The sequence below is a fragment of the uncultured Psychromonas sp. genome (genome assembly GCF_947489755.1).
Lineage (GTDB): Bacteria > Pseudomonadota > Gammaproteobacteria > Enterobacterales > Psychromonadaceae > Psychromonas.
Genome location: NZ_CANLFB010000033.1, coordinates 1 through 42,544, shown reverse-complemented (window position 1 = coordinate 42,544; position 42,544 = coordinate 1). Strand labels below are relative to the sequence as shown.

At 35.1% G+C, this 42,544-nt stretch carries 41 protein-coding genes and 1 other annotated feature; of the genes, 27 read left to right on the top strand and 14 right to left on the bottom strand.

Annotated elements, in window-relative coordinates; all coding sequences use genetic code 11:
- Window positions 1–570 precede the first annotated feature (570 nt).
- Together hisIE and hisF are read right to left on the bottom strand one after the other, a co-directional pair.
- Entirely contained in the window at window positions 571–1,209 is a 639-nt protein-coding gene (hisIE, locus tag Q0794_RS15400) for a bifunctional phosphoribosyl-AMP cyclohydrolase/phosphoribosyl-ATP diphosphatase HisIE (protein WP_298943374.1), read from the bottom strand.
- Window positions 1,206–1,979, bottom strand: coding sequence for an imidazole glycerol phosphate synthase subunit HisF (hisF, locus tag Q0794_RS15395; protein ID WP_298943372.1), 774 nt, complete (start codon window positions 1,977–1,979; stop codon window positions 1,206–1,208). The genes hisIE and hisF overlap by 4 nt, the downstream gene beginning before the upstream one ends.
- Window positions 1,980–2,377: 398 nt before the next feature.
- Here hisF and Q0794_RS15390 point away from each other — a divergent pair, with 398 nt between their 5' ends.
- The 14 genes from Q0794_RS15390 to msrA all read left to right on the top strand — a co-directional run bounded on the left by Q0794_RS15390 (window position 2,378) and on the right by msrA (window position 13,853).
- Entirely contained in the window at window positions 2,378–2,872 is a 495-nt protein-coding gene (locus Q0794_RS15390) for a DUF2878 domain-containing protein (protein ID WP_298943371.1), read from the top strand.
- Complete coding sequence (locus Q0794_RS15385; RefSeq protein WP_298943369.1) at window positions 2,865–3,482, top strand: chalcone isomerase family protein; 618 nt, start codon at window positions 2,865–2,867, stop codon at window positions 3,480–3,482. The genes Q0794_RS15390 and Q0794_RS15385 overlap by 8 nt, the downstream gene beginning before the upstream one ends.
- Window positions 3,483–3,522: 40 nt before the next feature.
- Window positions 3,523–4,074 (top strand): DUF3833 domain-containing protein, encoded by a 552-nt coding sequence (locus tag Q0794_RS15380; protein ID WP_298943367.1) that lies wholly within the window; start codon window positions 3,523–3,525, stop codon window positions 4,072–4,074.
- A 72-nt stretch (window positions 4,075–4,146) separates the two neighbouring features.
- Window positions 4,147–4,719 (top strand): LON peptidase substrate-binding domain-containing protein, encoded by a 573-nt coding sequence (locus Q0794_RS15375; RefSeq protein WP_298943365.1) that lies wholly within the window; start codon window positions 4,147–4,149, stop codon window positions 4,717–4,719.
- 93 nt (window positions 4,720–4,812) lie between these two features.
- A complete protein-coding gene (locus Q0794_RS15370) occupies window positions 4,813–5,442 on the top strand; it encodes a sigma-70 family RNA polymerase sigma factor (protein ID WP_298943363.1) in 630 nt (209 codons plus the stop codon).
- Window positions 5,435–6,148, top strand: a complete 714-nt coding sequence (locus tag Q0794_RS15365; RefSeq protein ID WP_298943361.1) for a ChrR family anti-sigma-E factor — start codon at window positions 5,435–5,437, stop codon at window positions 6,146–6,148. Before Q0794_RS15370 ends, Q0794_RS15365 begins: the two co-directional genes overlap by 8 nt.
- A gap of 57 nt (window positions 6,149–6,205) precedes the next feature.
- Window positions 6,206–7,165 (top strand): DUF523 and DUF1722 domain-containing protein, encoded by a 960-nt coding sequence (locus Q0794_RS15360; protein WP_298943360.1) that lies wholly within the window; start codon window positions 6,206–6,208, stop codon window positions 7,163–7,165.
- A gap of 109 nt (window positions 7,166–7,274) precedes the next feature.
- Complete coding sequence (gene phrB, locus Q0794_RS15355; protein ID WP_298943358.1) at window positions 7,275–8,663, top strand: deoxyribodipyrimidine photo-lyase; 1,389 nt, start codon at window positions 7,275–7,277, stop codon at window positions 8,661–8,663.
- 83 nt (window positions 8,664–8,746) lie between these two features.
- Entirely contained in the window at window positions 8,747–9,181 is a 435-nt protein-coding gene (locus Q0794_RS15350) for a nuclear transport factor 2 family protein (RefSeq protein WP_298943356.1), read from the top strand.
- Complete coding sequence (locus Q0794_RS15345; RefSeq protein ID WP_298943354.1) at window positions 9,181–9,897, top strand: SDR family NAD(P)-dependent oxidoreductase; 717 nt, start codon at window positions 9,181–9,183, stop codon at window positions 9,895–9,897. Before Q0794_RS15350 ends, Q0794_RS15345 begins: the two co-directional genes overlap by 1 nt.
- A 5-nt stretch (window positions 9,898–9,902) precedes the next feature.
- Window positions 9,903–11,177 carry an FAD-dependent oxidoreductase gene (locus Q0794_RS15340; protein WP_298943352.1) on the top strand — a complete coding sequence of 425 codons (1,275 nt, stop codon included), beginning with the start codon at window positions 9,903–9,905 and terminating at the stop codon, window positions 11,175–11,177.
- 5 nt (window positions 11,178–11,182) lie between these two features.
- Window positions 11,183–11,971, top strand: a complete 789-nt coding sequence (locus tag Q0794_RS15335; RefSeq protein ID WP_298943350.1) for a DUF1365 domain-containing protein — start codon at window positions 11,183–11,185, stop codon at window positions 11,969–11,971.
- Between the two features lie 33 nt (window positions 11,972–12,004).
- Window positions 12,005–13,243, top strand: coding sequence for a class I SAM-dependent methyltransferase (locus Q0794_RS15330; protein ID WP_298943348.1), 1,239 nt, complete (start codon window positions 12,005–12,007; stop codon window positions 13,241–13,243).
- 109 nt (window positions 13,244–13,352) lie between these two features.
- Window positions 13,353–13,853, top strand: coding sequence for a peptide-methionine (S)-S-oxide reductase MsrA (msrA, locus tag Q0794_RS15325; RefSeq protein ID WP_298943347.1), 501 nt, complete (start codon window positions 13,353–13,355; stop codon window positions 13,851–13,853).
- A gap of 163 nt (window positions 13,854–14,016) precedes the next feature.
- Here the strand turns inward: msrA and hisA are convergent, their stop codons facing one another.
- The 10 genes from hisA to Q0794_RS15275 all read right to left on the bottom strand — a co-directional run bounded on the left by hisA (window position 14,017) and on the right by Q0794_RS15275 (window position 23,177).
- The gene (gene hisA, locus Q0794_RS15320) at window positions 14,017–14,754 is read right to left on the bottom strand and encodes a 1-(5-phosphoribosyl)-5-[(5-phosphoribosylamino)methylideneamino]imidazole-4-carboxamide isomerase (RefSeq protein ID WP_298943345.1); all 738 of its coding nucleotides are present in this window, start codon (window positions 14,752–14,754) and stop codon (window positions 14,017–14,019) included.
- 4 nt (window positions 14,755–14,758) lie between these two features.
- A complete protein-coding gene (gene hisH / locus Q0794_RS15315; protein WP_298943343.1) occupies window positions 14,759–15,382 on the bottom strand; it encodes an imidazole glycerol phosphate synthase subunit HisH in 624 nt (207 codons plus the stop codon).
- Complete coding sequence (hisB, locus tag Q0794_RS15310; RefSeq protein ID WP_298943342.1) at window positions 15,379–16,449, bottom strand: bifunctional histidinol-phosphatase/imidazoleglycerol-phosphate dehydratase HisB; 1,071 nt, start codon at window positions 16,447–16,449, stop codon at window positions 15,379–15,381. Before hisB ends, hisH begins: the two co-directional genes overlap by 4 nt.
- A gap of 10 nt (window positions 16,450–16,459) precedes the next feature.
- The gene (hisC, locus tag Q0794_RS15305) at window positions 16,460–17,530 is read right to left on the bottom strand and encodes a histidinol-phosphate transaminase (protein WP_298943340.1); all 1,071 of its coding nucleotides are present in this window, start codon (window positions 17,528–17,530) and stop codon (window positions 16,460–16,462) included.
- A gap of 90 nt (window positions 17,531–17,620) precedes the next feature.
- The gene (gene hisD, locus Q0794_RS15300; RefSeq protein ID WP_298943376.1) at window positions 17,621–18,922 is read right to left on the bottom strand and encodes a histidinol dehydrogenase; all 1,302 of its coding nucleotides are present in this window, start codon (window positions 18,920–18,922) and stop codon (window positions 17,621–17,623) included.
- 14 nt (window positions 18,923–18,936) lie between these two features.
- The gene (gene hisG, locus Q0794_RS15295) at window positions 18,937–19,833 is read right to left on the bottom strand and encodes an ATP phosphoribosyltransferase (RefSeq protein ID WP_298943338.1); all 897 of its coding nucleotides are present in this window, start codon (window positions 19,831–19,833) and stop codon (window positions 18,937–18,939) included.
- A gap of 22 nt (window positions 19,834–19,855) precedes the next feature.
- Window positions 19,856–19,974: a sequence feature (His leader region), on the bottom strand.
- Window positions 19,975–20,134: 160 nt separating this feature from the next.
- On the bottom strand, window positions 20,135–20,704 hold the full coding sequence (locus Q0794_RS15290) for a hypothetical protein (RefSeq protein ID WP_298943337.1): 570 nt from the start codon (window positions 20,702–20,704) through the stop codon (window positions 20,135–20,137).
- 36 nt (window positions 20,705–20,740) lie between these two features.
- Complete coding sequence (locus Q0794_RS15285; protein ID WP_298943335.1) at window positions 20,741–21,955, bottom strand: flagellar assembly protein T N-terminal domain-containing protein; 1,215 nt, start codon at window positions 21,953–21,955, stop codon at window positions 20,741–20,743.
- 18 nt (window positions 21,956–21,973) lie between these two features.
- Window positions 21,974–22,735, bottom strand: coding sequence for a flagellar basal body L-ring protein FlgH (locus tag Q0794_RS15280; RefSeq protein WP_298943333.1), 762 nt, complete (start codon window positions 22,733–22,735; stop codon window positions 21,974–21,976).
- 274 nt (window positions 22,736–23,009) lie between these two features.
- Window positions 23,010–23,177, bottom strand: a complete 168-nt coding sequence (locus tag Q0794_RS15275) for a DUF2986 domain-containing protein (RefSeq protein WP_298943331.1) — start codon at window positions 23,175–23,177, stop codon at window positions 23,010–23,012.
- Window positions 23,178–23,389: 212 nt separating this feature from the next.
- Here Q0794_RS15275 and Q0794_RS15270 point away from each other — a divergent pair, with 212 nt between their 5' ends.
- Entirely contained in the window at window positions 23,390–23,650 is a 261-nt protein-coding gene (locus Q0794_RS15270; RefSeq protein WP_298943329.1) for a hypothetical protein, read from the top strand.
- Here the strand turns inward: Q0794_RS15270 and Q0794_RS15265 are convergent.
- The gene (locus tag Q0794_RS15265; RefSeq protein ID WP_298943328.1) at window positions 23,640–24,044 is read right to left on the bottom strand and encodes a nitrous oxide-stimulated promoter family protein; all 405 of its coding nucleotides are present in this window, start codon (window positions 24,042–24,044) and stop codon (window positions 23,640–23,642) included. The genes Q0794_RS15270 and Q0794_RS15265 overlap by 11 nt on opposite strands.
- A gap of 215 nt (window positions 24,045–24,259) precedes the next feature.
- Here Q0794_RS15265 and Q0794_RS15260 point away from each other — a divergent pair, with 215 nt between their 5' ends.
- From Q0794_RS15260 to Q0794_RS15235, 6 genes are all read left to right on the top strand, one after another.
- The gene (locus Q0794_RS15260) at window positions 24,260–26,182 is read left to right on the top strand and encodes an ATP-dependent DNA helicase (protein ID WP_298943326.1); all 1,923 of its coding nucleotides are present in this window, start codon (window positions 24,260–24,262) and stop codon (window positions 26,180–26,182) included.
- A gap of 97 nt (window positions 26,183–26,279) precedes the next feature.
- Entirely contained in the window at window positions 26,280–26,999 is a 720-nt protein-coding gene (gene tsaB / locus Q0794_RS15255) for a tRNA (adenosine(37)-N6)-threonylcarbamoyltransferase complex dimerization subunit type 1 TsaB (protein ID WP_298943324.1), read from the top strand.
- Between the two features lie 53 nt (window positions 27,000–27,052).
- A complete protein-coding gene (locus tag Q0794_RS15250; protein WP_298943322.1) occupies window positions 27,053–27,355 on the top strand; it encodes a hypothetical protein in 303 nt (100 codons plus the stop codon).
- Between the two features lie 60 nt (window positions 27,356–27,415).
- Window positions 27,416–28,222 (top strand): hypothetical protein, encoded by an 807-nt coding sequence (locus Q0794_RS15245; protein WP_298943321.1) that lies wholly within the window; start codon window positions 27,416–27,418, stop codon window positions 28,220–28,222.
- 522 nt (window positions 28,223–28,744) lie between these two features.
- Window positions 28,745–29,755: a quinone-dependent dihydroorotate dehydrogenase gene (pyrD, locus tag Q0794_RS15240; RefSeq protein ID WP_298943319.1), complete on the top strand. Its 1,011-nt coding sequence runs from the start codon at window positions 28,745–28,747 to the stop codon at window positions 29,753–29,755.
- Between the two features lie 130 nt (window positions 29,756–29,885).
- A complete protein-coding gene (locus Q0794_RS15235) occupies window positions 29,886–30,440 on the top strand; it encodes a cell division protein ZapC domain-containing protein (RefSeq protein ID WP_298943317.1) in 555 nt (184 codons plus the stop codon).
- 117 nt (window positions 30,441–30,557) lie between these two features.
- Here the strand turns inward: Q0794_RS15235 and Q0794_RS15230 are convergent, their stop codons facing one another.
- Window positions 30,558–30,839, bottom strand: coding sequence for a peptidylprolyl isomerase (locus Q0794_RS15230; protein WP_025564595.1), 282 nt, complete (start codon window positions 30,837–30,839; stop codon window positions 30,558–30,560).
- 164 nt (window positions 30,840–31,003) lie between these two features.
- On the opposite strand from Q0794_RS15230, the gene htpX reads away from it, so the two are divergent.
- From htpX to Q0794_RS15200, 6 genes are all read left to right on the top strand, one after another.
- The gene (gene htpX / locus Q0794_RS15225; protein ID WP_298943312.1) at window positions 31,004–31,879 is read left to right on the top strand and encodes a protease HtpX; all 876 of its coding nucleotides are present in this window, start codon (window positions 31,004–31,006) and stop codon (window positions 31,877–31,879) included.
- Between the two features lie 188 nt (window positions 31,880–32,067).
- On the top strand, window positions 32,068–32,982 hold the full coding sequence (locus Q0794_RS15220) for an ABC transporter substrate-binding protein (protein WP_298943310.1): 915 nt from the start codon (window positions 32,068–32,070) through the stop codon (window positions 32,980–32,982).
- Window positions 32,975–35,452, top strand: a complete 2,478-nt coding sequence (locus Q0794_RS15215; protein WP_298943309.1) for an EAL domain-containing protein — start codon at window positions 32,975–32,977, stop codon at window positions 35,450–35,452. The genes Q0794_RS15220 and Q0794_RS15215 overlap by 8 nt, the downstream gene beginning before the upstream one ends.
- A 21-nt stretch (window positions 35,453–35,473) precedes the next feature.
- Entirely contained in the window at window positions 35,474–37,192 is a 1,719-nt protein-coding gene (locus Q0794_RS15210) for an autotransporter assembly complex family protein (RefSeq protein ID WP_298943306.1), read from the top strand.
- A complete protein-coding gene (locus tag Q0794_RS15205; protein ID WP_298943304.1) occupies window positions 37,189–41,118 on the top strand; it encodes a translocation/assembly module TamB domain-containing protein in 3,930 nt (1,309 codons plus the stop codon). Before Q0794_RS15210 ends, Q0794_RS15205 begins: the two co-directional genes overlap by 4 nt.
- A 186-nt stretch (window positions 41,119–41,304) precedes the next feature.
- Entirely contained in the window at window positions 41,305–41,658 is a 354-nt protein-coding gene (locus Q0794_RS15200) for an ATP-binding cassette domain-containing protein (RefSeq protein WP_298943302.1), read from the top strand.
- Window positions 41,659–42,544 lie beyond the last annotated feature (886 nt).

Here is a 42,544-nt window from a genome sequence, read left to right as displayed (position 1 = left end):
CCATGACCTTTTGAGTCATAGGATTTTGATCTTCTTCAGCTAAAAATCAACTAATTTTCTTAACTGATCGGCATTAACCTATCGGTAACCTTTTTTCTATCTACGTTTTATTACTCTTTATCTAGTTAACCTCAATTCTGGTTAGTCAAATCGGAATTAGATTTAAAATTATAAAACTATATATTTTGGTTATACAGTGCCGTTAGTTCTGCTTAGCTCGAGGCGAATTTTTTTAATATAATTTAATGCAGTCATCCGCGAAAGTAGCGGCGTTGTATCGCTTTGCTTATCCACAATTAAGATTACATACATTAAGATTACTTACATTAAGGTTGCTTACTTTCATTGCTTTGAAATAGTTGTTTTGTGTTTTTTAAAAAATGATGAGAAAGAGGAGATTATTCGCTATGCACTTCAAAGCTTTTATTCAGTCTCAAGTTGAATACTGTCACAGTATATAAGGGAGAATCTTAATTAAAAAAAAGCCGCTAAGTAAAATATTACTAGCGGCTTTTTAATGATTATTAATTGTTATCAAACAGTTAGATTAACTGCTTTGAAGTATTATCTTTATTTACTATGACGTTCTTTTAATTTCGTTGCAATATCTGCAAGCTCAAGACCTTCATTCTGTAATAAAACAGTTAAGTGATAAATTAAATCAGCACCTTCATTGGTTAACTCATCCATATCTTTTGCCATCGCTGCTAAAGCAACTTCAACACCTTCTTCACCCACTTTTTGTGCAATACGTTTAGTACCACGATCATATAAGCTAGCAGTGTAGCTACTCTTAGGATCTGCACCTTTACGGCTCTTGATGACTTGTTCTAAATCAGAAAGAAAACTTAATGATGGCTCTTGTTCATTTTTAAAACAAGTTTCATTTCCTAAATGACAAGTTGGACCAATTGGATCAACAATCGCAAGTAATGTGTCATTGTCACAATCAGAGCTAATCTCAATAACGTTTAAAAAATTACCTGATTGCTCGCCTTTGCACCATAAACGTTGCTTTGTACGACTGAAAAAAGTCATCTTGCCTGACTCAAGTGTTGCAGCTAAAGACTCTTGGTTTACGTAACCTAACATAAGTACTTTACCAGACGTTCTGTTTTGTACGACGACAGGCATTAGATTATCTACTTTTGCCCAATCTAACGATGCTATTTGCTCTTGTTTCATTAAACTCGTAGTTACTACATTCATAGTCGGATCTCTACCTTTTCTGATTTAAGGTAAGATTTTAACTCACCAATATTAATTATTTGTTTGTGGAAGACACTTGCTGCTAATGCACCATCAACGTCAGCTTGGTTAAAAACATCTGCAAAATGGCTCATCTCACCAGCACCGCCTGAAGCGATTAATGGGATATTACATATAGCACGTGCTTGGCTGAGTTGTTGGATATCATACCCGCAACGGACGCCATCTTGATTCATTACATTTAATACAACTTCACCGGCACCGCGAGATTGAACTTCTTTTATCCAATCAAAGGTATTCCATTTAGTGGTTACCGTTGCTTTTTCATTACCGGTGAATTGTTTTACTTGGTGCTGACCAGTCGCTTCGTCGAAGTATGAATCAATACCAATAACGATACATTGTGTGCCAAATTTTTCAGCTAATCGATTAATTAAGCTTGGGTCAGCAAGCGCAGGGCTGTTGATTGACACTTTATCGGCACCAAATTCAAGAATGCGTCTTGCATCTTCTTCGGTTTTTATACCACCCGCGACACAGAATGGAATATCAATGACTTCTGCTACGCGACTTACCCAGCTTTTATCGACAACACGATCGTCTGAACTAGCGGTGATGTCATAAAACACTAATTCGTCTGCACCTTCTTCTGCATAACGTTTAGCAAGTGGCACAATATCGCCTACGATTTCATGGTTACGAAATTGTACGCCTTTTACAACTTGGCCATCTTTAACATCTAAACAAGGAATAATACGTTTTGCTAACATAAAGCCTCGCTATCTTGTGAACTTGTATTTTTAAGCATTTCGTAGGCCTTAAAGTTATTGACTGATGCTTTTATAAAAATAAGCATAAGTGACTGTAAAGATTATTAATTAATTATAAGCACATTATATATTTAATACGGGCCGGTTTGTAGGCTTTAATCTTATAAAAAATAACTTTTTAATCAGTCTATATGAATATTTTAACTCATTATAAATCAACTTAGATAAAGTTTGATTCTACTTAGTAACTTGTTTTTAATATTTTAACCTAGCTATGGTGCCTGTATCTAATCTTTAACAATACCAATATTTATTGATATCTATTTCTATTCACAGATCTAAAAGTGATTTAAGAGCGTATTTATACCTGTACCAATAATGGTCATGGAGAGATAAAAATGTTAATGAATATGTTGGGGTTCAATATAGCGTGGTTTGGGCTCATTTATTGGGGTAATGCTTTTATCCCTGTTGCACTTTCAATGATCGCTTTTCATCTGATTAAATTATCTCATATAAAAAATGAAGCTCGGTTGGTTTTATTGATAGCCGTCATCGGCAGTTCAGTTGATTCGTTATTACATTTCTTTATGTTTTTTATATTCCCAGATTCTACCTTTATGCCTTTTTGGTTAGTTATTTTATGGGCTTGTTTTGCTTGTACTGTTTGCCACAGTTTAACATTTTTAAGTTCTTCCAAGGTGTTACAAATAACAGTGGGGGCGATATTCGCTCCTTTAAGTTATATCGCAGCACAAAGGTTGGAGGCCGTTAGTTTCGGTTATCCATTACTCGCTACTTACTTGGTCCTTGCTGCTATTTGGGCTGGGTTGTTCATTTTATTTTTCTTTTTAAAGTCAGTTATGACGAATACAAGGTTAGCGCATGTATAAGTTTATTAAACTCTCAGGATATTGGGATAGATCTGCATTAAAAGATTCACTGTTATTGATGTCAAAAGTCACTGTGCTTGTCCTGCTTTTTACGGTGTTTCTTAAAAACAGTGCATCGGCAGATGAAAGGGTTGAATTGGGTCAATGGAAAAATACATTAGATGAAGTCGAGAAAGAACAACCTGTAAAAAAAATAGGTAAGGCGGTCTTTTCGGTTTTGATTTGGGATGTCTATGAAAGTGAGTTATCAACGTCTTCTGGGCAGTACCCTGAAATATCCAAGAATGGCACATTAATTTATAAAATTAACTATTTAAGGAGTATTACGTCGAAGGAATTAATACAACGGACGATAGAACAATGGCAACACTTAGGTATTAAAGAAGATGTTTATAATATTTTCATTCCCCAACTTAAGGAAATTTGGCCAAATGTAACATCAGGCGATAGCTTAGCGTTTGTTATCGAACAAAATAGAAGTGCATTTTATTTTAATAATCAATTTGCGGGCAGTATAGAAGACGCTGATTTTGCACCATTATTTTTAGATATTTGGTTATCAAAAAACACCAGCGAACCTAAATTAAGAACAGCATTATTAGGCAATTAGTAACACGCATATAAACTATGGTACATAGTAGGGGATCATAATGATTAAATATAAACACACATTTTTAACAGTCGCGACATGTTTATTGATATCTAGTTGTTCAGCAAACTTAACTGATTATCAACCACAGACTAATAATTTCGATATTAAAGAATATTTTAATGGGCCTGTGACGGCTTGGGGATCGATTCAAGACAGTAGTGACAAAGTAACAAGACGTTTTTGTGTTGAGCTTGTTGGGACATGGAATGATAACAAAGGGGTGTTAACTGAAAAATTCTATTTTAATGATGGAGAAATCAGTTACCGAGATTGGCACCTAGTGAAACAAAGTGATGGAAGTTATAGAGGCACTGCGGAAGACGTTATTGGTACTGCCATAGGGAAGCATCAAGGTTTTGCATTTCAATTTAAATATACATTAAAACTGCCTGTTGATGGCACCACTTATGAAGTCAGTATGGATGATTGGATGTATCAGATTGATGAATATCGAGTAATGAATAAAACCGCAATCTCTAAATTCGGATTTAATGTGGCCAATGTGACTTTGTTTTTTGATAAAGAAGCGCCTGTAAAGTCATGCCAGTGAACTATTTAGATGGAAGATACGTACATAACATTAAGATCATTAATCTAAGTAACAAATATAAGAGGGGCTATAATGACCAACAAAACGACTAATCTTCCCATATTTCCACTAGATGTTTTTTTACTACCGGGTGGCATTACACGTTTAAGAATTTTTGAAGCTAAGTATTTAAAAATGGTCGGGCTATCTTCAACGTTAGGCGGGTTTATTATCTCTTCAAATAAACAACAACATGAACCTTCATCGCGTTGGGGGAGTTGGGTTGAAATCATTAATTTTGATAACGGTGATGATGGCGTGTTAGAAATCGATGTTAAGTGTAAATCTTTAGTTGAGTTAACTATGGTTGAATCTGAAATTGATAACTTACAATTTGCCAGTATTAGTGAAATAAATCATTGGTCCGAAAAACAGTCAAGCACTCATCTTATTTTGTTATCTGAATCATTGTTATCAGTATTTGAAAACAATGATTTATTAAATGATTTGTACTCAAGTAAACTAATAAACAATCCCTATTGGGTTGTTTCAAGATGGTTAGAGCTGCTACCCATTCCTCATGATGTTAAACATAATTTTGTATTTAACTCTTCGTATGTTGAAGCTAAAAAACTTGTTAATTCAATTATATCTAAAGAAATCTAGGTTTATTCAATTAATTTAAACTTTTTATATCCATCAGTGATCTTATTATTATTTTTACGCGTATTAGTAACCAGAGTCCAAATTTGGGAATAAATGATGGTAGCTATACAAACTAATTTGCCAACACATGTTAGTCATGCTAAATCTAGCAGCATGACAGATAAAATAGACCACACTCAACTTAGTGCATGGCTTAAAGAAGTCGCTGATGCAAGATGTAAAATAGCATTCACTCACTTATTTAAGTTTTTTGCTCCAAAAATACAACGTATTGCACGTAGTAAATTCCCTAATGAAGCGCAATCTCATGAGGTCGTTCAAGACACCATGAGTAACGTATGGCGTAAAGCACATTTGTTTGATTCAGACAAAGGTGCCGCGACAACCTGGGTTTATACAATAATGCGTAACGTTACCTTTGACATATTACGTAAAATTAAGAGTAACAGAGAAGATAATTTGAGTGATGATATTTGGCCGATCGCAGAAAGTGCGGCTGCTGAAGAACAACCTTATGAAGATCATCTTGAAAACAAACAGTTATTACGTGTTATTGAAGCGCTGCCAGAAACGCAACAAGAAGTTGTTAAAGGCTTCTATCTGATGGAAATGTCACAAGAACAATTGGCAAACCATCTTAATTTACCATTAGGCACGATCAAATCTAGATTACGTTTAGCGTTAGCTAAATTAAAAGTGCACTTAGGAGAAGATAATGATTAAACATCATCCTAAATTTGAATTATTAGAAGCATTTGTCAATGGTGACTTACCCGCTTCATTATCTATTGCAATAACCATTCATGCTGATATGTGTCCACTTTGCCAACAAAAAATTTTACAGCTTACAGAACAAGTTGCAGAACAAAGTTTCGAAGAAGATGTGATTAGCTTAGATAATTTAGATAATTTAGATAGTTCAAGCCATTTTGATATTTCAATTGATGATGATTTAGAATCTGATGCTCTTTTTGATTCAATGATCAGTAATATTACGTTTTCAGAAGACGTCGCTGAGGTTGTAAAACCAACAGATAAAAGTGTCACATTTAAAGATAAAACATACGTATTACCAACGGTACTAAGTAATATTGGCTTCGGAAAAACGGCTAATGTAGGCAAGTTATCTCGTTCTCGTTTACAGCTAAATGAAGATGAAATCCATACAAACTTGCTTCATATCAATGCTGGAGGTGGCGTGCCAGCGCATACTCACAAAGGCTTTGAATTAACGGTGTTATTGGATGGCTCATTTACTGATCATGAAGGTGAATATAATAAAGGCGACTTTATTATGCTGGATGGCACATTTACACATACACCTGTTTCGGAAAATGGTTGTCTTTGTTACACAGTTGCAAATGATGCACTACACTTTACTCAAGGTATTAATAAATTATTGAATCCTATTGGTAGTTTTATCTATTAATCGGTTCAATGTTTATATATTGATTAGCAGCGGTTTATTTATTCAAGGGAGCGAATAATGATTTATTCGGTAACAAAAGAAGATATTAAGATTGGTATTAGTGCTTGTTTAATTGGACAAAAAGTAAGGTTCGATTCAAGTAATAAACCTTCTCGATTCTGTATTGATGAGTTGGGTGAGCATGTTGAATATGAATCTTTTTGCCCTGAAGTCGCGATTGGCTTACCAATACCGCGTCCTACCATCCGTTTAATAAAAAAAGACGACTTAATTACTGTCGCAAGGCCTGATGGTAGTGGCGATGTGACAGAAGCGTTACATGCTTATGGTAAAAAAGTCGCTGAAATGACCAAACACTTAAGCGGTTATGTTTTCTGTGCTAAGAGCCCAAGCTGTGGAATGGAGCGTGTTAAAGTTTACTCTCCTGAAGGTAATTCTTTAACGTCAGAAGGAATTGGTGCTTTTGCTAAAGAAATAATGGAAGCGAATCCTTTATTGCCTTGTGAAGAAAATGGTCGCTTAAATGATATGCATATTCGTGAAAATTTTGTAGCGCGTATTTATGCTTATAAACATTGGCAAAATATTAGTGCAACGGGTCTAACAAAACATAAACTGACCACTTTCCATAGCCATTACAAATATACAGTAATGAGTCACAACTTAGTGGCTTATAAAAAATTAGGTCAGTTATTGGCTGATGTTGATTTGCCATTAGCTGAAAAAGCATCTCAATATATTTCAGGTTTGATGGAAGCACTTAAAATACCAGCAACCCGTAAAAACCATGTGAATACGCTAACCCATATTCAAGGTTATTTTTCTAAGCATTTAGTCGCAGCTCAGCGTAAAGAGTTGTGTGAGCAGATTGATGGTTATCGTTTAGGGTTATTACCTTTGATTGCACCATTAACTTTGATAAATCATTATTTAATGCAATATCCAAAAGATTATTTAAAAGGTCAATCTTATTTATCGCCTTATCCAGATGAGTTAAGACTAAGATACGCTTATTAATACTGATAATTAATAAATAAATTAAAACGTGACTTATCTATTAACAGAACGCTAGTTAATAGTAAGTTGTGTTCTTTTAATAGAAAATTAAAGGAAATATTTAACCTCTATGACACAATTACTATGGTTTCGTAATGACTTAAGAACAAACGACAATCCTGCCTTACATTTTTTTATCAATCAACCTTCTCCAGAAACACCCTCTAAAGCCATTTACTTTATATCTGAACCTCAATGGCTAGCTCATGATTGGTCTTTGATTAAAATAGATTTTGTTAAGCGCCATGCTCAAGCATTGGTAGAGCAATTAGCATTATTAAACATTGAGCTATCTATTGTCGAAGTTGATGATTTTACCGCGCAAATTGATTATCTAAAATCATATTGCCAACAACATGATGTCAGTAGCGTAATAGCAAATAGTGAACTTGAATATAACGAAGTAAAGCGTGATCGTACCTGTCTAGAACAGGGGATCCCTTTAACATTGTTTGAAGCTGACGTGATTGTACCGAAAGGTAAAATAGTTAATCAATCAGGTAAAATGTATAAAGTTTTTACCCCTTTTAAAAAAGCTTGGTTAACTTATGTTCGCGAATTTGGTTTTAACTATCTTGGTAATGTAGAGCCAATCAATAATCGCGTTATAAAAAATAAAAAAGGAACAATAGAGACAGACTCTATTTCTAGTAAATGGCCTTTAGTTAATGTCGTGATGGACAAGGCAATACCACAATTCTATCGCGATAAAGTGACTGATTATAAAAGTGTTCGTGATATTCCTTCGATCAAAGGCACCAGTGGCTTTTCTCCTTATTTAGCCGCGGGTGTATTGAGCCCAGGTCACGTTTTTAATACGTTACTTAATCAATTCCCAGATATTATGATTTCAAGCGATAGTGAGGAATTTTGTTGGTTAAATGAAATTATATGGCGTGAGTTTTACCGCCATTTAATGTTCGATCAGCCTCGATTATGCAAACATCAATGTTTTAACGAAAAATACCATCAAGCAATGTGGCCTTATGATGAAAAGCTTTTCACTGCATGGTGTGAGGGAAAAACAGGGTATCCATTAGTCGATGCCGCAATGAGGCAACTCAATCAAACAGGGTGGATGCATAATCGATTACGCATGGTCGTCGCTAGCTTTTTAACAAAGCATCTTTTAATCGATTGGCGCTTAGGTGAAAAGTATTTTATGCAGCATTTGATAGACGGCGACTTAGCTTCTAATAATGGCGGTTGGCAGTGGGCTTCGAGTACTGGGTGTGATGCTCAACCTTACTTCAGAATTTTTAACCCTATTACACAGAGCGAAAGATTTGATCCTAAAGGAACGTTTATTCGTAAGTACTTACCAGAGCTAAGTAAAATACCTGACAAACAGATTCACTTTCCACATAAACATATTAAGCTTCAGAACTTATCAATTTATTGGCCTGCGATTGTTGATCATAAAGAAGCCAGATTAAATGCCTTAGCCTTTTACAAATAAGCGTATATCGCTTTAGTGTAAAGATAAACTGTCTTTACTTTAAAGCGTCAATTTTAGCATTAATTTTTAATAGGATAGGCAATATGAATAATGAACCTGACTGGTTAAATGAGTTTACCTCGGTTTACCAAAAGCTGAATACTGATAATTTAGCATTACTGAACTCAATTTATCACCAAGAAATCACATTTATTGATCCCATCCATGAAATTAAAGGGCTTGATGAGCTACAGCAGTACTTTCAAGGTTTATATCAAAACCTTGAAAGCTGTCAGTTTATTATTAGTGAGGTTATTTCCCAGCCAAATCAAGCCGCTATTTATTGGAAAATGACTTATCAACATCCTAAACTCAATAAGGGAAATGAAGTTTCCGTATTTGGTAGTTCTCATCTCAAAGCCAAAGAAGGAAAAGTTATTTATCACCGCGACTTCTTGGATTTAGGATCTATGTTGTATGAACAACTTCCTGTTTTGGGGAAAGTAATACGCTTAATTAAAAGTAAGGCGGCTAAATAATGTCTGATAAAACAATCTTAATTACAGGGTCGACCTCAGGCATTGGTTACTCATTGTTTGAACAATATACTAAACAAGGTGAAAAGGTCATTGCTTGCGGAAGAAATCAACAACAACTTGATGCGATGTCTGACAAAGCTTTTCAAACATGTTGTTTTGATATGACTGATAAGCTAGCAATAGAAGAGGTCGCACGCACTATTGATTCTTTAGATGTATTACTCTTAAATGCAGGAAACTGCCGTTATATTGATGATGCTAAACATTTTGATGGTGAGTTATTTGCAGATGTTATTCAAACTAATCTAATTTCATTAGGTTGGATATTGCAGTCCTTATTACCTAAAGTAAAAGAGGGCGGACAAGTCGTGTTTGTAAGTTCTAGCGCAACACTGTTACCTTTTCAAAGAAGTGAAGCGTACGGAGCTTCTAAAGCGGGTGTCGATTACTTAGCTAAAAGTTTACGGTTAGATTTAATAAAAGAAGGTATTGATGTCACGTTAATCCATCCTGGCTTCATCAAAACACCTCTTACTGACAAAAATGATTTCTCAATGCCATTTTTACTGTCTAGTGATGAAGCGGCTTCTCGTATTATAACGGCCATTAAAAAACGAAAATCATATGCGCACTTTCCCAAACGTTTAACGTTATTACTAAAAGCTATTTCATTATTGCCTGATTTTGTTTGGCAGAAAATTATCGTAAAGGATTAACTTTCATGAAAAATATTGCAATTATTGGTTCAGGTATTTCTGGTCTTACATCTGCCTATTTATTATCTAAAAAACATAATGTTACTGTATTTGAAAAAAATGATTATATTGGCGGACATACTGCGACTGTCGATATAGAAAAAGACGGAATACCTTACGCAATCGATACAGGTTTTATTGTGTTTAATGATAAAACATATCCTAATTACTTAGCGTTACTCGATGAAATCGGCATTGGTAAAAAAGCCACTGAGATGAGTTTCTCAGTCCATAATTGCCATACTGGCTTGGAGTATAATGGACATAACCTAAATACTTTATTTGCGCAAAGACGAAACTTACTTAACCCTAAATTTTGGTTATTGGTCAAAGAGATCTTACGATTCAATAAATTGTGTAAAGGTATCTTCGAAGCAGACGTTTATCTACCAGGGTTAACGTTAGGTGAATTTTTAACCGAGCATAAATTCAGCGCTTTCTTTGCTGAACATTATATTTTGCCAATGGGCGCTGCTATTTGGTCAAGTTCATTAGAGCAGATGGAAGAGTTTGAATTTAGATTTTTTGTTCAATTTTTCCATCATCATGGGTTATTGAATATTGCAGATAGACCGCAATGGTATGTTATCCCAAATGGGTCAAGAAGTTACTTAGCACCGCTATGCGCGCCCTTTAAAGATAACATTCATCTTAATGCTAATATTTTGGGCATCACGCGTAATGATAATAAGGTTCAAATTCATTTTGATCATCCCGATGATAAACAAACCTTTGACGAAGTGGTTATTGCTTGTCATTCCGATCAAGCTCTGTTGCTCTTAAGTGACGCCACTGAAGATGAAGAGGCATTGTTATCAGATATGCCTTACAGCGAGAACTCTGTCATTTTGCATACAGATGTTAGTCTATTGCCAGACAGGGAAGCTGCTTGGGCAAGTTGGAATTATCAATTGAGTCAAGATCGATCTAAGCCTGCCAGTGTGACTTACAATATGAATATATTACAAGGTTTTTATAGCGACCATACTTTCTGTGTCACATTGAATCAGAAGCAAGATATTGACCCAGATAAAATATTAAAAGAATATAATTATCATCATCCAATTTTTTCTTCAGCATCTATTAGAGCGCAACACCAACGAGATCTTATTTGCGGCAAACATCATACACATTTTGCCGGTGCATATTGGCATAGTGGTTTTCATGAAGACGGTGTTAGAAGTGCTGTTGAAGTTGCGCAGCGTTTTGATTGTTTTCTTGATGCATTTGCGAGTAAATAGCCGTCATGTCTTCTGTTAAATCAACCTCTACCGTATTTAGTCAAAGTAACATTTACGTGGGCCACGTTATTCATAAACGTTTTTTGCCTAAAAATCATAGTTTTAATACCACCTTATTTATGCTGGCATTAGATGTTGATGAGGTTGAACATGCTGATAAGGGACAAGGCGTCTTTGGTTTTTCCTGGTATCACCCATTGCGTTTCGTTGAGAAAGATTACCTAAGAAGTGAACCTAATTCATTATCTCAGCGTATAAAAGATAAAGTTAATCAACTGAATGGTTATCCTGATATTGAAAGAATAGTAATGTTAGTTCAAGTCAGGTGTTTTGGAATCTACTTTAGCCCGGCTAACTTTTATTTTTGCTACGATAAAGACGACAATTGTACACAAATGTTGGCTGAAGTAAGCAATACACCTTGGAATGAACGACACTATTATTTAGTTGATTTATTAGAACAAGATAAAACAAGTGATAAAGTTTTTCAGGTATCACCTTTTATGGATCTTGATATGAGTTATATATGGCATATCAAATCACCAGAGGTGAACAGTGATAAATTATTAGTGAAAATAGAGAATAAGCGAACTAATAAAAAGAATGGCGAGGTGACTAAACTATTTGAAGCCAGTTTAATCTTAAAGAAAAAAGCATTCAGTAAACGAAATTTATTTCATGTTTGGGCGAAAATTCCAATTATGACAGGAAAGATAGTGATTGGTATTTATTGGCAAGCATTAAAGTTGTTTATTAAAAGAATACCTTTTATCGGCTATCAGAAAATTAATTAAAGCGTTATAAAGTTTACATTCTAGGAGAATTCAATGGAAGAAATACAAAATGTTACAGCAGTAGAAACAACAAATTGGTTTGACAAACGCTGTCGTTCATTAGTCCATTCTGTATTTTTAAAACTGAGTTATGGCCAGTTAGAGGTTGTTGAAGGTTCTGAGCATCTTTTTTTCCCTGAAAATACATTACAAGATGCAGATGACAGTACGCTTAAGGCAAAAATACACATCCATGATATGAGCCTGTATCGTGATTTTGTGAAAGGTGGAAGTATTGGTGTAGCAGAAGCGTTTATAGCTGGGAAGTGGAGTAGCCCGAACTTAACACAGGTAATTCGAATTTTTGCTAAAGCTCAGCAGCAAACCGATAAGTTAGATTCAAATAAATCAATACTTAATAAAATTAAGAATGCAATCAGTCACTGGCAGAACCGTAATACCCAATCAGGCTCGAAGCGTAATATTTTAGCGCATTATGATCTTGGTAATGAACTTTACACTCGTTTTCTTGATCCTCAAATGATGTATTCGTCGGCTATATATCCCTCTGAAACTACCTCATTAGAATACGCGCAGTTATATAAGCTTAAAACTATTTGTGACAGATTAGCATTAACAAAAGAGGATCACTTATTAGAGATTGGAACCGGATGGGGTGGCTTAGCTATTTATGCAGCTCAACATTATGGTTGTAAAGTCACCACTACGACTATTTCAGATGCACAATTTGAGTATGCTGAGCAAAGAGTTAAGGCATTAAAGTTAGAAGAAAATATTACATTATTGAAAAAAGATTATCGAGAATTAACGGGGACCTTTGATAAAGTTGTTTCAATCGAAATGATTGAAGCCGTTGGATATGCGTTTTTGCCAAGTTTCTTCGAACAGTGTAATGCACGTTTGAAAGAAGGGGGGAAATTACTTATTCAATCAATCACTATTGCCGATCAACGTTTTGACCATTATAAAAATAATGTCGATTTTATACAGCGTTATATATTCCCTGGCGGTTTTTTACCTTCTGTTAACGTCTTGTCTCAGCAGTTGACAACAAGCAGTGATTTAGTGATAGAAGGCTTACACGATATTGGTTTAGATTATGCTAAGACCTTAGCGGATTGGCGTACGAACTTCCTGGCTTCGTGGAATGAATTAACACAACATGGTTACGATGAAGAGTTTAAACGCCTTTGGTTATATTATTTTGCTTACTGCGAAGGCGCTTTTCTAGAGCGCTCTATTAGTACGGTTCACTTAGTGGCAAGAAAGTAGTAATATTTAAAAATTGATAAGCTAATGAGTCGAACAAACGTTCGACTTTTTTATTTAGCCAAGTTAATTTATTTCGTTAATTAACTTACAAAACAACTAGGGAATTATAATGAGTCAAGAAATTGCAGTATTAGCAGGTGGTTGCTTTTGGGGAATGCAGGATTTGATACGTAAATTACCTGGTGTTCAATCAACGCGAGTTGGTTATACCGGTGGTGAAGTAGCAAATGCGACTTACCGTGATCATGGTAATCATGCTGAAGGCATTGAAATAATATTTGATAATGAAGTAATGAGCTTTAGAAAGTTGCTAGAATTTTTCTTTCAAATACACGATCCAACAACAGAATTAAGACAAGGCAATGATCTGGGCGCTTCATACCGTTCTGCTATCTATTATACTTCGGAAAGTCAGTTACAAGAGGCTATTAGAACTATTTCAGATGTTAATGCATCAGGTTTATGGCCAGGTGTTGTTGTGACTGAATTAGAACCAGCAGGGGGTTTCTGGGAAGCAGAGTCTGAACATCAAGATTATTTAGAGCGATTACCTAACGGTTATACTTGTCACTTCGCACGTAAAGACTGGGTTTTACCGTCTAGTCATTAGTTAAACGTTAGCATTAGTTAAAAAATAGTTATATGTAAATAAAACTGTTTTAAAATAAAAGCGACTGATAATACACAATCAGTCGCTTTTATAATATTGAGCTAGCTTGATTAACTCACATGCTTTTTCTTATTTTCAATGTTTATATAACAAAGACACTTAATTAAGCGTTCTGCCAGCAGTTAATTGCTTCTTCTACTGTGAACTTGCCTTCAAGCAATGCACGTCCGACAATCATTCCTTGAGCGCCTGAGCGAGCGACATCTGCAATATCTTCTAATGAACCGATACCGCCTGATGCTTGCCAAGAAACACTTGGAAACGCCACAACCATTTCTTTGTACAAATCGACGTTTGAGCCTGTTAATGTACCGTCTTTAGAAATGTCAGTACATAACACATGTTTTAGACCGACTTTCATGTAGATTTCTAATAGCGACTCAATGGTTTGGCCGCTATCTTCTTGCCACCCCGATACCGCAACAATCTTGTTACCATTTGCATCAATGTTAATATCTAATGCTAACACGATATGTTCTGGCCCGTATTTTTCCATCCAACCTGCAACCATTTCAGGTTCTTTAACGGCAGTTGAGCCGATAACAACGCGATGAGCGCCAGTATCTAATAAACCTTTTACGTCAGCTTCAGTACGAACGCCACCACCCACTTGAACTTTAGCAGGTGTATTTTTGATTAAACTTTCAATGACGCCAAGTTGACGCTTAGTAATATCTTTTGCACCATCTAAATCAACAAGGTGCAACCAATTAGCGCCTTGTTCATTGTAAATAGTGTATAAGCTTTGTGGATCATCGCTGTAAACTGTTTTTTGATCGTAATCGCCTTGGTATAAACGAACAACTTTACCGTCAATCAGATCAAGTGCTGGGATAATCATAATATTAAAGCTCCAAAAAGTTTTTGATTAATTGCGCGCCTGCTTTGCCTGAACGCTCAGGGTGAAATTGAACCCCGTAAAAATTGTTTTTATTCACGGCTGCAGTGAAAGGTGTGCCATATTCACAACTTGCAATGGTATTTTCGTTAACAGGTAATGCGTAACTGTGAACAAAATAGAAATAACTACCAGCAGGAATATCTTTAAACAAAGGTTCATCTAGTTTAGGTGTTATTTGATTCCAACCCATATGTGGTGAACGTAATGGTGCAACGTCCATCTTCTCAACAAACCCGTCAACTAAACCTAATGTTTTGATCACTTCATTTTCAGCGTCGTCTGAACTAGCTTCTTCTGCAAAGACTTCTTCACTGCCTTCTGCTAGCATTTGCATACCTAAACAAATCCCTAAAACAGGTTGAGTTAGTTTTTTAATTTCTTCTACTAAATCACGCCCAATAAGGTTTGCCATGGCCTCTTTAGCAGTACCCACACCTGGTAAAAATAGTTTAGTCGCTTGCTGAAGAATAGCAGGGTCTTTACTAACCACGACGTCATAGCCTAGACGTTCAATAGCAAAACGAACTGATGAAAGGTTAGCGCAACCAGTATCAATAATAACGATCATAAAACACCTTTACTTGATGGCAAGTCGGTACCAATAATTTGTATACTTTGACGTAAAGTGCGACCAAATGTTTTAAATAAACCTTCGACCATATGATGAGCATTACCATTTTCAACTTCTAAATGGATAGTCGCACGCATTGCTTGTGCTAATGAATAAAAGAAGTGCTCAACCATTTCCGTTGACATCGTCCCGACTAATTCACGTGGGAAATCAGCTTTAAACTTAAGGAAAGGGCGCCCTGATAAATCTAGAGTACAACTTGCTTTGGTTTCATCCATTGGCAATACAAAACCAAAACGTCCAATACCACGTTTATCACCTAATGCTTTATCTAATGCGTCACCTAACGCTAATGCAGTATCTTCAACACTATGATGGTCATCAATATGTAAATCACCATTTACACTAACATTTAGTTGGAAACCAGCATGCGTTGCGATTTGATCTAACATATGATCAAAGAATCCCATACCCGTATCAATTTTATTGTCGCCAGTCGTATCTAAATCAACAAAGACATTAATATCCGTTTCTTTAGTGGTACGTGTTACCGATGCTGTACGCCCTAGAGTTGTTAATTGTTTAACTATCTGTTTCCAACCTAGTGTCTCTTTATTATAAAGAATACCGGTAATCGCCATGTTATCGGCTAAACCGATATCAGTATGACGGTCACCAATGACATAAGAATTTGCGTGATCAATGCGACCAGACTGTAAGTATTCTTTCACCATCCCTAAGTGTGGTTTACGACAGCTACAGTTGTCTTCAGGAAAGTGTGGGCATAGTAGGGTTGCTTCGAATTTAACACCTTGTGACGCGAATATTTCCATCATTTTATTTTGTGGAATATCAAAATCACTTTGCGGATAGCTGTCTGTCCCTAAACCATCTTGGTTCGAGACTATAACTAATGTGAAACCTGCATCTTGTAATGTTAATAAGCTTGGGATCACGTACGGTTCAAAAACCAATTTTTCAAGGCTATCTACCTGCTTATCACTAATAGGCTCATCAATTAACGTTCCATCGCGATCGATGAATAGAAATTTTTGTGTACTCATTGGGGGGATCCTATAGTGAGTTTAAGGTTTTTAATGTTTTGTTCATTTCATCACTGTTACCAATGGTGATACGAACACAATTTTCTAGACGAGGTTTGTTTGCAAAGTCTCGCATAATAATGCCGTCGTCAGCAAAAGCTTTAAACACTTTAGCTGAATCTTTAAAACGAACTAATAAAAAGTTGCCCGTTGTTGGGAAAATATCGACAACACAGTCTATTTTAGTGAGCGCATTAGCTAACACATGTCGGTTATTGTTTAAGACTACAACACGGTCACGCATGACTTCTAACCCATCAGCAGACAATGCTTGTTCTGCAATTTGTGCAACCGGTGCTGGTACTGGGTAAGGTGCAATTACTTTGCTCATCATTTCAATCACAGACGTTTGCGCTAGTGTAAACCCACAACGTATTGAAGCAAGTGCAAAGGCCTTTGAAAGGGTTCTCGTGATCACTAAGTTTTCGTGATCAGCAATTAAGTCAGTTTGTGATAGTTCTGGGCAAAATTCGATATAAGCTTCATCGGCAACAATTAATGCTTTGCCCGCCGTTGCTGTTAATAACTCAGCTAGCTTGTTTTTATCTAACATATTGCCAGTTGGATTATTTGGCGCACATAAAAAGACGATTTTCACTTTACCGTTAGACGCTAATACTGCTTTTTTTACCGCCTCGTAATCTACATCAAAGTTAGCTTGTAATTGGACTTCTTCAATCGCAACACCACAAGTTTCTGCACTAATTGCATACATGCCATAAGTTGGGGGGCAGATTAAAATACTATCGATGCTAGGTTCGCAAAATGTTCTAATTAAAATTTCGATACTTTCATCGGCACCACGAGTAGTTAACACTTGGTCTGCATTTAATTTCGCATAAGTTGCGTAGGCATTGATAATTTGAGGAGGCTGAAATTCTGGGTAACGGTGTAGTTTTGATGAATCAAGTTGATAGATACTGCAATCGGGGGCTTCATTGGCGTTTAACCAAACATCTCCGTTACCGCCAATACGGCGAGCGGAAAGGTAAGGTGTTAACGCTTGGACTGTTTTCCTAGCAAGCTTTTTGATGTTACTCATCGATGTTTCATCCCTAACGAATGCCTGAGCAACTTATTGCTCAGGTCAATTATTGAACTTATGTTGAATGCGACTTGTTGTCTGTTTTTATTATTTTTTATTCAGGCTTTCAAGCTTATCCATACGAATAGTCACTGCACGTTTATGCGCAGTTAAACCTTCAGCTTGTGCTAAACAAGTCACAGCTGGCGCTAGATTGCGTAAACCTTCCTGCGTTAACTCTTGTACAGTGTAACGTTTTACAAAATCAGCTAACCCTAAACTTGAATAAGTTTTAGTATAACCATAGGTTGGTAATACATGGTTAGTGCCACTTGCATAATCACCAACAGATTCAGGTGTCCAAGCACCTAAAAAGATTGAACCTGCATTTTTAAGCAAAGGTTGTAATGTTCTTGGTTGTTCAGTTTGTACAATCAAGTGCTCAGGTGCATAACGGTTAGAGATCTCTATCGCTTGTGTAATATCTTTACACACTATGCTGACGCTGTTAGCAATCGCTTTTTCTGCAATTTCACGACGTTCTAAAACGGCGAGTTGGCTTGCTATTTCGATTGCTGTTTGTTCTGCAACCTGTGCAGAAGGCGTCACTAGTATTGTTTGTGAATCATGACCATGTTCAGCTTGAGACAATAAATCTGACGCAATAAAAGCAGGATCGGCATCTTTGTCTGCTATCACTAAGACTTCAGATGGGCCGGCTGGCATATCAATTGCTGCGCCAGAAAAATCATTACTAACTTGACGTTTTGCTTCAGTTACAAATGAATTACCAGGGCCGAATATTTTATCTACAGATTTAATGGTTTCTGTACCATAAGCCAAAGCAGCAATAGCTTGCGCACCCCCTACAGAATAAATTTCATCAACACCACACAGTGATGCCGCATATAGTATTTCATCGGCAAGTGGTGGCGGTGAACATAGGACTAAACGTGCACAACCGGCTATTTGAGCAGGTGCACCTGTCATGATCACCGTTGATGGTAATGGCGCGCTGCCACCGGGAATGTATAAACCAACTGATTCAATTGCTTGTGTATGCATTTCACATACAACACCCGGCATTGTTTCTACACGTATAACATCTTGTTGCTGTGCTTTATGAAATTTCACAACCTGTTCGTATGCAACTTTAATTGCATCTTTTATATCAGCACCAAGGCGTTTTGTTGCCGCTTCGATATCTGTGTTTGTTAACGTGAAATTATCACCTTCTAATTTGTCAAAACGTTTTGTGTATTCAAGCAAGGCTTGATCACCGTTTTCACGAATATTAGTAATAATATCTGAAACTGTCGCAGTAAGACCTGATGAATCGGCCATTGCAGGGCGACTCAACAATTCAGTTTGCTGTTCAGGTGTTAATTGTTCCCAGTTGACTGTTTTCATTCCCATGATTTGGACTACTCCATCATTTTTTCAATTGGTAAAACCAGAATTGAACTTGCACCTAATGCTTTTAATTGTTCCATCGTTTCCCAGAACAGATTTTCTTTACTCACAACATGAAGTGCAACATGGTCTTCACTACCCGCTAAATCCATTACTGTAGGTAAATCAGAACCTGGTAATAGGTCTGTAATCGCAACTAGGTTTGCTTTTGGTGCATTTAACATGATGTATTTTGATTCTTTCGCTGTTTGAACGCCGTCAATACGAGTGAGAATACGGTCGACTAAATCTTGTTTAGCATCAGTTAAAGGCTTGTCACGTTGCATTAAAACAGCAGTAGAGCGGTAAATAACTTCCACTTCTTTCAATCCGTTTGCTTCTAGTGTTGCACCTGTAGAAACTAAGTCACAAATTGCATCCGCTAAACCAGCGCGAGGTGCTACTTCAACAGAACCCGTTAACATACAAGATGTATAAGGGACGTTAGCTTCAGCCATAAAGCGCTTTAAGATATGTACATAAGTTGTCGCAATGCGTAGGTTTGCTAAAGATTGCACACCTTGGTAATCAAATTCATTGTCAACTGCTAGTGAGAAACGACATTCACCGAAAGCGAGTTCTTTAACGACTTTATGTGCTGTTGGTTCATTAGCAACCTTACGCATCATACTTTCTTCTTCTAATACGTTTTGACCAATAAAACCTAAATCTACAACGCCATCCATTACTAAACCTGGGATATCGTCATCGCGCACACGAAGAATATCAATAGGCATATTGTCACTGTGTGCAATTAAACGTTGTGTATTTAAGTTTATTTTAATACCACATGCTTTTAATAATTTAACAGTGTCATCACTTAGACGACCTTTTTTCTGGATTGCGATTCTTAAACGTTGTTCTGGCATTCTTCTTTTCCTTGCATTTAAAACTAAAAAACCCTCGGGAGATTTACTTCCGAGGGTTTATATTTGGTTAACCACTGGAAGCACATAAAAACTCTTCCAAGAAACATCCTGAAAGATTAAGTAATATGATGATGGTAATGTGCTTTCAGGCTTATCTTCTTCATGGTAAATAATACTCTATAATTTAATTGTGTTTAGAGTATCAATCTAAACTTTAAATGTGAACTGTTTTTTGTATATATCTAAGATGTTTTTAGTATTGATATATTTGGTGTAGCCATATAAGTATAAATATCATTCACTATTGCATTAAGGTTGTTTGTTTGCTTTCTTTATCATTTGAATCATCGCTTTCTAATAAAATACTTTGTAATGACGATAGTGTATTTTTAGCTTCACTAGAGATCGATTGGTTAGCCGTTAATAAAGCAATACTATCTAATATACTCTTTAGACTTGTTTCTTCATTTGAAGTAGCAACGTCTGTTTCAGCTACTTCCTCTGAACTATCCGTTGAATCTAAATCATCAGTTGCTTTCGTTGCGGCAAGGTCACTTGTATTTTCATCTGTAACATCTGCCGTTTCTTCTGATGTTTCATCAGCAGTCGTTGTTGTGCTGCCAGACAAAGCGGAAACCAATGATGTTGCAATACCTAAACCTAACTCGTTAAATACTTCTTTGAAGCCATCTTGAATATTTGTTGAACTGATTGCAGCATTTAATCCATTTTCTTTAATCGTTGAGTCAAGTAATTGTCCAAAAGTGTCACCTAATGCACTAGTAGATGTGCTTGTAGATGCATTTGTAGCAATGTTGTCTACATTCGAGATGGTATTTGCAATAGTGTTGATAGAATTTAATGTTGTCATTTGAATTACCTTTTAGCTAAGTTCTTATTGACGTTTTTACTTTACTGATGAGTTACTTTTCTTACCTAATCTTATCAAAGTGTATTCATCTACAGGTGTTAACATGTCCCTGATTTGAATATTACTCATGTCCATAGGGTCGTCAGTCTCTAAAATGGCTCGGTCAGACTGAACAGAAACAACTGTTAATATGATATCAGCAGGCACAAAAATAGGGCCTTGTAATAAACTTGATTGGTGTAGAACAGATTGACTGCGGATCAATTGAAATTGATCACCTTTTTTCACACCATTTCTATGACCAATATTCATCACTAATTGGTCGTTAAATTGGGCAATGATGGTTGCCATCGTTGGTTGACAATACAAGGCCTGTCTTACATCACTGACCACATTATTCAAATTCTGTTCAATGACTTGGCCATAATCAGTTGACCAAAAGGTATTACTATTAGTGTCAAACTGATGAGTTAATGAATAAGGCCAATCCGTAACAGCAACATATTTCTTTTTTAAAAGCGTTATTTTATTGATGGCATCTACAAGGTAAATATCCATTTGAAAATTACGTTTATGTTGTGTTGATTTAGTTAATAAATTACTGGTCGTTTCGTAAAAGTCTGACATATCTTTAACGGTACCAAATAACAAATATTGAACATTATATTTATTTGCTATATCCCTAGAAACTTGCAAGGTCTGAAGTTCAATATCATTATTGGTGTCATTAGCAAAAGCGATGGGCTGTGTCATTAACTGACGAGGGTCAATTTTATTTGAATCTCGCTTTAATTGATTAAACAAATGTTGAGTGATCGCTTCATCAGCATGGTAAATCGCGCCTAATTGAGCATCAGATCTTGTTGCTAAATTAAAAGGTCCAACAAAAAGGCTTTTTGAATATTTTTCTTGAGGGCAAGTAGAAAAAGGGTAGATATCTGCTTGTACCGTTACTTTAATATACCCACCTGAGATAACTTCGTCAGTGACGCGCATGTCATGAATTTCACCGTTGCTACGAATCGATAATTTATCGACTTGTAACACACCAGATTTTACAACTTGTACACTCTCAGCACTGGTTCCTGCAGAACGAATCACCGTTAATAATGCATTCGATATTGCTTTATCACGTGATTTGTTAATATCGTTTTCAATGATTTCTGCCGTTCCTTCGCTAGAGTACCATTGTGCATTAGCTGAAAATGACATCGCCATCACTGTCGTCATGGCAATTAATTTTTTATACATTTGCTTCAATATCTTTCCTTAGATTGGCCAAAAACTACCACTAAATAATGACGATAACCAACCACGAGTTTGTACTTCAGCATGTTCACCGGTTGCACTAAATTCAATACGGCTATCAGCGACTTGGTATGATTCTATAGAATTGTCTAATGAAACATCTAAGGGCCTAATAATTCCGGTTAAACGAATATATTCTTTACCGTTATTAATGACTAACCATTTTTCACCGCGTACGACTAAGTTTCCATTATTGAGTACATTTATTACAGACACAGTAATACGGCCTTGTATATTATGGCTTTGACTGCTGCCAGATTCGCCGTCAAATCCTTGATCTTGACTTATCCCTAGCTCTACATCGTTACCATTAACAGATAAATTCCCACCAGGTATTTTAATAGGATCTAGATTATAACTATTTTCGTTAGAAAGGTTTGTACTGGCCGATTTGTTTGCAACCACCTCTTCTTGTAATAATACATTAATAGTATCGCCGATTTTAAATTTAGGCGCATAACTATATAAATCGGAAGATTGGTTTGCATTAAATAATGAACCCGTTATTTCTACAGCAGCTGGAGATCGACTTGGATCAATTGGAGCATAATATGGGTCATCAGGTATTGCCGGATCTGATGTATTTCTTTGCGTTATTTGAGTGCCAGATGTATTTTGAGTCACTTGATTTATTTGACTAATTTCTGGTGTTAGATCAACTTTTTCTAGAGTTGAACAGCCAGTCAGTAATGTAATGCCAATTATAAATGCAGGTTTCATCATTATTAATCTTCCAAGTATATAAAATTTAGGTGTTTCTATTAAAATTGATGGTATTTTAATCAACGTCAACGTGGAGTTAACAAAATTATTCTTTCAATAATAAAGGAATAAATGACAAAAATATATTCATTTTGACATATATAATCAATTGTATTCAACTATTTTAGTGTAGAAATGAGGAATGTAAATGAAGGATGATTAATTTTTAAGTTTGGTTAAATTTCATTAAAACGAAACCTCAGAGGTTTGCCTCTTAAGGTCTTGTTTTTATTTTTTATTTTATTATGACACTATCAATTGATAGTGCTTGTTGTTCTTGTTCTGCAATCTTGGCTCTTTCAGCCTTAGAGATATATTTCTCTTTCGAACCTGGTGCAACCTTAGCATTTATTTTTTTGAGGCGTTTTTGCAGGATACTATTTATTTTCTTTTTACGATTCATATGAAACCCTTATTTATATATCGGGTATTGTAAAGATTAAAGGCGTAAATTCAAAGTTGATTTTCAGGTAGGGTTAAATAAAGGTACATTAACAAGCTTCTCTAGGCATTTTTTATGGTCATAAACCATTATAATGTCGTTATATTAATGAAAGACAAATGATCAATACAAAGAGATTTCATTGTAATGCTTTAATGTAAGAGGTATCTATTATGAGTCAACATCTAATTAATGACTTTATTCATCGCACTTATCTATTCAAGCCATTTTATAATAATAAATTAACCACTCAAAAGTTAGTTAAATATCAAAAGTCTAACGATCATAATCATAACTCACCTGAAGATATTGAAGAAAGTCTATATAAATCAAAATCAACTTTTTTAGTAAAAAACGATAAACCACAAGAAGATAAAACACAAAAACAAACCAATAATGAATCTAAAATCAAACATGTTGATATCACAATTTGATTTTTTTCCGTTGATGGTAATTAGATAATCCGACAGGAATCTTTTTAGGAAATTGTTTTGCCCCTTTAATAATATGCTTAATGGTTAAAATAGGGTGCTTAAGTAGCATCTTTGGACCCGCATATTGCATAATGACTTTAGTTTTCTCTCTGTAATGAGGTTTATAGCAATGAACGGGGCATAGCTTGCAAGCCGGTTTATCTTGCCCGTAAACACAACGGTCTAATTTTTGTCGAGCATGGGAAAGTAACGCTTGGCAATCTTCACACCTTCCTTTTGGGTGATGTGCATTACAGTATAAGGTTGTCATTAACGTTATTGTTTTGAATTCATCTGCTAATTTACCTGTTAATAAGCACGGTTGATTTCGCGATAGCGGTTGTTTGTTATCCATAATGGTACCTTTGTTTCAAATAACTGTGCACTTATATAGAAGTAACCCATGTTCTGTTTCTGTTAAATAACGTAGAATATTTATTATTTATAGCATTTCAATTTTTCGTTGATCCTGATGTAGCGCAAAAAACATCAATTTAACGCGCTTTAACATCAAAGCTATTGATTGAAATGCACTCTCTAACTGATTATTCAACTTAAGAGCTCACTAACTTGATTGCTTCATTTTTTTCATCAACAGGCGCACTCGCAGATCTTATCCCGCATTTTAGAGGACGAGAAGCACAGGTTAAAATGGCAGAGGCTGTTGACTTAGCCATTAAAAAAAAATCCTCATTAGTAGTTGAAGCAGAGACGGGAACGGGTAAAACGTTCGCTTATTTAGCCCCTTCGTTATTAAACTTAGATAAAAGCTTGGGACAAAAGTTAATTATCTCAACCGGTAGTAAAGCACTTCAAGAACAACTCTATTTAAAAGATTTACCTTTATTACTGAAAGCAACTCACTTTACGGGATTATCTACCTTGTTGAAGGGGCGTAGCAATTACCTATGTACTGAACGTTTAAATCGCTACATGTTGGAAACCCGCTTCAAACAACCTAATTTACATACTGAATTAGTCACCATTAAAGACTGGTCAGTCAGTACTGCAACAGGTGATATCGCAGAAGTAGATAACTTGCCAGAAGATGCGTTGATCATTCCTTCTATTACCAGTACTAACGATAATTGCTTAGGACGAGAGTGCCCTAGTTATGAGGATTGCTTTGTCGTGAAAGCGAGAAATAAAGCGATGGATGCCGATGTTATTGTTATCAATCATCATTTATTTTTTGCCGATCTTGCTGTTAAAGAAACTGGTTTTGGGAAATTGATTCCTGAAGCTGATACCTATATTTTTGATGAAGCACATCAATTACCGGATATTGCTAGCCAATATTTTGGTGAAGTACTTTCTAGTAAACAATTAACAGAGCTCGCTAAAGAAATCGATTTTGTGTATCGCACTGAATTAAAAGAAGCGAAGCAGATGGCAAAAGCAGCAGAACAACTTAGAGCGGCATCATTAGATTTTAGATTAGCGTTTGCCATGGAAAAAGGGTCTGGAAGTTGGCGAGATAAAAGTAAAGATCGTGCAATGCAAATGCATGTGAGCCGTCTCAGACAAGTGCTGACATTTTTAAAACAAGTAGTAACAGAGCGATTAGGTAAAAGTGAAGTATTAGATCATGCTTTTGAAAAAATTAATCAATACAGTTTATTATTTGAAAGATTAAATAATACGCATGAAAGTGGGTTTAGTTACTGGTACGAATGTACGAAGCAGCACTTTTCTTTAAATATTACTCCATTAAGTGTAGCAACACGCTTTCAAGTTGAATGTCAGAAAAAACAAGCGAGCTGGATATTCACCTCTGCGACATTATCAGTGAAAGGGGAGTTTAAACATTTTACGCAATTATTAGGCTTAACTCATTCTGATTGTTTACAACTCAACAGCCCATTTGATTACGCAAAACAAAGCTTATTCGTTGTTCCTCGATTATTACCTGAGCCAGGTACACCAGGGTTAGCCATTAAATTAGTAGAGGCATTATCTCCGGTGATAAAGGCCAGTAAAGGTCGCTGTTTTTTTCTTTGTACTAGTCACTCAATGATGAATCAATTAGCACAGGCCTTTAGAGAGTCATTAACGTTACCTGTCTTATTGCAAGGTGAGAAAAGCAAACAAGCATTATTAGATGAATTTGTTAGCCACGGAAATGCGTTATTAGTGGCAACAGGAAGTTTCTGGGAAGGGGTAGATGTTCGTGGACAAACGCTATCTTGTGTGATCATTGATAAAATACCTTTTGCCTCTCCTGAAGAACCTTTATTAAAAGCACGGATGGAAGATGCTGAATTAAAAGGAGGAGACCCTTTCTTTGATGTGCAGCTCCCTCAAGCTGTTATTACCCTTAAACAAGGTGTTGGACGTTTAATTCGTGCTGAGCAAGATAAAGGCGTATTGATTGTTTGTGATACTCGATTAGTCAGTCGTAAATATGGCAATCTGTTTCTGAATAGTTTACCTTGCATGCCACGTACTCGAGACCTCAATAAAGCCATCGATTTTCTGACTTTAATTGATTAAATAGATCGAATAAAATACTCAAGTAAGTATTAAAGAAGACCTCAAACTGGGTCAACATCATTAATAAACATTATAACTCTCATTAAATAGGCGATTTATGTCATCTTCATTAAATATTTTGTGCATTGATTCTTCAACAGAAGCTTGTTCAGTTGCATTATTAACAAAAGATGCAACTACTTATCAACGTTTTATGTTTGCTCCTAGAGAACATACGCAGAAAATACTACCAACCGTTGATGACGTTGTTAAAGAAGCAAAATTATCATTAGCTGATATTGATGTGATTGCTTATGGACAAGGCCCAGGAAGTTTTACGGGGGTTCGTATCGGAATCAGTATTGCGCAAGGGTTAGCTTATGGCTTAGAAAAGAAAATGGTAGGCATTTCCACTTTACAAGCAATGGCACAACAAGCGCTACACAATGATAAGCAATGTAGTAGTGTATATGCAGCTATTGATGCTCGAATGGGGGAGGTTTACTTTGCACACTATATTAATGAAAATGGTGTCATGGTCTTACAAGATAAAGAAGTGGTCATAAAGCCTGAAGCATTGATAGAACAACAACAAAATAACGGCATACTAGTACAACAAAATAGTCAGTTAGTTGGTACTGGTTGGGCTGCGTACCCTGAATTATTAACTTTTTTCCAAACATGTTCAGTATCTGACATTCTTTATCCAAATGCCGAATTTATGCTTAAATCAGCTGCATTATTAATTGCAAATGATAAAGCGGTAGAGCCTGAATTAGCAATACCAGTTTATTTACGTGATACTGTGACATGGAAAAAGCTTCCAGGAAGAGAATAATTGTCTATAATACAAGCATAATTGATATGTGATTAGGAAATAGTAACTGACAAATGGCCATTTATAATAATATAGCGATGACTAATATTCCCATTAACACGGGGAATGTGTCGCAGGTTAAAAAAAATGACAATACGCCACCCGTTAGCGAAGTAACGCCTGTTAGTAAAAAATCGGAAAGCACTGAGTTTTCTTTAGTGCTTTCATCCCAGCAGGAAGAGTCTATTAATGATACGTTGGGCTATGACCAACCCTCTGCAAAAGGGCGTGGCGCATTGGACGCTTATCAACAAGTTGCAACACAAGAAAGACGCGATCAATTAATTGAAAGCATGAGTTTTCATTTCGTCGTTTAAAATGAACCTTTCAACTTCCTAGACGTCTATTCACTTCATTTGCATGATTCAGGTTTATTTATGTCACGTATTGCTTTTTTAACGCTTTCAATACCCACTCTGTTATTCTCACTTTTGTTTAATTATGTTTCCGCACAGAATTACCCGATAAACCTATCAGAAAAACAAACTAATACACTCGCGCGCCTTATTTGGCAGAACGAAGGCGCAGGTAAAACTGAATTCCTGACAGTATGGAATAAAAAGGAAAATTTTCCTTCCTTAGGAATAGGGCATTTCATTTGGTACCCAACATTAAAAAAAGGGCCTTACATAGAGCAGTTCCCACAGTTATTAAACTACCTGAAAGAAAATAATATTAAAATTCCACCATGGTTAACAGAAGCAAAAATAGCGCCATGGAAAAGTAGAGACATGTTTTATGACGAATTTGAAAGCGCTCAATTAATACAATTAAGAGAGTTACTTCATTCTACTATTGGATTACAAGCTAGATTTATTATTAAACGCTTAGAGCGTGGTATACCGGACATTTTAGACAGTAGTGATGAAATTCAAAAAATAAAAATTAATAAGAACTTAAGTGCATTAACGTCCACGCCTGAAGGCATCTTTGTGTTACTTGATTATATAAACTTCAAAGGTGAGGGGATTGCAATTAATGAACAATATCAAGGCTATGGATGGGGATTAAAGCAAGTGTTACTAGCAATGCCTGAACAATCAAACAATATATTATTGAGCTTTGCTTTAGCTGCTGATGAAATGCTCACTAGGCGAGTAAAAAATGCACCCCGCGATGAAATTCAATGGCTAAAAGGGTGGCGAGTTCGTGTCCATAAATACCCTTCATTGAACATTCAATAGTAAGCATAGATTAAGTATTGTTTTAGCCTTGACTGAACAATACAAGCTTAAACATTCAATAATATGTATTGGCTAATATAATACCGTTTAATTTAATTAAAAAGTTAGTTTATGGCTTTTAAATAATGGTAGTTATGATGGTATGAGGCAGAACACTTTGTTAACTGCCTGTTAAAGTTAACATTTTTGCTACCGGAGATTTACTTTTTAATTATTACTTTTTAATTATTATTTTTTATCTGCATAGTATATTCCTATCGATCGTAATCCCCTTTATGTTATTGATTTAATATTACAATCTTTCCTTAGTTATTAACATTCATTCACTGTGTATCACTACTCAGTTCATCACACCTGTAGCATCATGTGTTTATTTATTGATGTGTGTTATTACGATAGCGTGAGACAATGATATACTTGATTTTTGAAGCTTTTGTTATCATTACAGTATTGATTTTTACGGTTTTTCTATACAATAGCGTAAATTTCATTCGGCAATATCCATTTAAATAAGGTCTTATTATGTTATATCGAGTTATGCGTAGTTTTTTATTCAAAATGAATCCAGAAAAAGCGCACGATCTTTCAATCAAGCAACTTAAGTTAACTCACGGTACCGTATTAGACCTTTTTTACCGTCAAAAAGTACAACAGCGCCCTGTACAACTTATGGGCTTAACCTTTCCTAATTCATTAGGATTGGCTGCCGGTTTAGATAAAAATGCTGAATGTATCGATGCTTTTGGTGCTATGGGCTTTGGTCATGTTGAAGTTGGTACTGTTACACCCGTTGGCCAGCCTGGCAATCCTTCCCCACGTTTGTTTCGTGTATTAGAAGGTGAAGGTATTATTAATCGTATGGGATTTAATAATGATGGTGTTGATAATTTAATTGAAAATGTTAAAAACAGTAATTTTAAAGGTGTGATCGGTATTAATATTGGTAAAAATATCAATACACCTGTTGAACAAGGTAAAGAAGATTACATTATTTGCATGGAAAAAGTTTACCCACATGCAGGTTATATTGCCGTTAATATTTCATCTCCCAATACACCTGGACTACGATCTTTACAGTACGGTGAGGCGTTAGATGACTTATTATCTTCGTTAAAAGATCGTCAAGAGGCGCTTGCTAAAAAGCATGAAAAATATGTGCCGATTGCATTAAAGGTGGCGCCTGATTTAAGTGACGAAGAGATAGAGTCAATTGCTCAATCATTACTGAAATATAAAATAGACGGATTAATTGCGACTAACACAACCCTTGATCGTGAAATGATTAAAGGTATGTCGCATGCTTCTGAAGCAGGCGGTTTAAGTGGTCGTCCTTTACAAAGTAAAAGCACTGCCGTTATTGCTAAATTTGCTCAACATTTGAAAGGTGAAATTCCAATCATTGGAGTCGGTGGTATTGACAGTGTCATTGCAGCAAAAGAGAAAATTGAAGCTGGCGCTAGCTTAGTACAAATTTACTCAGGCTTTATCTACCAAGGACCGCCATTAGTTAAAGATATCGTAAATCATATTTAGTGGTTAATAAGCGACTAAATACTAATGTTACTAAAGTAAGTAGGGTAAACCCTAGATTTAAAATACAACAGTTCAATTAACAATCTGAAAGTAAACGTTAATAATAAAACGATTTAAACGAGGAAGAGTAATGGATTTTATTCCAAAAGCAGAATGGCAATGGGTCTTTGATCATCACCAGGGAAAATTATCTGTTGCTGGGCTCGATTGGGCTATTCCTATCGTATATGAATCCAATATGTTGCGTTTACGTGAAAGCCAGACCCTTTCATTTACCGTTGAGGATGTGACTCGATACATTGAACTGTTTGAAAGTGAATCTTTAAGCCATTTTGAAGAATCATTACGTTGTAAGATAATATTACATTTATTAGCTATTGATGTGTTTCATAAACCTATTATGCCGAAAAGCTGGTTATTTGAAGCATCAGAAAAACCTAAAATGCAATTTGATAATGGTGAGCTAGGCATATTAATAACAACAGGCGAGCATGAGTCTGCAAAATACATGGTATTGGAACAGCAAGATAACTTTTGTTTATGTATGTTGTTTGATGAAAACCATTTATTTCCAAATGGTAAAACGTTTAAACAGTTCCAAATTATAAAAGTGACAGTGGATAAATTAACGCCATGCTTACAAACTCAACCACAAGAATGGGTTTCTTTTCAAAACGCAGGTTAATTGTTTAATTATATGGTTGGATTTTTAAAGGAATTTAACTTATTGAAAATATAAATTGATATATTTAACCCATAAAAAAACCGCTCATCGAGCGGTTTTTAGTTTGCGACAATAAAATTAATCGTTGCGTTTAGTGACTTCTAATAGATGGTAACCAAATTGAGTTTTTACAGGGCCTTGCACTTCACCAATTGGTGCAGAAAAAACCACTTTATCGAACTCTGGAACCATCATTCCTGGTCCAAACTCACCTAAATCACCACCTTGTGCACCAGATGGGCATGATGAATGTTGTTTAGCAACTGAAGCGAAATCAGTTCCAGCTTCAATGTCGTTTTTTAATGTAAGACATTGTTCTTCTGAGCTAACTAAAATATGACGTGCTTGAGCTAAAGCCATGGGTAATTCCTTAAGTAGTAAAAAGTTAAATGGATTGTAACGATAGATTATCATGGGTGCAAATCAGAGTGATTGAACGCGTTAATTTTATTCATTATTTGCTTGCATCTTTGTCACAAAGTCATATTATGTCGAAATATTGTTATTTATAAGTCGAGGTCTACATGAAACGTATTGCATTATTTCTATTAACTAACCTAGCGGTGGTTTTAGTACTAGGTATTGTATTAAGTATTGTTTTTTCTGTCACTGGAATGAATTCCAACAGCATAGGTGGATTACTAATACTTGCGACGGTTTTCGGTTTCGGTGGTTCATTTATCTCTTTAGCAATGTCTAAATGGATGGCTAAAAGAAGTACTGGTGCAGTTGTGATAGTTACTCCAAGCAATACAACTGAACGTTGGTTATTAGAAACAGTAAAAAGACAAGCCGATAAAGCAGGCATAAAAATGCCTGAAGTGGCTATTTACCCAGCTCAAGACATGAATGCCTTTGCGACAGGCATGAAGAAAAACAGTGCGTTAGTGGCAGTCAGCACCGGTCTACTTGAGCAAATGACACAAGACGAGGCAGAAGCTGTTTTAGCACATGAAGTCAGTCATATTGCGAATGGCGATATGGTGACACTTGCCCTTATACAAGGCATTGTTAATACGTTTGTTATTTTCTTAGCACGTGTTATTGGTGGATTTATTGATAATGCGATGCGTGGTAATAACGACAATGACTCGGGGCGTGGTTTTTCTTACTACATTATTGTTTTCATTTTAGAAATGGTATTTGGCATTTTAGCAAGCACCATCGTTATGTATTACTCACGTAAACGCGAATTTATTGCAGACTCTGGGTCAGCATCGTTAGTGGGAAAAAACAAAATGATTGCAGCATTAAAACGTTTACAAATGACCTCGGAACCACAACTTGAGGGAAGCTTGATGGCATTTGGTATTTCTGGTAAAAAGAAAAGTAGTTTGTTTATGTCACATCCGCCTTTAGAGGATCGTATTAAAGCCTTACAAAATAGCCAAATGATGTAAATTTAAGACTTTAAACTCTCATTAATTTAAAAAATAGCATGTATATTCCTACATGCTATTTTTTTATCTCCCTAACTCTGTAAAATCAATTATCTTCTTATTAATATCTGTAATGTTAGCAAGTTATGAATCTGTGTATAAATAAAATCCTTAAATCGTTTACGATAATATCTCTATTTTTATCTGTCATGAGTTGTACTCCATATCAAAAACCTTTAACTATTGGTGCAGCACCTTGGCCTAACTTTGAGTTTGCTTTTTTAGCAAATGAACTCGGCTATCTAGATAAAGAGCAATATTCATTACTAGAACTCACTTCATCAACCAGTGTTATTCAAGCCTTTCAAACCGCCAAATTAGATGTTGCTTTTTTATCATTAGATGAAGTTTTAACATTAGTTGCCTTAGGTATCGATTTAAAAATAATTTCAGTTATTGATCGTTCAAAAGGTGGCGATGCGTTAATGGCAAGGCCTGAAATAAAAACATTAGAAGATCTAAAGTGGCATTCTATAGGCTATGAAAATAAAGCCTCAGGTGCATTGTTACTTGATGAAGTTTTCACCTTAACTGATTTGAATAATCAAACCGTGCAATTACATGAAGTAAAACAAAACGAAGTTAAAGATGCTTACTTAAAAGGTAATATTGATGCATTAATTGTGAGGGAGCCTGTGAAACAGCAATTATTAGCATTAGGGGCTCGAGAACTCATTAATTCATCTGCACTAGGTTTACCCATTATTAATGTATTAGTGGTACGTGGCGATTTATATCAAGAAAAAGAACAACAAATCGCACATTTTTTAAGTTCGTATTACCGTGCCCATCTTTTTTATGAAAAAAATCCAGCAGAAGCGTTAACCAGTATGTCAGTTCGTTTACAGCTTTATCCTTACTTTCTTGAAAAAGCAATTTTGAATTCTCAATTTATAAATCCTAAACAAGCATTAATGCGATTATCAGGCACACCTTCTAATATCGAGTTACAGGCAGAGCAATTAAGTATATTAATGAGTGAAAAGCGGATGCTTGGACAAATTCAAACCGATCTATCAAGCCTCATTTCAACACGTATTTTAGAACGAGCTATTTATGAATAAACTTCGTCAAACATCACTAATTATACTTTTACCCGCTATATTATTTATTGTATTTATTATATTGCAGGGAAGTGTTTTTTGGCTAGATTTTCACAATAAACAACGCGAGCTTTATAGTGAATCTGAACAAGATATAAAAGGATTAGCAGGCCAACTTCAAACCTCATTATCTAACTCTTTAATGCGTTTAGAAAAAGCCAGGGCCCAAGACTTTGTCTCTACTGCCGCTTTAAACGAGAATGTTAAAACCGTTGCAGTGGTTGATAATAATCAACAAGTCGTTTTAAGTAATAACTTCCGTGAAAAATATATGTTCGCTAAATTACAGTTAGAGAGATATGAAGGGCAAATATTAGATAGAGTGATCAATCAGAACGAAATCGTTGTTAAATATTTTGAAAAAAGTAAAGAGCTTGTCGTATATGCACCTTTGCAAATGATTTCAAAAGGAAACAGTCTCAACCGTAAGTTTAATGGTGTTATTTTCATTCGTTACTCTTTAACGAGCGCCTACAGTGAATTAATACATGACAGTTTATTTATGTTAATTAATTTTTCATTAATTTTATTATTTACAATTACTTTATTTGTTTACTTTATTAATCGTTTATTAGTTTTACCTTTAAAACGTCTCGCTGAATCTGTCAATATTACCGATATTACTAATCAACCCATAATACAGGACACGGGGTTAGGTGAGGTTGGTTTATTACAGCGTGCATTTAGTAATTTAATTGTCGACGTTTCAAATAATATAAATCAATTAGAAGCCAGTGAAGAGCGCTGGTTATATGCCATTAATGCTGCAAGAGATGGTGTTTGGGATTGGGATGTTGATAACGGTAAAGTTTATTATTCGAATCGTTGGAAAGAAATGCTTGGATTTGAACAAGAAAATATTAGTAAGGATATACTGGAATGGGAAAGTCGAATTCACCCTGATGATGTATTCCAAGTTACCGATGATTTAGGTGCCCATTTCTCTGGCAGAAATTCTTTTTTTGAAAGCACACATAGATTAAAGTGCAGTAATAATGAATACCTTTGGGTCTTAAGTCGAGGCCAAGCCGTTTCTTGGGATACTGAAGGTAATCCATTACGAGTTATAGGTACAACGACAGATGTTTCTGCTTATAAAAGTTCAAATGAGCAAATTCAAAATGAATTAGAGCTGGATAACGAGACTAATTTACCTAACCAATTACAATTACAATACCATATCCCACAAGAAATAATTCGTCTACAAAGTAAAAACTTACAAGGTGCATTTATAACGTTTGAGTGTAAACAACACCCAACTTTTGATGAATCTAAAGGGCCGAGTTATAGTAAAGAGATCCTGAATACTATCGCTCGTAGATTAGAAAAAAACAAACTAAGTCCTGATTTTGTTTGTCATATTAAAGAGGCTGAATTTGGGATTGTTTTATCCGATCTTCATTCATCACCAGAACAAGCTGCCGAATTAGCATTAATATTTACCAAAAAATTAGATTTGATATTGACCTTACCTATAATAATAGCGGATGAAGAACTAATCTTAAATTTTGTTTATGGCATCACTTTATTTCCTGACGCTGAAAGTAAAGCGGAGAATATATTAAAAGAATCAGCTATCGCAATGGACAAAGCAGAAGATAGTCAGTTTGGCAACATTAGTTTTTTCTCAAAGACAATAGAAAATAAAATACACTTAAAACACAGTTTACGAACACAAATAAGAAAGGCCCTCGACCAACAATCATTTTCATTATTTTATCAACAACGTGTCGATGTGTTTGGTAATTTAGTGGGTGTTGAGGCATTTGTTCGTTGGTATGATTCTGAACAAGGGTGGATCAATCCAACTGACTTTATGCCTGTCGCTGAAGAGTCAGGTTTAATTATTCCACTGGGTGATTGGGTCATCCGTCATGCCTTTTTAGAGTTACAAGGCTGGATTAAAAAAGGATTACCAAAACATTTTAAAACTTTATCGATGAACGTTAGTCCAAAGCAATTATTACAACAAGACTTCCTTACTTCATTAAATAAGTATTTATTAGAAACAGGTATTGATGCAAACTTAATAGAATTAGAGATTAGCGAAACAGTATTAGTTTCACACACAGAGTTAGTCATTAATAAATTAAATGAAATGCGTAAACTTGGTTTTAGGTTTGCTATTGATGATTTTGGGACGGGTTATTCTTCATTTTCCTATCTCAGTGTTTTACCTATTTCTACATTAAAAATTGACCAGTCTTTTATTGTTAATTTATTACAACAAGAGAATCAACAAGTTATTGTTAGTGCCATTATTAATATGGGTAAATCACTTAATTTAGATATTGTTGCTGAAGGTATAGAAAATGCGGATGAACTTAATTTATTGATTTATAAAGGGTGCAATCAATTTCAAGGCGACTTTATTGGTGCACCAGCCTCCGCTAGCGATTTTAGACATACGATTGTAACCCAAAACCTTTAAACCAGAAAAGTTAGAGAGTTAATGAATAAACTTTATAAATTTTGTATTTGCTGTGCGCTTACTTGTACCTCCTTTAATATTGCGGCTGCTGTCAGTTATCAAGTAAAGGGAACAGATAATAAAAAAGCTATTGCCAACATAAATGTTTATTTAAGTGGGCTATCAGCGCCTGATAACGCAGATAATGAAAGCTACTTAAACGAAGTGGTGATAACCGGAAAAGAAAGCTTAGTGGCACTTGGGTATTACCAATCTCAAATAACCAGTTCTGTTAGCGAAGAAGAAAATAGCCAAACGGTGACTTTAGATGTTGATTTAGGCACTAGAACCACCATTACAGAAGTCGATTTAAAATTAACAGGTGAAGCTTTAAACGATCGTAATTTTCAGCAGTTATTATTAGATTTTCCTCTTAAAGAAGGCCAATTTTTAGATCATGGTGAATATGAATCAGCTAAAAGCAGCTTTAAAAGTTTAGCGCAACGGTATGGTTATTTTGATGCAATTTATACAAAATCATCCGTCGAAGTAACTCAAAAAGATAATACGGCGGCCATTCATTTATGGTTCGAAAGTGGTATCCGTTATCAATTTGGTGAGCTTATATTTGATACTGAAACACCTGCTGAAACATATATTCTCTCTCTGCTTAACTTTCAAGTTAATGACCCGTTTGATACCAACACCTTAAATGCTTACAACGAGGAGTTAAGTCAAACTGGTTATTTTAAAAGTATTTCTATTTTACCTGACATGGACAAAAAAGAGGGGAGAAATATTCCTCTACACGTTATCACTTATATGAGTCCAGAAGATTCATTTTCAGCCGGATTAGGTTACAGTACCGATGAAGGAGTCAGAGGGAAATTCGGTTGGAAACATCCTTGGGTGAATAAATACGGTCATTCTATCGAAGCCAATCTTACTGCATCAGATCCTAAACAAGAAGCATCTATCGTTTACAAAATGCCAATTGACGATCCTCTTTACAACTACTATTCAATTCAAAGTGGCTACAAAATGCTTGACCAAAATGATACTGATACAAAGCAGTATGTGGTTAGCTTTAATCGACATTGGCGACTTGATAATGATTGGTTACGTACTATTTATTTACGTTACGATAATGAGTCAGGTTTACAAGGGCAACAAGAATTTTCAACCGCATTAGTATTACCAGGAATCAGCTTTAGTCGCACGCGCAGTCGAGGTGGTATTAATATCGACTGGGGCGATAAACAGCTGGTCTATTTTGAATTTGCAGAAGACAGTTTGTTATCTACTGATGATGTGGTGAAAGTTTACGGTCAAACAAAATGGATACGCACTTATAGTGGTCATCAGTTTGTTGCTTCAGCTGAGGCGGGTGCAATTTTCTCTGATTCTATCTACGATGTACCTTCATCAATGCGTTTTTTTACCGGTGGAGACCAAACGATCCGGGGTTATGGCTATGAAGATATTGCGCCTAGTGACTCAGATGATTACCTTATCGGTGGCTCTTATCTTGCGACTGCCAGTTTAGAATATCGATTTCCACTCAGCGAAAGTTGGAAGTTGGCCGTTTTCTCGGATGTTGGTACAGCAACGGACGATTTCTCTGAAGATCTATCAATGAGTACCGGAGTTGGTGTAGTTTGGGCATCTCCAGTTGGTCCAATTCGTTTTTATGTTGCCGCACCATTAACGAATACAGATGATTCCTACAAAATCCATTTTCTGATTGGACCTGAATTATGAGATATATTTCAACGACATTAAAAATTTTTAAGTATTTATTTTTTATTACATTTGTATTGTTTGCTTTAATTATTTGGTTATTAAATACACATTCAGGTAACAGCTTAATTATTAATATTGCCCAGAAAGTTGAACCTAGATTACAGGTCACACTTAGTGAAGGTAGTTTATTTTATTCCCCTATTTATGAAAAAATTCGTTGGCAAGACCAAGATACACTGATTGAACTCAACGACGTAAGCTACGAGTTTGATTGGCAGTGCATTATAGAAGAATTATGTTTAGATTCGTTAAAAGTGGGTAGTGCGATCGTTAACATACCTGAATCAACAGAACCAGTTGCTGAAGAAGAAAGTACTGAACCACTTGTTATTGAATTTCCAATCCCTGTTCATATTAATGGGGTCGATATTAACAACACCTTAGTTAATGTGGCCGGAATAAAACTTGAATTGAATCAACTATTATTAAAAGTTGATGGAGAAAAAAGCGATGTATCAATAGATACCACAATCAATGGATTAACAGTGACATTGGCCGATTCAGTTGAAGAAGCTAAAGTAAACAATTCGACCACCTCAAAATTGGTTATACCCGACAATTTTCCCGCTATTTTAAAAGAAGGTGATTTACCTGAAATTGTATTGCCCGTTAATTTACTCGTTAAAAAATTAGATATAAATCAATTTAAGTTAGTTCAAAATGAACAGCTTCTGGCCCAAATAAATAGTTTAGAAAGTCGATTTAATTATATTGGTTCAGCGATTTCTTTGGATAAAATACTATTAGACGTACCTGAAGCCAACCTAGATTTAAAAGGGAAAATTGATTTATCAAAACGTTACCCTATGGACTTAGCGGCTTCAATTAAACTGAAAGAAATTGCACAATTAGATCCTGTCTCATTATTAAAAGGGCAACAAGTTGCTATCACGGCAAAAGGAGATTTAAGTGATCTAACATCTCATGTCAGTTTAACTAAACTCATCAATGCAACTATTGATAATAAAATTGACCTCTATAGTGAAAATTTACCCCATCAGTTATCTGTTCAATGGGATAAATTAAGCTGGCCCTTGACTGGTGACCCTCAAATTACATCTAAAGATGGTCATATAAGCAGTGATGGTAATCTTAATAATTATAAAATAGATATCGGATCTGATTATGCATTACCAGATTTACCGACAGGGCAGTTAGCAATAGCCGGTAAAGGTAATTTAAGTTCATTAAATTTATCTCAATTACAGGTTAATACCTTACAAGGACAAATCTTATTAGCTGGTAAATTGAATTGGAAAGATAAACTAACTTGGTTAGGTGACTTGAATATTAAAGGGGTAGATTTCAAAGAACTTAGTGAAACTTATCCTGCGACATTAAATGGCCACATTAAACAATCCGTTACAGTGTCACTTGATGATACTGCTAATTGGGCATTCGATTTTCCAGTGATAGACCTTTCCGGCAACTTTTTGCAAAGACCTTTAACTATTAATGGATCTGCAAATGGCAATGCAAGTAATGGCATAAATGTAAATAATTTGAATATCGTCAATGGGGACAACAGGATTTCGGCAGATGGTAAAGTAGCCGATGTAAACGACTTATCCCTACAATTAGATATTCAAGATCTTAGTAAAGTAATGGTAGAAGCGACCGGTCAAATAAAAGGTAAAGTAGACTTAACTGGCAGTTTAGACAAAATACAAGTTAACACTGATTTAAAAGCAGAAAAGTTGAGTTATTTTAAGGACAGTATTGAATCTCTTAATATTAAAGGTAAGGCGACCATTGCTGATATTCCTTTTGCCGATTTAACATTAACTGCTAACAATATTGTTGCTAGCGAACAAAAAATTGAAAGAGTAACAGTTAATGTTGATGCTACTAGCGTGACTAAAAGCGAAGTTAAACATAATATTAAAGTCGACTTACAAAGTAAAATCGCAGACAGTAATTTAGCACTGATATTTACACAGCAAGTTAATGATTGGAAAGCGCAATTAACAGAAGCATTAATCAATACACAACAAGGGAAATTAGTCTTAGCGTCACCATTTACTGTAACAATGGATCAGGACACAATTAATCTGACTAAGCATTGTTGGTTAGCAAGTAACGATAATAATGATAAAAATGGAGAGTTATGCGTTAATAAGTTAAGTGCCGGTGAAGATGGTGAAATTAACATTAATATTAACGACTTTTTGATGACCAGTATTAATCCATTTATACCTAATACTATTTCATTAGAAGGGGCTTTAGATGCTGATATCAATGCATCATGGGTTAACAATAAGAAACCTAATATTGATTTATTTGTTGATGGCAAACAAATAGCTCTTAACATTCAAGATGATGCTATCAATACGGAAACGATTAAATATCCTGTTGAAAAACTACATATTGAGTTAAAAGCCGATCAGAAAAATGCTGATTTTTCTGTGTTAGCGGTATCAGATGGTTTAATAAATGCGAATATATCTGGCCAATTAAGTCCCTATGAATCATCGCCAACAGTAAATGCAAAGGCCCTTTTACAAATACCTGACTTTGATGCATTCTCAATACTTATACCTCAGGTCGATAGACTTGTTGGATATTTAGAAGCTGATGTTGATGTTAATGGCACATTAGAAAAACCTGTATTAAAAGGGCAAGTGCTCATTGCTGATACTTCAGTTAAAGCGCGTAAGTCTCCAGTCCAGGTGTCGGAACTCAACGCACAAATAAAAATAGATGAAAATAAAGCGGATGTTACTGGATATTTTTTCACTAACAATGAAAAAATTCCTAAGAAAAAGTCTACTTCATTCGTTGATAAATTAGTTGCGCTTAAAGACAGTGCAATTAAAAATACTATCAGTATCCCGCAGCGTATTGCCAATATTCAAAATGGTCCTGATAAAGATAAAAAATCTAACGGGCGTGTCGATATTTCAGGCTTATTAGATTGGCAAAATGCCTTTAAAGCAGATGTACATTTGGAAGCTGATCAGATGCTTATTCAAGATTATTCGCAAATTAAATTATACATCAGCCCCAATATAAACCTTATTTATGATGAAAGTATTAGCGTTGAAGGGGTAGTTAATGTTGATAAAGGAACAATAACGATTGAGGAATTACCCGCTGGAGCGACGAGTGTATCAAGTGATGTCATTGTAGTTGATGCAGAGAAAACGACAGAGAGTACTGATTTACCAATGAAATTAAACGTTAAAGTATCAATGGGTGATAAGTTACGCATTCAAGCATTAGGTTTAGATTCGATCATCAAAGGTGATTTACTAGTACGTAAAGACTTAACAAAAGATTTAACAGTTAATGGTGAATTAACTTTTTCACAAGGAAGTTACCGAGCCTTCTCACAAGCACTGGTTTTACAAAATAGTCGAGTTGTCTTTCAGGGGTCCGCAAGTGAACCTTATTTAAATATCGAAGCCATTAGAGACCCTAGCGATATTGAAGATAACGTGACTGCAGGGGTAAAAGTCACTGGTACACCAGATCAGTTACAATTAACTATTTTCTCTAATCCTTCGATGTCACAACAAAATGCACTTTCTTATCTGACTCGAGGTTATTCAATTGAGGACTCGTCTGGTGATGATAGTAACAGTCAATTAGCTGGAATATTAATAGGTTTAGGCACAAAACAAACAGACGGTGTAATGCAGAATATTGGTGATAGCGTTGGTATTAAAGATCTTTCGTTAGCATCAAGTGGCCAAGGCAGTGAGCAATCTGTTGGCATAAAAGGCACTATCGCACGAGGAGTGGAAGTAAGTTATGGTGTAGGGGTCTTTGATTCCTTTACTGTTTTTGCTATTCGTTATCAATTATTCAAACAGTTTTATATCGAAGCATCGAGTGGTTTAACACAAGCTGTTGATGCCTATTATGAATGGGATTGGGATTAGTTTTTTACGACTCTATTTAATGAATCATTAAATAGAGTCGTTTATTTTGATGTTTTCGCTTTTAATGATCCAACTTTATTCCCTTCCATTGTAGGACAAGTGCAAAAATTAAGTAATGAAGCACAACCTCATCAATAGCTTAAGCTTTTTCATGACCCTCCAGCTGCGTTTACTAACAGTGTAACCTTGTCCATATTGTTAGATGATTTGGTTAAATTACATAACTCAACCCGTATCGCACCTTTAATGAAAAAGTTAAAACGAGCTCTTGGCTTATTAGAACGAAAAAGTACTGAAGTTTCAGGTGGAGAATTACAACGTTTTGCTATTCTACGCGCGTTAATTTTAGACCCAGTATTTTTATTCGCAGATGAGCCAACATCATGTTTAGATCCAATTACGGCTAAAGAAGTCATTGACCTATTGGTTGATCTTTCCAAAGTACAAGAATGTGCATTATTGTTAGTAAGTCATGATCCACACTTAATAGAGAAACGCTGTGATAAGGTGCTTCGCTTGAGTAACAACGTGTTAATTTAAATAATAATGCGATTAAATAATCTTATTTCTGGATGATGAAATCGACAAAAAACCCTATTTTAATTGATTTAAATATAAATATGTTTTGATTATTCAGGGCTGAGATTAAATATAAAATTTAATAAATAGCAGAGGATTGGACTATTTTTGTTAAAACCAATAAGAGTAAAAAACAAAATATCATTTATATTCAATAAGTTAAATTGTTAAGTTGATTTCAATATGAAATAGAAAGGGGGCTTGTTAGTAAAATGTAATTTCATATTAAAATGAGATAGATTTTAGTCACAATCCATTTTCTAATTTATAATATTAATATTTTTTATTAAATTTCAGTTCGCTTTTTGCTTTTTCTACCTTTAAAAATTAGTCCTAAATTCACATAGTAATGCAGGTTATTTATGAATATTTAATGGTTTATGGTTAAGTTTTTTACTACAAATAATCATTGAATTAGATAAGTGCATTAAATTTTTAGCTTTAAATAATTTAATAGCGAGTATTTAGAATGATTTATTACAAGTCTATTTAAGATTCCTACAGAAATCACAAACTATTTTTCAATTGGATAATGAATAGCACCAATGTAATTATCTAAAACTTCACAGAGTTTATTGATATCGTGGTGATTATCATAGTAATAATTTTCAGTATTATTTTAATGATTTTAAATTCAATGTTTAAAATAAAAATATAACATAGGTACGATACAACAATAAATATTCATGATGTCGATTACTCATGACGGAGATTAAAAATAATTAAACTTAGATATAAAATACAGTCAATTAAAAATTGTTAGCATTTAATTAATTAATTAATTAATTTATAGTTAGTGTTGTGATAATCATAACTAAAAGATAGAGATGAAGATTTCTATATTTCA

Bases quoted from the DNA above. Each gene is read 5' to 3' on its own strand.
- hisIE (WP_298943374.1), bottom strand. From the start codon at position 1,209: ATGAATGTAGTAACTACGAGTTTAATGAAACAAGAGCAAATAGCATCG.
- hisF (WP_298943372.1), bottom strand. From the start codon at position 1,979: ATGTTAGCAAAACGTATTATTCCTTGTTTAGATGTTAAAGATGGCCAA.
- Q0794_RS15390 (WP_298943371.1), top strand. From the start codon at position 2,378: ATGTTAATGAATATGTTGGGGTTCAATATAGCGTGGTTTGGGCTCATT.
- Q0794_RS15385 (WP_298943369.1), top strand. From the start codon at position 2,865: ATGTATAAGTTTATTAAACTCTCAGGATATTGGGATAGATCTGCATTA.
- Q0794_RS15380 (WP_298943367.1), top strand. From the start codon at position 3,523: ATGATTAAATATAAACACACATTTTTAACAGTCGCGACATGTTTATTG.
- Q0794_RS15375 (WP_298943365.1), top strand. From the start codon at position 4,147: ATGACCAACAAAACGACTAATCTTCCCATATTTCCACTAGATGTTTTT.
- Q0794_RS15370 (WP_298943363.1), top strand. From the start codon at position 4,813: ATGATGGTAGCTATACAAACTAATTTGCCAACACATGTTAGTCATGCT.
- Q0794_RS15365 (WP_298943361.1), top strand. From the start codon at position 5,435: ATGATTAAACATCATCCTAAATTTGAATTATTAGAAGCATTTGTCAAT.
- Q0794_RS15360 (WP_298943360.1), top strand. From the start codon at position 6,206: ATGATTTATTCGGTAACAAAAGAAGATATTAAGATTGGTATTAGTGCT.
- phrB (WP_298943358.1), top strand. From the start codon at position 7,275: ATGACACAATTACTATGGTTTCGTAATGACTTAAGAACAAACGACAAT.
- Q0794_RS15350 (WP_298943356.1), top strand. From the start codon at position 8,747: ATGAATAATGAACCTGACTGGTTAAATGAGTTTACCTCGGTTTACCAA.
- Q0794_RS15345 (WP_298943354.1), top strand. From the start codon at position 9,181: ATGTCTGATAAAACAATCTTAATTACAGGGTCGACCTCAGGCATTGGT.
- Q0794_RS15340 (WP_298943352.1), top strand. From the start codon at position 9,903: ATGAAAAATATTGCAATTATTGGTTCAGGTATTTCTGGTCTTACATCT.
- Q0794_RS15335 (WP_298943350.1), top strand. From the start codon at position 11,183: ATGTCTTCTGTTAAATCAACCTCTACCGTATTTAGTCAAAGTAACATT.
- Q0794_RS15330 (WP_298943348.1), top strand. From the start codon at position 12,005: ATGGAAGAAATACAAAATGTTACAGCAGTAGAAACAACAAATTGGTTT.
- msrA (WP_298943347.1), top strand. From the start codon at position 13,353: ATGAGTCAAGAAATTGCAGTATTAGCAGGTGGTTGCTTTTGGGGAATG.
- hisA (WP_298943345.1), bottom strand. From the start codon at position 14,754: ATGATTATCCCAGCACTTGATCTGATTGACGGTAAAGTTGTTCGTTTA.
- hisH (WP_298943343.1), bottom strand. From the start codon at position 15,382: ATGATCGTTATTATTGATACTGGTTGCGCTAACCTTTCATCAGTTCGT.
- hisB (WP_298943342.1), bottom strand. From the start codon at position 16,449: ATGAGTACACAAAAATTTCTATTCATCGATCGCGATGGAACGTTAATT.
- hisC (WP_298943340.1), bottom strand. From the start codon at position 17,530: ATGAGTAACATCAAAAAGCTTGCTAGGAAAACAGTCCAAGCGTTAACA.
- hisD (WP_298943376.1), bottom strand. From the start codon at position 18,922: ATGAAAACAGTCAACTGGGAACAATTAACACCTGAACAGCAAACTGAA.
- hisG (WP_298943338.1), bottom strand. From the start codon at position 19,833: ATGCCAGAACAACGTTTAAGAATCGCAATCCAGAAAAAAGGTCGTCTA.
- Q0794_RS15290 (WP_298943337.1), bottom strand. From the start codon at position 20,704: ATGACAACATTAAATTCTATCAACACTATTGCAAATACCATCTCGAAT.
- Q0794_RS15285 (WP_298943335.1), bottom strand. From the start codon at position 21,955: ATGTATAAAAAATTAATTGCCATGACGACAGTGATGGCGATGTCATTT.
- Q0794_RS15280 (WP_298943333.1), bottom strand. From the start codon at position 22,735: ATGATGAAACCTGCATTTATAATTGGCATTACATTACTGACTGGCTGT.
- Q0794_RS15275 (WP_298943331.1), bottom strand. From the start codon at position 23,177: ATGAATCGTAAAAAGAAAATAAATAGTATCCTGCAAAAACGCCTCAAA.
- Q0794_RS15270 (WP_298943329.1), top strand. From the start codon at position 23,390: ATGAGTCAACATCTAATTAATGACTTTATTCATCGCACTTATCTATTC.
- Q0794_RS15265 (WP_298943328.1), bottom strand. From the start codon at position 24,044: ATGGATAACAAACAACCGCTATCGCGAAATCAACCGTGCTTATTAACA.
- tsaB (WP_298943324.1), top strand. From the start codon at position 26,280: ATGTCATCTTCATTAAATATTTTGTGCATTGATTCTTCAACAGAAGCT.
- Q0794_RS15250 (WP_298943322.1), top strand. From the start codon at position 27,053: ATGGCCATTTATAATAATATAGCGATGACTAATATTCCCATTAACACG.
- Q0794_RS15245 (WP_298943321.1), top strand. From the start codon at position 27,416: ATGTCACGTATTGCTTTTTTAACGCTTTCAATACCCACTCTGTTATTC.
- pyrD (WP_298943319.1), top strand. From the start codon at position 28,745: ATGTTATATCGAGTTATGCGTAGTTTTTTATTCAAAATGAATCCAGAA.
- Q0794_RS15235 (WP_298943317.1), top strand. From the start codon at position 29,886: ATGGATTTTATTCCAAAAGCAGAATGGCAATGGGTCTTTGATCATCAC.
- Q0794_RS15230 (WP_025564595.1), bottom strand. From the start codon at position 30,839: ATGGCTTTAGCTCAAGCACGTCATATTTTAGTTAGCTCAGAAGAACAA.
- htpX (WP_298943312.1), top strand. From the start codon at position 31,004: ATGAAACGTATTGCATTATTTCTATTAACTAACCTAGCGGTGGTTTTA.
- Q0794_RS15220 (WP_298943310.1), top strand. From the start codon at position 32,068: ATGAGTTGTACTCCATATCAAAAACCTTTAACTATTGGTGCAGCACCT.
- Q0794_RS15215 (WP_298943309.1), top strand. From the start codon at position 32,975: ATGAATAAACTTCGTCAAACATCACTAATTATACTTTTACCCGCTATA.
- Q0794_RS15210 (WP_298943306.1), top strand. From the start codon at position 35,474: ATGAATAAACTTTATAAATTTTGTATTTGCTGTGCGCTTACTTGTACC.
- Q0794_RS15205 (WP_298943304.1), top strand. From the start codon at position 37,189: ATGAGATATATTTCAACGACATTAAAAATTTTTAAGTATTTATTTTTT.